Annotated in this window: 53 protein-coding genes (1 of these 53 running past the window's edge); 24 read left to right on the forward strand and 29 right to left on the reverse strand. The window is 55.1% G+C overall.

Annotated elements, in window-relative coordinates:
* Positions 1-65: 65 nt before the first annotated feature.
* The 5 genes from PMI41_RS02970 to PMI41_RS02990 form a co-directional block, all read right to left on the reverse strand.
* Positions 66-1,235 carry a pyridoxal phosphate-dependent aminotransferase gene (locus tag PMI41_RS02970; RefSeq protein ID WP_040853600.1) on the reverse strand — a complete coding sequence of 390 codons (1,170 nt, stop codon included), beginning with the start codon at positions 1,233-1,235 and terminating at the stop codon, positions 66-68.
* Between the two features lie 123 nt (positions 1,236-1,358).
* Entirely contained in the window at positions 1,359-2,477 is a 1,119-nt protein-coding gene (locus PMI41_RS02975; protein ID WP_008121634.1) for an aminotransferase class V-fold PLP-dependent enzyme, read from the reverse strand.
* 39 nt (positions 2,478-2,516) lie between these two features.
* Positions 2,517-3,668, reverse strand: a complete 1,152-nt coding sequence (gene argE / locus PMI41_RS02980) for an acetylornithine deacetylase (protein WP_008121636.1) — start codon at positions 3,666-3,668, stop codon at positions 2,517-2,519.
* A gap of 49 nt (positions 3,669-3,717) precedes the next feature.
* Positions 3,718-4,611, reverse strand: a complete 894-nt coding sequence (locus PMI41_RS02985) for a polysaccharide deacetylase (RefSeq protein WP_008121637.1) — start codon at positions 4,609-4,611, stop codon at positions 3,718-3,720.
* 27 nt (positions 4,612-4,638) lie between these two features.
* Entirely contained in the window at positions 4,639-5,928 is a 1,290-nt protein-coding gene (locus PMI41_RS02990) for an MFS transporter (RefSeq protein WP_008121639.1), read from the reverse strand.
* 157 nt (positions 5,929-6,085) lie between these two features.
* Between PMI41_RS02990 and PMI41_RS02995 the strand changes: the two genes are divergently transcribed.
* Positions 6,086-6,859, forward strand: a complete 774-nt coding sequence (locus tag PMI41_RS02995; protein WP_008121640.1) for a GntR family transcriptional regulator — start codon at positions 6,086-6,088, stop codon at positions 6,857-6,859.
* A 128-nt stretch (positions 6,860-6,987) separates the two neighbouring features.
* On the opposite strand, the gene PMI41_RS03000 is transcribed toward PMI41_RS02995, so the two are convergent.
* Positions 6,988-7,365 carry a helix-turn-helix domain-containing protein gene (locus tag PMI41_RS03000; RefSeq protein WP_008121642.1) on the reverse strand — a complete coding sequence of 126 codons (378 nt, stop codon included), beginning with the start codon at positions 7,363-7,365 and terminating at the stop codon, positions 6,988-6,990.
* 73 nt (positions 7,366-7,438) lie between these two features.
* Between PMI41_RS03000 and PMI41_RS03005 the strand changes: the two genes are divergently transcribed.
* Positions 7,439-8,305, forward strand: coding sequence for an SDR family NAD(P)-dependent oxidoreductase (locus tag PMI41_RS03005; RefSeq protein ID WP_202949286.1), 867 nt, complete (start codon positions 7,439-7,441; stop codon positions 8,303-8,305).
* Positions 8,306-8,584: 279 nt separating this feature from the next.
* On the opposite strand, the gene map is transcribed toward PMI41_RS03005, so the two are convergent.
* Complete coding sequence (map, locus tag PMI41_RS03010) at positions 8,585-9,433, reverse strand: type I methionyl aminopeptidase (protein WP_008121646.1); 849 nt, start codon at positions 9,431-9,433, stop codon at positions 8,585-8,587.
* A 14-nt stretch (positions 9,434-9,447) separates the two neighbouring features.
* The gene (locus PMI41_RS03015; protein WP_157179292.1) at positions 9,448-10,719 is read right to left on the reverse strand and encodes an MFS transporter; all 1,272 of its coding nucleotides are present in this window, start codon (positions 10,717-10,719) and stop codon (positions 9,448-9,450) included.
* A 65-nt stretch (positions 10,720-10,784) separates the two neighbouring features.
* Between PMI41_RS03015 and PMI41_RS03020 the strand changes: the two genes are divergently transcribed.
* Positions 10,785-11,552 (forward strand): helix-turn-helix transcriptional regulator, encoded by a 768-nt coding sequence (locus PMI41_RS03020; RefSeq protein WP_008121649.1) that lies wholly within the window; start codon positions 10,785-10,787, stop codon positions 11,550-11,552.
* A gap of 440 nt (positions 11,553-11,992) precedes the next feature.
* Here the strand turns inward: PMI41_RS03020 and PMI41_RS03025 are convergent, their stop codons facing one another.
* Positions 11,993-13,582: a tannase/feruloyl esterase family alpha/beta hydrolase gene (locus PMI41_RS03025; protein WP_008121650.1), complete on the reverse strand. Its 1,590-nt coding sequence runs from the start codon at positions 13,580-13,582 to the stop codon at positions 11,993-11,995.
* 613 nt (positions 13,583-14,195) lie between these two features.
* On the opposite strand from PMI41_RS03025, the gene npdG reads away from it, so the two are divergent.
* The 3 genes from npdG to cofD all read left to right on the forward strand — a co-directional run bounded on the left by npdG (position 14,196) and on the right by cofD (position 16,622).
* Positions 14,196-14,873, forward strand: coding sequence for an NADPH-dependent F420 reductase (npdG, locus tag PMI41_RS03030; protein WP_008121651.1), 678 nt, complete (start codon positions 14,196-14,198; stop codon positions 14,871-14,873).
* Between the two features lie 85 nt (positions 14,874-14,958).
* Positions 14,959-15,696: a coenzyme F420-0:L-glutamate ligase gene (cofE, locus tag PMI41_RS03035; RefSeq protein ID WP_008121652.1), complete on the forward strand. Its 738-nt coding sequence runs from the start codon at positions 14,959-14,961 to the stop codon at positions 15,694-15,696.
* Positions 15,693-16,622: a 2-phospho-L-lactate transferase gene (cofD, locus tag PMI41_RS03040; protein WP_008121653.1), complete on the forward strand. Its 930-nt coding sequence runs from the start codon at positions 15,693-15,695 to the stop codon at positions 16,620-16,622. Before cofE ends, cofD begins: the two co-directional genes overlap by 4 nt.
* A gap of 130 nt (positions 16,623-16,752) precedes the next feature.
* On the opposite strand, the gene cofH is transcribed toward cofD, so the two are convergent.
* From cofH to PMI41_RS03060, 4 genes are all read right to left on the reverse strand, one after another.
* Complete coding sequence (cofH, locus tag PMI41_RS03045; RefSeq protein WP_008121654.1) at positions 16,753-19,137, reverse strand: 5-amino-6-(D-ribitylamino)uracil--L-tyrosine 4-hydroxyphenyl transferase CofH; 2,385 nt, start codon at positions 19,135-19,137, stop codon at positions 16,753-16,755.
* A complete protein-coding gene (gene cofC, locus PMI41_RS03050; RefSeq protein ID WP_008121655.1) occupies positions 19,137-19,802 on the reverse strand; it encodes a 2-phospho-L-lactate guanylyltransferase in 666 nt (221 codons plus the stop codon). Before cofC ends, cofH begins: the two co-directional genes overlap by 1 nt.
* A 58-nt stretch (positions 19,803-19,860) precedes the next feature.
* On the reverse strand, positions 19,861-21,372 hold the full coding sequence (locus PMI41_RS03055) for an aldehyde dehydrogenase family protein (RefSeq protein WP_008121656.1): 1,512 nt from the start codon (positions 21,370-21,372) through the stop codon (positions 19,861-19,863).
* Positions 21,373-21,447: 75 nt separating this feature from the next.
* The gene (locus tag PMI41_RS03060; RefSeq protein ID WP_008121657.1) at positions 21,448-22,683 is read right to left on the reverse strand and encodes an MFS transporter; all 1,236 of its coding nucleotides are present in this window, start codon (positions 22,681-22,683) and stop codon (positions 21,448-21,450) included.
* A 1,007-nt stretch (positions 22,684-23,690) separates the two neighbouring features.
* Between PMI41_RS03060 and PMI41_RS24130 the strand changes: the two genes are divergently transcribed.
* On the forward strand, positions 23,691-24,791 hold the full coding sequence (locus tag PMI41_RS24130; RefSeq protein WP_052025826.1) for an LLM class flavin-dependent oxidoreductase: 1,101 nt from the start codon (positions 23,691-23,693) through the stop codon (positions 24,789-24,791).
* Between the two features lie 23 nt (positions 24,792-24,814).
* The gene (locus tag PMI41_RS03070; protein ID WP_008121660.1) at positions 24,815-25,630 is read left to right on the forward strand and encodes an alpha/beta hydrolase; all 816 of its coding nucleotides are present in this window, start codon (positions 24,815-24,817) and stop codon (positions 25,628-25,630) included.
* Positions 25,631-25,736: 106 nt separating this feature from the next.
* Here PMI41_RS03070 and PMI41_RS03075 read toward each other — a convergent pair whose 3' ends face one another.
* Complete coding sequence (locus PMI41_RS03075) at positions 25,737-26,642, reverse strand: LysR family transcriptional regulator (RefSeq protein WP_162130114.1); 906 nt, start codon at positions 26,640-26,642, stop codon at positions 25,737-25,739.
* 358 nt (positions 26,643-27,000) lie between these two features.
* Here PMI41_RS03075 and PMI41_RS03080 point away from each other — a divergent pair, with 358 nt between their 5' ends.
* From PMI41_RS03080 to PMI41_RS03115, 8 genes are all read left to right on the forward strand, one after another.
* Positions 27,001-28,215 carry an acyl-CoA dehydrogenase family protein gene (locus PMI41_RS03080; RefSeq protein WP_008121662.1) on the forward strand — a complete coding sequence of 405 codons (1,215 nt, stop codon included), beginning with the start codon at positions 27,001-27,003 and terminating at the stop codon, positions 28,213-28,215.
* Between the two features lie 121 nt (positions 28,216-28,336).
* A complete protein-coding gene (locus PMI41_RS03085; RefSeq protein WP_008121663.1) occupies positions 28,337-29,614 on the forward strand; it encodes a Rieske 2Fe-2S domain-containing protein in 1,278 nt (425 codons plus the stop codon).
* Position 29,615: 1 nt separating this feature from the next.
* A complete protein-coding gene (locus PMI41_RS03090) occupies positions 29,616-30,110 on the forward strand; it encodes an aromatic-ring-hydroxylating dioxygenase subunit beta (RefSeq protein ID WP_008121664.1) in 495 nt (164 codons plus the stop codon).
* 29 nt (positions 30,111-30,139) lie between these two features.
* Positions 30,140-31,090, forward strand: a complete 951-nt coding sequence (locus PMI41_RS03095; RefSeq protein WP_157179293.1) for a PDR/VanB family oxidoreductase — start codon at positions 30,140-30,142, stop codon at positions 31,088-31,090.
* Positions 31,091-31,110: 20 nt separating this feature from the next.
* On the forward strand, positions 31,111-31,632 hold the full coding sequence (locus tag PMI41_RS03100) for a flavin reductase (RefSeq protein ID WP_008121667.1): 522 nt from the start codon (positions 31,111-31,113) through the stop codon (positions 31,630-31,632).
* Between the two features lie 32 nt (positions 31,633-31,664).
* Entirely contained in the window at positions 31,665-32,228 is a 564-nt protein-coding gene (locus PMI41_RS03105; RefSeq protein WP_008121668.1) for a nuclear transport factor 2 family protein, read from the forward strand.
* A gap of 30 nt (positions 32,229-32,258) precedes the next feature.
* Positions 32,259-32,477 carry a hypothetical protein gene (locus PMI41_RS03110; RefSeq protein WP_008121669.1) on the forward strand — a complete coding sequence of 73 codons (219 nt, stop codon included), beginning with the start codon at positions 32,259-32,261 and terminating at the stop codon, positions 32,475-32,477.
* The gene (locus PMI41_RS03115) at positions 32,477-33,592 is read left to right on the forward strand and encodes an amidase (RefSeq protein ID WP_008121670.1); all 1,116 of its coding nucleotides are present in this window, start codon (positions 32,477-32,479) and stop codon (positions 33,590-33,592) included. Before PMI41_RS03110 ends, PMI41_RS03115 begins: the two co-directional genes overlap by 1 nt.
* 57 nt (positions 33,593-33,649) lie before the next feature.
* Here PMI41_RS03115 and PMI41_RS03120 read toward each other — a convergent pair whose 3' ends face one another.
* The 6 genes from PMI41_RS03120 to PMI41_RS03145 form a co-directional block, all read right to left on the reverse strand.
* The gene (locus PMI41_RS03120; protein WP_008121671.1) at positions 33,650-34,558 is read right to left on the reverse strand and encodes a LysR substrate-binding domain-containing protein; all 909 of its coding nucleotides are present in this window, start codon (positions 34,556-34,558) and stop codon (positions 33,650-33,652) included.
* Positions 34,539-35,414, reverse strand: a complete 876-nt coding sequence (locus PMI41_RS03125; protein ID WP_008121673.1) for an alpha/beta hydrolase — start codon at positions 35,412-35,414, stop codon at positions 34,539-34,541. The genes PMI41_RS03120 and PMI41_RS03125 overlap by 20 nt, the downstream gene beginning before the upstream one ends.
* Positions 35,411-35,803 (reverse strand): hypothetical protein, encoded by a 393-nt coding sequence (locus tag PMI41_RS03130; protein WP_008121675.1) that lies wholly within the window; start codon positions 35,801-35,803, stop codon positions 35,411-35,413. Before PMI41_RS03130 ends, PMI41_RS03125 begins: the two co-directional genes overlap by 4 nt.
* A gap of 2 nt (positions 35,804-35,805) precedes the next feature.
* Positions 35,806-36,975: a muconate/chloromuconate family cycloisomerase gene (locus tag PMI41_RS03135; RefSeq protein ID WP_008121677.1), complete on the reverse strand. Its 1,170-nt coding sequence runs from the start codon at positions 36,973-36,975 to the stop codon at positions 35,806-35,808.
* Positions 36,976-37,040: 65 nt separating this feature from the next.
* Positions 37,041-37,904 (reverse strand): intradiol ring-cleavage dioxygenase, encoded by an 864-nt coding sequence (locus PMI41_RS03140; protein WP_008121679.1) that lies wholly within the window; start codon positions 37,902-37,904, stop codon positions 37,041-37,043.
* 428 nt (positions 37,905-38,332) lie between these two features.
* Entirely contained in the window at positions 38,333-39,028 is a 696-nt protein-coding gene (locus PMI41_RS03145; protein ID WP_008121681.1) for a GntR family transcriptional regulator, read from the reverse strand.
* Between the two features lie 513 nt (positions 39,029-39,541).
* On the opposite strand from PMI41_RS03145, the gene PMI41_RS24135 reads away from it, so the two are divergent.
* The 6 genes from PMI41_RS24135 (at position 39,542) to PMI41_RS03180 (ending at position 46,787) form a co-directional block, all read left to right on the forward strand.
* Complete coding sequence (locus tag PMI41_RS24135; protein WP_008121683.1) at positions 39,542-40,738, forward strand: aromatic ring-hydroxylating dioxygenase subunit alpha; 1,197 nt, start codon at positions 39,542-39,544, stop codon at positions 40,736-40,738.
* A 141-nt stretch (positions 40,739-40,879) separates the two neighbouring features.
* Positions 40,880-41,491, forward strand: coding sequence for a hypothetical protein (locus tag PMI41_RS03160; protein ID WP_008121685.1), 612 nt, complete (start codon positions 40,880-40,882; stop codon positions 41,489-41,491).
* Positions 41,492-41,522: 31 nt separating this feature from the next.
* The gene (locus PMI41_RS03165) at positions 41,523-41,906 is read left to right on the forward strand and encodes a nuclear transport factor 2 family protein (protein WP_008121687.1); all 384 of its coding nucleotides are present in this window, start codon (positions 41,523-41,525) and stop codon (positions 41,904-41,906) included.
* A gap of 758 nt (positions 41,907-42,664) precedes the next feature.
* Positions 42,665-43,567: a transporter gene (locus PMI41_RS03170; protein WP_008121689.1), complete on the forward strand. Its 903-nt coding sequence runs from the start codon at positions 42,665-42,667 to the stop codon at positions 43,565-43,567.
* 445 nt (positions 43,568-44,012) lie between these two features.
* Positions 44,013-44,234 carry a hypothetical protein gene (locus PMI41_RS03175; RefSeq protein WP_040853617.1) on the forward strand — a complete coding sequence of 74 codons (222 nt, stop codon included), beginning with the start codon at positions 44,013-44,015 and terminating at the stop codon, positions 44,232-44,234.
* 180 nt (positions 44,235-44,414) lie between these two features.
* Positions 44,415-46,787, forward strand: a complete 2,373-nt coding sequence (locus PMI41_RS03180) for a molybdopterin-dependent oxidoreductase (RefSeq protein ID WP_008121691.1) — start codon at positions 44,415-44,417, stop codon at positions 46,785-46,787.
* A 257-nt stretch (positions 46,788-47,044) separates the two neighbouring features.
* Here PMI41_RS03180 and kynA read toward each other — a convergent pair whose 3' ends face one another.
* The 7 genes from kynA to PMI41_RS03215 are packed head-to-tail and all read right to left on the reverse strand — an operon-like array spanning position 47,045 to position 53,927.
* Positions 47,045-47,884, reverse strand: a complete 840-nt coding sequence (gene kynA, locus PMI41_RS03185; RefSeq protein WP_008121694.1) for a tryptophan 2,3-dioxygenase — start codon at positions 47,882-47,884, stop codon at positions 47,045-47,047.
* Complete coding sequence (gene kynU / locus PMI41_RS03190) at positions 47,881-49,065, reverse strand: kynureninase (RefSeq protein ID WP_008121696.1); 1,185 nt, start codon at positions 49,063-49,065, stop codon at positions 47,881-47,883. The genes kynA and kynU overlap by 4 nt, the downstream gene beginning before the upstream one ends.
* Positions 49,049-50,263, reverse strand: a complete 1,215-nt coding sequence (locus tag PMI41_RS03195; protein ID WP_008121697.1) for a M20 aminoacylase family protein — start codon at positions 50,261-50,263, stop codon at positions 49,049-49,051. Before PMI41_RS03195 ends, kynU begins: the two co-directional genes overlap by 17 nt.
* Positions 50,264-50,306: 43 nt before the next feature.
* Positions 50,307-51,086, reverse strand: a complete 780-nt coding sequence (locus tag PMI41_RS03200) for an amino acid ABC transporter ATP-binding protein (RefSeq protein WP_008121699.1) — start codon at positions 51,084-51,086, stop codon at positions 50,307-50,309.
* Positions 51,083-52,021 (reverse strand): amino acid ABC transporter permease, encoded by a 939-nt coding sequence (locus PMI41_RS03205; RefSeq protein WP_008121701.1) that lies wholly within the window; start codon positions 52,019-52,021, stop codon positions 51,083-51,085. The genes PMI41_RS03200 and PMI41_RS03205 overlap by 4 nt, the downstream gene beginning before the upstream one ends.
* Positions 52,022-52,029: 8 nt before the next feature.
* Entirely contained in the window at positions 52,030-52,905 is an 876-nt protein-coding gene (locus tag PMI41_RS03210) for an ABC transporter substrate-binding protein (RefSeq protein ID WP_157179294.1), read from the reverse strand.
* A 47-nt stretch (positions 52,906-52,952) separates the two neighbouring features.
* Positions 52,953-53,927 carry a hypothetical protein gene (locus tag PMI41_RS03215; protein WP_008121705.1) on the reverse strand — a complete coding sequence of 325 codons (975 nt, stop codon included), beginning with the start codon at positions 53,925-53,927 and terminating at the stop codon, positions 52,953-52,955.
* Between the two features lie 104 nt (positions 53,928-54,031).
* On the opposite strand from PMI41_RS03215, the gene PMI41_RS03220 reads away from it, so the two are divergent.
* Entirely contained in the window at positions 54,032-55,372 is a 1,341-nt protein-coding gene (locus PMI41_RS03220) for a PLP-dependent aminotransferase family protein (protein ID WP_008121706.1), read from the forward strand.
* Positions 55,373-55,518: 146 nt separating this feature from the next.
* Positions 55,519-56,655, forward strand: coding sequence for a LacI family DNA-binding transcriptional regulator (locus PMI41_RS03225; protein ID WP_008121708.1), 1,137 nt, complete (start codon positions 55,519-55,521; stop codon positions 56,653-56,655).
* On the opposite strand, the gene PMI41_RS03230 is transcribed toward PMI41_RS03225, so the two are convergent.
* The gene (locus PMI41_RS03230; protein WP_008121709.1) at positions 56,652-57,584 is read right to left on the reverse strand and encodes a sugar phosphate isomerase/epimerase; all 933 of its coding nucleotides are present in this window, start codon (positions 57,582-57,584) and stop codon (positions 56,652-56,654) included. The two genes, PMI41_RS03225 and PMI41_RS03230, sit on opposite strands and share 4 nt — an antisense overlap.
* Before the next feature lie 11 nt (positions 57,585-57,595).
* Positions 57,596-57,671, reverse strand: the 3' portion of a protein-coding gene (locus PMI41_RS03235; protein ID WP_008121712.1) for a Gfo/Idh/MocA family oxidoreductase. Its footprint extends 1,121 nt past the window's final position; only the last 76 of its 1,197 coding nucleotides appear in the window; its start codon lies off the right edge, out of view; the stop codon is at positions 57,596-57,598.

Raw genomic sequence — 57,671 nt, forward strand, 5'->3', positions numbered from 1 at the left:
GGACCTTTACGGAAATGGCGATGTTGCACTATCGAGCGCCTCCAGGCAATCTGTCAGGAGAATCGCTACAGCTCACCGAAAAATCGCTGCAACCGGTCCATAGCCTCCGAAACTCGTCCGGCGGACTGCGATCCGAAGCAGACGCGTAGATAGCCTTCACCAATCGGGCCGTAAAAGCTGCCCGCTTCAACCACAACGCCAGTTTTCTCCAAAATGGCTTCGGCGAGTTCCTGCGAAGGAATGCCGAGTGAGGCCACATTCGGAAAAGCGTAGATCGTCCCTTCTGGCCAATCACATGTAACGCCAGACATCTGATTGAGCCGACTGACTACGATATCACGTTTGATGCGATCTTCCTCTACCAGCCTGTGCAGCATTTCCACGGGTCCAGTTACCGCGGCATAAGCGCCTTCCTGTATGAACGTGTTGACATGGGTAACGTCATTCATAGTGATTTTCAAAATACCTTCGATAAAGTTCGACGGGGCCGTAAGATATCCAATGCGCCAACCGTCCATGGCGAAGCTCTTCGTGAAGGCGAACATGGAGACTGTTCGTTGGCGCATGCCTGGAAGTGAGGCGATGGAAATATGCATTGCGCCGTCGAAGAGGATTTCTTCATAGACTTCATCTGAAACAATCAGCAAATCGTGTTTGATAGCAAGGTCAGCAAGGCCCTGCAGTTCTTCCCGGCTGTAGACGCGGCCTGTTGGATTGCAGGGATTGATGAGGACGATCATCTTCGTTTTCGGCGTAATCTTTTCCTCGATCAGACTAGGATTGAGCGAAAAGCGGCTGGCAGCATCCAACGTGGCAAAGACTGGCTTGGCGCCCGCGAGTTCAATCTTGCCTATGTGTTGTGGGTAGTATGGTTCAAGCAGGATGACCTCATCACCCGGATTCAGAAATGCCATGAAGGCGGCGAAAGAAGCATGCGTCAAGCCGTTTGTGACGACGATCTCTTCCGGTCGATAATCGATGCTGTTCTTGCGGGACAGCTTTTCAGCCAAGGCGTCCCGAAGTTTGGGGAGACCTTGGAAATGGGAGTAATGGACGTCTCCGGCAAGCAAGGAACGGATCGCCGCGTCCTTGATCGGCTGCGGCGTATCGGCATAGGGGCTGCCGAGCTCCATGTGGATGAGTTCGTCCGAGTTGCCCTTCATGGCAGCAGCTCGCGCATACATGCCGAACGATTTCTTGGAACTCTCGGTAATTCGCTTCGCAAAATAGGTCATTATATTGGGTCTTTCTTCTTCGAGATGTTGCGCGTGAGGCTTCGGCCAACCGATCACTGCATCCAGCCACCTCGTTGGATCGCTTTTGCGGCACGATGCAGGGCCGACCGCTTGATGATCGCCCTAGAACAGCTCACGAGCTGCGTAGAGCACCCGGCACAGGCTTTCGGTGTCTGCTTGCGTTGTGACGATACCTGGCGAAAGCCGGATGGTTCCTCCGCGGTGATCGACGTAGAAATCCTCGCACTTCAGGCGATGCACCAAGTGTGCCGCAGCATCCTCGGAGCGAGCGTTCAGCATGATGCTTCCCCCTCGCTCCTTCTCATTTTTTGGTGTGGAAACTTCTAGGGAATTCGACGATGCGAATTCGATGATCGTCGCTGTCAGCAGTTGATTGTGCTTCGACAGCTTATCAACGCCTTGCTGCAGTACAAATTCAATCCCCGGCAGAGATGCGTAGGCGGAAAGGACCGATGGGGTTCCATGATCAAATCGGCGCGCGTCCGGAGCATAGGTGAAAGCATCGAGGTTCCACGAAAAAGGATTTTCCTGACTAAACCAGCCGCGCAATTCTGGCCGACATTCCTGCAACAGGTCCGCGGACACGTGAAGAACGCCAGCGCCGGCAGTCCCGCACAGCCACTTCAGTGTCGAGCCCACAACAGCACTGATACCGTCTTCGACCTTGAAGGGTATAATGCCGATCCCTTGCGTGACATCGACGATAAGCAGACTGCCTGTATCCCGGGCGCGCTGTGCCATCGCTTCGAGGTCACAGCGCTTCGAGGTGGTTGACGATACCCATGTCACCAGTGCCAGGCCCACAGACCCATCCCATGCCGACAGGAAATCGTCATCTTGGACAAAATACTCGCCCGATCGCGTAGGCACGGTCTTCAACGTGAACCTGAATCGTTCGGACAAACCTGACAGCAGAAAATGCAGGCTGGGAAAGCAATCCTGAGCGACAAGAATGGTCTTTCCGGATAACCGCGCCCGGGGCAGGCCGCCGATAAAGCTGTAGAGCGCCAGCGTGACGTTCTCGGTAAGCGTCAAGGTTTCGTTCGGTGCTTCTATCAGTTGCGCCCATCGATCGAGAAACCTGCGCCGCGTTTGGAGCGCATCGCCCCATTGTCCATCGTCGGCTGCAGACCAGATATGAGCGAACTGCGCCAGAACTTCCTTGAGATCGCCTTCCTTACCTGGGTAGGTGCCAATAGAGTGATAGAGGAAATATTTCATGATCTTCGGCCAGTTTCTGGGAATGACACGTCGTGATGATCAGGTGCAGCAATATCTTTGCACGAAAGATTTCAGGAGTGCCGTGCACGACTCCAGTTGCACCTCCTCGATAAATTCATCCGGTTGATGGGACTGGGCCGTAAAGCCAGGTCCAAGAATATAGGTCGGCATCCCGGCTTTCTGGAATATCCCGGCTTCAGTGCCGGCCGCCTTCGTCTCCGCTTCTGCCTGGTTGAGCTGGGCGAGAAGCTCCCGTTCGGCCTCGATATCATCATTCGGGCGAAGAGCCGGAATGGTAGCTATCGGCTCGATATCGATCCGGCAGTTATTGTCTACAGCTTTCATAGCCGGCTCCAGTACATCTCGGGCGTAAGCCAATATTTTCTGGAAAATATCCTGTGGCTCGGCTCCGGGAATAACCCGCATTTCCCAAAAGAAGCTGCAAAGCTCCGGCACAATGTTGCCAGCGGTCCCTCCGTGGATCTGATTGACCTGGATGGTGCTATAGGGCGGATCCAGCCGCGGCGATTTCGGTCCCTCCCGCATTTCAGAACGGATCGCGCTTATGAACGCAATCAAATCCGCGGCGACCATAACCGAATTCACATATATGTCGGGGCGCGAGGAATGCCCCGTCTTCCCATGAACGTGCGCCCAACCGATCATTCCGCCCTTATGGACATTGACCAGCTTGAGACCCGTCGGTTCGCCAACGATGACGTGTTGTGGCTTCAGATCGGACGCTCCAAGCCAGTTAGCCATATCGTGAGCACCGACGCATCCCACCTCCTCGTCGTAAGAGAACGCAAGATGAAGCGGCCGCGCCAGTGTGTTCAGATCGAGACTTCGAGCTGCCGCAAGCGCACATGCGAGAAAACCCTTCATGTCGGTCGCGCCACGACCAATCACCTTTCCCTCTTTTCTGCGCATGACAAAGGGAGCTGCGGACCAGTTTTGTCCCTCAACCGGGACAACGTCGGTGTGTCCCGACCAGACAATACCGCCAGGCTCTTCCGGTCCGATCGAGACGAGGAGATTGGTCTTGTCGCCCGCCAGGTTGGGGAACTTCCTCAGTCTGGCGTTAAGGGGACTGACTTCACTCTCGATCCAGGAAACGAGTTCGAGATTGGATGCGGAGCTTACGGTCGGAAACGCGATAAGGCGGTCGAGCAGGCGAAGGGTTTCGTTCATCGAATCCTCACAGTGAATAGAAGGGCGAGCCATTGCAACCGCGGCTATATTAGCTGTTTTCCGTCACCCACTTCGCCACCTCATCGTGGCGAGCAAACCAGCAGTCGCCTTTGCCTTTGATGTAGCTGATCAGTTTTTCGAGGATCCAAATCCGCGATCGATAGCCGATTACGAATGGGTGCATGGTGAGCTGAAACAGTCCATGCTCTTCGTATGCACGATCGAACTCATGCTGGAAAATGTTGTAGACAGCCTCGGGGGGAGTGTAGGGCCGCAGTCCTGCAAACCGATCCATCCCGAAATACACGGCGTCGTCGCGGATCCATTCGACTGGAATTTCCGTAATGCCAGAAGGATCGCTACCCTCATTAAGCTCATAACAATCATCATCTGCCATGAGGGAGGAGTCATAGAGGAGGCCAAGCTCTTTCTCGATCTTGAGCGTGTTGGGGCTAAAATCCCAGGAGGGGGTACGCAGGCCAGAGGCGCGAACACCGGACACCTTTTCGATCATATCGGCGGAGCGGAACAAAAGATCCCGCTCAACTTCATAAGGCAGCTTCGAGTTCAGTTCGTGGATCCAGCCGTGCAGCCCGATCTCGTGACCCTCTCCGATCACTTGGCGCTGCTCTTCGGGATGAAGAAGGGCGGAGACAGCTGGAACGAAGAAGGTCGCCTTCACGCCATTTTGCCGGAGCGCCTCGAGTATCCGCGGAATCCCGGCGCGGGTGCCATATTGCCCCCATGCCATTCTTCCGATGGAACGTCCGCCGTCGCGCAGTTCGCTTGTCTCATGGTCGGAGTCGAACGATAGCGCAACGGCGCAACGGGCGCCGTCTTTCCAGGTGGCCGGATGCAATCGTCGCCCGGCTCTGACCTGACCCACCAGCGATCTCCAGTGTTCTTCTGACCATTCCCATGGCTGCATCTGCTCTGTATTCATGTGAGCGATCCCTTTTGAGTGTGGCTGTTAGTGCAGTTCCTGACGCGACGTTTCCGGCACGCGCGCAATCGCAATGATCGACAGAATTGCCGTCAGGATCAGGAAATAGGTGGGCGAGGCGGGGGAGTTCGTGACCCCGACCAACCAGGTCGCGATGAAAGGGGCAGAACCGCCGAAGACAGCAACAGCAAGGCCATAACCGACGGACATTCCGGTCGTTCGAGAGGAGGTCGAGACCATTTCCGCCAACATTGCGGGACCCGCGCCAGAAAACGCTCCGACCAGAAGTGCAAAGACACACTGCACAGCATAAAGCATCGTCGTCTCGGCATTGACTGTCAGAAGATGGAAAAGGGGGTAAGACAGAACCGCAAGTCCAACCGCTGCAAGCAAAACGACCGGCTTTCGTCCGATCTTGTCCGACAGATGACCCCAAAACGGCATTGACAGTGTCATGACGGTGATCGCCACGGTGCTCATCCAAAGAGCTTCCGTTCTCGACACGTTGAGATATCGCTGTGTGAAGGTCGGCATGTAATTGATCGTGACGTATGATGCGCCAACCCAGCCGGCCGAAAACATTCCAATGTTCAGCATCGCGCTGAGCTTCGGCTTCGCGAGGTTTTCAGGAGCCAAATTCTTCGCCTTTTCGAAAGCTGGGCTCTCTTCCATGTCTCGCCGCATATAAAGGCCGAAGGGAAGCAGGATGCCACCAATCAGGAACGGAACGCGCCATCCCCACTCCAGCATTGCCTGGTCCGATAGCATCGAACTTGTGAGCGCCGCCACGGTCGATCCCAAGAGCAATCCAACGCCTGCGGAGAACTGCTGGAAGCTTCCGAACAGCCCACGGCGTCCGGGCGGCGCCCATTCGACGATATATGCAGTGGCTCCGCCCCATTCGCCTCCCACCGAAAATCCTTGAAGAATACGGCACAGAACGAGAAGGACGGGTGCCATCAAGCCGATGGTTTCAAAAGCTGGGATCAGACCGATCCCGACCGTGCCGATTGCCATAAGCAAAATCGTAATCAAAAGGGCGGGTTTGCGTCCCTTCGTGTCCCCAAGTCGGCCGATCAGAATCGCTCCAAGCGGACGAAAGAAGAAGCCAATTCCGAAAGCTGCAAAGGTCGCGAGCAGAGATGCGGTTGGATCATCGTTAGGAAAGAATTTGGACGCGATAATTGTCGCAACAAATCCGTAGACCCCGAAGTCATAAAGTTCCAGCGCATTTCCAACCGATCCAATAACGACTGCGCGTTTTGATGATCTAGAAACAGAAATCTGTGTTGATCCCGCTGTGTTTGACTCCGACATCGTCTCCCCTTTGGTCTCTGATCGAAAATGAGTACCGGAACGCCCAGCAAGAGTCCATATCATTTGATCAAAATATCTAGAATGCTAAAGCAAACGTGATTAGTATATCGTCGACTTCAATGCTGCAGGTGTTGGCGCTGGATACCAAAGGATTGGTATGAAAGCATTTTTGCCAACCTCATGGTCTAAGGATGAATTTTTGAAAAACCCAATGGTAAATCGACGACTCCTAAGAGTGACTTCGAGAATAACCGTTCAGGATGGCGTATACGAACAATTGCGAAATGCACTCATGTGGGGGGCTTTTGAGCCTTCGCAAGCGATTACGATATCGTCTCTTGCAAACGAATTTGGTGTCAGCCACATGCCGGTTCGAGAGGCCTTAAGAAGGCTGGCTGCGGAAAACGGCCTTGAGATCGGACACAACGGCTCCGCAAGGGTGCCGGCAGTATCGCGACGAAGGCTGGATGACTTATGCCAGGCACGTAAGGAGTTGGAAGGACTTGCAACAGAACTTGCGGCAGCCAAGATGACAGATGAGGCAGCTAACCGCCTGCAAGTGCTTGCAGAAGAACACCAAGCCACCGGACAAGCAGGTGACATATTCGGAATGCTGAAGAAAAATCAGGAATTTCACTTCAGCATTTACGAAAATGCTCATTCCGAAGTTTTGCCTCAGCATATTGAGATGCTTTGGCTTCGGTTTGGGCCATATATGCGAATGCTGAGTGATTACGTCGCTCAGGAATTTGAAAGAGGCATCATCCACCCGTTCTCGATACACCATCTCGAGATTGTTACAGCCCTTCGCGAGCGAAACGGAACGCAAGCACGTGAAGCCATCGTTCGAGACATTGCAGCCACTCAGGCCTTGCTTCAGAGCAGACTAGAACATCTGGCTCAGGAGTTGAGCGTCAGCAAATCTACCTAAATCTTCCATATACGATCGATATTGATGCGCAATGGCTGGTGCATCAGCATATACATCAGACCGCATGGTGGGCGCATCGGCGTGCGAGGCAGAAGACAAGGTGTGATCGCGACGATCAGGTGAAACGACTAACTTCCATCCCGGCCGTCAAATAGGTTCTGGGCGCTGTTGATGCCATCGATGTTGTCGCACGCCCATTTGCATAGCGTGAGGACTGGCGCGCTCAGCGACTTGCCGAGCGGCGTGAGTGCGTATTCGACCTGCGGCGGGCTGAGCGGAAGGATCGTGCGGCTTACCATCCCGTCCCGCTCCAGCGCGCGCAGCGTTCTCGTGAGCATCTGCTGCGAAATGCCATCAATGCTGCGCTTCATGTCATTGAAGCGCCTAGGGCCATTCTGAAGGATGTAGATCACCATCATAGTCCACTTGTCTCCGACGCGGGAGAGCACTTGGCCGATATTGCGCCGGTCCTTCAGGACGATGCGGTCAGTTCTAGTCATGTCCATATGGCCTGGTCCTGCCCTTCTGCCTTCTTGCGATCTACAGAAGAATAGTCACATATTCCTCTGAAGTCATCATTTGGGACTGGGAAAGACATTCATGGAAACGATAGCCGTCGTAACAGGAGCCAGCCGTGGCGCTGGCAAAGGCATCGCCATAGCGCTCGGCGCAGTCGGACACACTGTCTACGTCACGGGCCGAAGCGGTTCCGACAAGGATACCGAATGGGGCGGCACCATTCATGAAACCGCCGAGCAGGTGACGGAGGCCGGAGGAAAGGGCATCGCGGTCGCGCTCGATCATTCAGATGACAGTTCGGTGGCGGAATTGTTCAACCGTATTCGCAAGGAACACGGCGGGCTCGACATCCTCGTCAACAATGCCGCCAAACTGGTGGCGACGACCGATCCGGGTGGCTTCTGGCAGAAGTCTCTCGAAGCGGGCGATCTGATAACAGTTGGACTGCGGTCCCACTTTGTCGCCAGCTACTACGCGGCCCCGCTTCTAGTTGCCAACGGTAAGGGGTTGATCGTCAATACCGGACACTATGGCGCGGTCTGCTATTATCATGGCCCGGCTTACGGCGCGCAGAAGGCGGGTTCGGACAAGATGGCGGCCGACATGGCGAAGGAGCTTCGCCCGCACAATGTCGCTGCCGTATCAGTCTGGATGGGCTCGCTCGATACGGAACGGGCGCGGGCTCACCTGGCGTCCCTTCCCGAAGAAAAGCGCCCGGTCCAGAAGCGTCAGTCACCGCAGTTCACGGGCAGGATTATAGCTGCTCTCTATGAATCTGAGCGTCTGATGGAACTGTCCGGGCGCGCCATGATCGATTCCGAGCTCGGGACACTGTTCAATGTCACCGACATCGACGGCAGCCGTCCGGTCTCCCATCGCTTCAACATGGGCGGTCCGCCCGAGCTGCATCGCTCGCTGCTGGGATAAGCCACCAGACGTGACGCCACGGGAAAGTTGAAAGGGGATTTGATGAGGGTCGGGATCATAGGATCAGGGGCAATTGGAGATTCCTGCGGCAACAGCCGGGTGCTCAGGTCTACTGCATCGCTTTCGTAGCGAGTGAAGTCGCCGAATGTGGTGCTGCCCGAGGTCCATCTGGAGCTTCTGCGCCCTATTTTTGCCGAGAGAACCGTCTGCTTTCTGGCAAGGCCGATACAGTGACTGTATTGGGCCTAGCCCCGTTTTCTGCCATGTCGCCAACAGGATTCAGGATGCTGCGGCCAGCCTGACCGTTGGATTGAACAGTCCGCCGGGCGAAAGCGTGAATATCTCGCACCCGGTTTCGGTGATGCCGATGGAATGCTCGCACTGCGCCGAGAGCGAGCGATCGCGCGTCACCGCTGTCCAGCCATCCGCCAGAACCTTTACGCCAGGCTTTCCGAGATTGATCATTGGCTCGATCGTGAAGATCATGCCGGGCCTAAGCTCGACGCCTTCTCCCGGTTTGCCGAAATGAAAAATTTGTGGCGCGTCGTGATAGACGCGACCGACGCCATGCCCCACGAAATCGCGCACCACGCTCATGCGCTCGCCTTCGGCATAGGTCTGGATCGCCACGCCGATGTCGCCGGTGGTGCTGCCGGGCCGGGCGGCAGCAATACCGCGCGCAAGGCTCTCATAGGTCACCCCGATCAGACGCTCGGCCTTTCGCGAGATGGCGCCCACAGCACACATGCGGCTCGTGTCACCATACCAGCCGTCGACGATCAGGGTGATGTCGATGTTGAGAATATCGCCTTCGCGCAACTCGCGCTCGGCCGGAATGCCGTGGCATACGACATGGTTGATTGAGGTGCAGAGTGTGTGCAGGAACCCGTGGTAGCCAACATTCGCCGGGGTTGCTCCATGATCGTTGGCAAACTCGAAGGCAAGTTGATCCAGCGCCAGCGTGGTGACACCGGGCTTTACTGCACCAACGAGCATGTCGAGGGCAAGGGCGCCCAGCCGTCCGGCCCTGCGCATGCCCTCAAACCCTTCTTCTCCGTAGAGAGGGATGTCGCCGACATTGCCGACGATGCTGGGGTGAGCAGAATTTCTTTTTGCTTCTTGTTTCATCGTTCAGATCGTTCTCAAGAGTAGGTCCGGTTCCGGCCAGCGCCGAAGCCGACAAAGATGGATATAGCCGTGAGGATCGCCAGCACCCATAAGGGCGCGTTCCAGTCCCCGGTAAGATCATGCAGCAGCCCAAAGCATACGGGGCCTCCCGCCGCGAGCAGATAGCCGACCGATTGCGACATGATCGAGAGCGAGGCCGCGTCGTGATGGTTGGACGCACGCAGGCTGATGAATGCCAGCGCCAGGATCATCATAGCCCCGCCGCCAATGCCAATCATGACCATCCAGAGATAGGTTGCGGCCGGAAAAAAGACCAGTCCCAGCACGGACATGGTGACCAGGAGGGCAGCGCCCGCGGCGATAGCCGACTGGTCATGGGCACGCTTGAGGATCAATGGCATGATCATGGTCACAACGAGGGCCACGAGCTGGAACATGACAATGATCAGGCCCGATTCCTCCGCGCTGTATCCGCGGTTCTGGAAGACCGTCGGGAACCAGCCCACCGCCACGTAGAAAAACAGCGACTGCATGCCCATGAAAATGGTCACCAGCCAGGCAAGGCTCGACCGCCATGGCGAGACCGGAGCAGCATGATGATGTGAAGAGCTGCCATTGGGTCCGGTCCTTAGCGCAGCGGGCAGCCAGACCACAGCGGTGATCGCGACGGGAATCGCCCATATGCCGAGCGACGCTTGCCAACCACCAGGCAGCCATTGCGCAAACGGGACGGCAAGGCCCGAGGCGATGGCCGCGCTCAGACCAAGGGTGACCGCATAGATCGTGGTCACCCCCTTCGCCCGATCGGCAAAATCGCGCTTGATGATGCCGGGCACCAGGACATTGCCAACGGCTATGCCGGCCGCCAGGCATGCGGAGCCAAGAAACAGGGCGGCGACTGAACCTTGAGAGCGCAGGAGTATCCCTGCCGTCAGAATAAGCAGGGCGGCTACCAACGTCCGTTCCAGCCCGAAACGCCGCCCGAAATGCCCAAGCGGTGCGAACAGACCAAGAGCAAGAAGCGGCAGACTGTTGAGCAGGCCGGCAGTTGTCAGCGATATGTCGGTCGTTTCCCTGATAGGCTCGATCAGGAGACCGACCGTTGTAAGTGGCGGTCGCAGGTTTGCCGCCAGCAGGACAAGAGCCATCATCGGGACGGCATGCGAATAAGAGATAGAAGAGTGTTTGTTCATAGGGACATCGATGTCGGAGCCAGGATGCGAACTCCGCCTGAAGAGTTGAAAGTTAGGAAAACCGGCGAAGCTCGGCTGATGCTTTACTATCAAAACGACTACTGTCCGCATCTATGGTAAGATGACAGTCTATCGCTTAAAACAGACAAAGATCATCTATGACTGCTTCGTTCGCCAGCTTCGATCCTGATCCGGGGGCCAATCCGCTCACTGCGCTCCGCGTCAGCGTGCTGGCGCAAGATCAGGAAACGCCAATGCATTCGCACCGGAGCGGGCAGTTCATCCTGGCGCTGACCGGTGCGTTAACGTGCCGGGTGCCAGGCTTCATCTGGATCGTTCCGCCTGACTGCGCGGTCTGGATACCGGGTAATGTGCCGCACAGCACTCGAACGACATTGAACGCGAATGTCTGCTTTCTGTTCGTCAAGCCGGGCGCTGCTACCCTGTCCGAGAGCCCCTGCACGGTGAAGATCACCCCGATGGTCCGCGAGATGATCCTGCACCTTGCGGACAGGGAGCACGCCGACCAGCCAGCGGACGAACACAGTGGCCGACTGATGCAGGTCCTGCTGGAGGAACTGGAGGCCATGCCGCGCACGCGATTTGGCTTGCCCATGTCCGTCCATGCGAAGTTGAAGCCGATCATCGAGGCACTGACCACAGATTCAACGGACAGATCCACCCTGTCGAAATGGGCTGAGCAAGCGGCAATGAGTGAACGTACGCTCGCGCGGCTGATCATCCGCGAAACCGGTATGACCTTCGGCCGCTGGCGGCAGCAATTGCGAATCTTGATGGCTCTGCGCCAGCTCGCGGAGGGCAACACGGTGCAGCAGGTTGCGGATGGACTCGGATATGCCTCCACGACTGCCTTCATTACCATGTTCAAGAAGGCGCTCGGCACGACGCCTGGACGATACTTCTAACGGGATCAGCATCTGGCAGCCGCCTTCGTATGTCGGTCGGTAGCTGCTGATGCGCAGTTACTTCCAAGTTACGATTCCAGCTACGAATATTCCGATCACTGCAAGACGGCTCTCACCGTGTTGCAGTTACCTCCATCCGAGCGTCGCTGCTATATCGGTTCCGAGGCGAATGTCTGTCAGCCGGCTAAGGCCGCGCCAGACGACCGTATTTACCGGTGGCGGATCTGATGCTCTTGCAAGGTAACCACCTAAACGAGCGAGTTTGATGAGATAGAAGTTTAACGATCCAGCGCCTGTCGGTTGCCTGAGTTGCTGACCATTTGATCGAGGATTTCAATTTCCTGTTGTGAAAGCAGCAGTTGGTGGTGTATCGGGGCCGGACGCTCTTCCTCATTCGATATCTAAACACATTGTTTGATGGGTTTAAAATGGGTCAGCCATTACTTTCCGTCCGATGTAGTACAGCTGAAATTGGCTCCGTCGTTGAGATCTCCACTGCCGGAATATTTGGCCGCTAGCGGATAAGCACAGAGTGGCCTAGTGCGAATGATATGGCCGCCTTTAACCTGCCGTGCTTGGATTACGTCCGGAGCTTTGCCATTCTCCACCCAGTCGATTAACGGCGTGAAGGCATCAAAAGTATCAGTGCCATAACCTTGTCGACAATGGAACATTCCAGGAACCATGAAGAGACGATAGAATTCGTCGGTGCGTTCAGCACTCAACTTCTCTCGAACGGATTCATAGTAGTTCACGCCCATCATCGGGTTTAGCGCAGGGTCCGCCCAGCCAAAGTAGCTAATCATCTTCCCTCCGCGTTTCTGGAATTCGCTTAAATCGGAGTCAGTGGCGTCGAGAATGTTGCGAATAGCCTGAATCTTCGTATATTCAGCGTCGAAGTCAAAACTTCGCCAGTCGATGTCCTTTCCTGATTCCGGCAGCATGGCCATGTTCCGAAGAAAGGTTTCGCCATAGGTGAGTTGCCGGCTTGGTCCGTTGTCAGAAATGATCCAGCGATTCCAACCACTTTCACCGCCGTCATCAAGGCCCTCAACACCCCACGGGACGCCAGGGAATACTACTTCGCCGTTGATCTTCACACCTTCCGAGATCTTCGTCAGCGCCTGCGCTTGGTTCTCTGTGAAACAATCACTGGAAACGACCTTCTCGCATATTGGCAGATCCTTCTGCGGATCAAACTTGCATGCACGTGGATCGGTGATGAGCCCATCCTCGGCGCCGTCAGGCCTGTCGCACTTGTCCATTACGGTTTTGGCCAACACGCGTAACTGAGCTTTTGATATCGGTGCCTTTTCCAGTACTCGCGCGTTCCAAACACCCCATAGCTGTGTGCCCGTAAAATCAAGAGCGGGAGCACCTGCCAATATACCGTCAAAATCTGCCGGATACCGCTGTGCAGACATCAGTCCTTGACGCCCTCCTGTCGAACAGCCGTCCCAATACGAAAATGTAGGATGCCGGTCGTAGTAGTGAGTAGCGATCGACTTGGTCGATATAACGACAACGTGGACTGCACGGGATGCGTAGTCGATGAGCCTGTCAAGATTTCCGTTGGCAAAGTCACCAAGATTATAGGTTGCAGCATCATGGCCGGTATTCTGCTGTACCGTCACGAACCCCCGAGCGAGAGCTTGGTCACGTGTTTCGATACGCGTGGGGTCAGCCAAATTCTCTCCCGCATAGCCACCGTTACCGAACATGTAAATCCTTCGGTTCCATCGAGCCGGCAGGGTGATCTCAAACTTGATTTCCGGCCTAATATAACCGGTCACTTGACAATGGGCGGGAATTTTATCCGTCGCGTCGAAATGAATGGCTTTCAATAGGGAAATATCAGAAAAATTCGAACTGTTGAGAGATTGGCACGACATTTGAGCATCAACGGTAGGTGCAACAAAGCCTGCATTGTCCGATTGATCGATAAAACTGCTTTTGTTCTGTGCCACACCGGGAGCGATGCTGGCCAATAAGGCAAGCAGCGTGGATACTAGCAGCGATGGATATCTCATCACGATTCCTCCCAGAACAATAGATTATGGTATGAATGATATTTAGACCCCGCTTGCTCAACAAATGAAATTTTGCAAGCCATGCATAACCAGGAAGCTTGTCCAGTGTCTCAGAAATGTAGCATCCCGCCTCGGACGGCCGCCGGTACAGTGGCCATGACGGAAAATAAAACGGTTTCTGTTTAAGCATCGAGAGCCGGAAAACCCAGCCCCGAAACATTGGGGTGCGTACAATGTTATTTCCTGCAAAAAAGTCGAGGCGATAGTCGATTTCGGGTGACCGGGAGCTGCCCCTATTAGGCTGCCTCCATTGACAGCGGTCAGTTCGAGGTGGCTTTCCAGTAGGCAGCCACTATTGCCTGCTGGACGGATTCAATTCGCAAATGTCAGGCAGAATTCCCTTGACACTTATCGCCTGATGCCATCTTCTGTATACAGAATACAGTGCTTGCAGACGGGAAACTTCGGACTGGCCGCGACAACAGTTATGGCGCCTCCGGAAAGGGGGCTTTGGTCCGTTTAAACGGGTATTGCGACCAGTATCGAGCGACTTTTCACTTCCGGCAGAAAATCGGGAAAAAAACTACAATATTGTAATGAAAGTGAGAGACAAATGAGTGAGAGTCGACCGACGATTGCAATCCTCGGTGGAGGCGGAAGCGAAGGGTCCGGCTTGGCCTTTAGATGGAGCAGGGCCGGCTATCGCGTGATTATCGGGTCACGGGATGCCGGAAAAGCCGCGAGTTTTGCCCGGGCAATCTACGAACGGACCGGAACTGAGGTTTCAGGCTATGCCAACACCGATGCGGCAAAGGTGGGTGATATCGTTGTTCTTACGGTACCCTATAGCGCGCAACGAGCGCTTGCCGAAGAAGTCGCAGTGTTCCTGGAGGGTAAGATTGTCATTGACGTGACCGTGCCGTTGATGCCTCCCAAGGTCGCGCGGGTACAGCTTCCGCAAGGCGGTTCAGCAGTTGAGGCCCTGCAACAGCGGCTGGGCACTGGCGTTCGGGTCGTATCGGCATTCCAGAATGTCTCCGCCCACCAGCTTTCCGATCCGGATCACGATGTCGATTGCGACGTTCTCGTCAGCGGAGACGACGAAGGAGCCCGTGACATTGTGTGCAAACTCGCTGGCGATATTGGTCTGCGCGCTTGGCAGGCCGGGCCTCTGGCAAACTCCGCAGCCGCCGAGGCGCTGACATCTGTACTGATTTTCATCAACAAGCGTTACAATGTAGCTAAAGGTTCCGGCATCCGGATTTCCGGCATAGAGAACTCCGCTCAATAAGTTCTATTGCATGCCATAATCTGGCGTGCACCAGCGCGGCGGACCTATTGGTCAATCTTGAAACATCCTGGATGAAGGGGGCTGCATGATAAGTATCCTTCCGGTTACTGGACTGCCGGAAATATTGCCTGGAGATGACGTTGGTTTTCTCCTGTGCAACGCGATGCGCGAGCAAAATATCCAATTTGATAAGGATGATATCCTGGTCGTGACCCAGAAAATTGTCTCCAAGGCCGAGGGAAGGCATGTCGCGCTGGGTTCGGTCGAACCGGGAGTAGAAGCACGCAAGCTTGCCGAGCTGACCCGCAAGGATGCACGTCTCGTGGAGCTTGTCCTGCGGCAAACCGAAACGGTCGTCAGAGCAGTGCCACATGTTCTCATCGTGCGGACCCGGCTTGGCCACGTCATGGCGAATGCCGGGATTGATCAGTCCAATGTCGGTACGTCGGCCACTGACCGGGTGCTTCTCCTGCCGCTGGATCCCGATGCATCCGCCAAGCGGCTTTCTGAGCAGCTTGGTTGCGGCGTGATCATATCCGATAGCTTTGGAAGGCCGTGGAGGTGCGGTGTGACGGCAGTCGCGATCGGTGCGGCTGGCTTTCCTGCACTGCTGGATCGGCGCGGCGAGCGGGATCGTGATGGGCGCACACTCGAATCGACAATCGTGGCTATCGGCGATCTCATCGCAAGTTCGGCCGCCCTGGTCACGGGAGAGGGTAGTGAAGGCATACCGGCTGCCCTCGTTCGCGGTTACCGCGCTGCCGGGGAGCAGAATTCAGCGTCTTCCTTGATCCGCCCGCGTGAACAGGACCTGTTTTTATGAAAATAGTAGCACTGACCGGTGGTGTTGGAGGGGCCAAGCTGGTTGTCGGCCTTCAGCGCATCGTAGCGCCGGAAGATCTTACCGTAATTGTCAACACGGGAGACGATTTCACCCACCTGGGGCTTCGTATATGTCCGGATATAGACACGTTACTCTACACGCTGTCTGGGCGGGCAAGCCGGGAGCGGGGATGGGGGCGCGAGGATGAAAGCTGGAGCTTCATGGCGGCGATGCGTGAACTTGGCGGCGAAGACTGGTTCCAGTTGGGCGACCGCGATCTGGCCCTGCATATTTTGCGAACCGTTCGCCTGCGTGATGGCGACGCTTTGACGGCAATCACAGGCGATCTTGCACGAGCGTTCGGGATTCGATCAACAATTTTGCCGATGTCCGACCAGGCAATTGAAACCACTCTGGACACCGACGTTGGGTTTCTCTCGTTCCAGCGCTATTTTGTTGCCCTGAGAGCAGAGCCGCGCGTGCGGCGCATCGAATTTTCAGGGGCATCAGCCGCCAAACCCGCGCTTGGCGTTATCGAAGCGATCAAAGAGGCCGACGCGGTTTTGATTGCCCCCTCAAACCCCTATCTGAGCATTGATCCCATTATTTCCGTGCCGGGGCTTCGCGATGCGCTGCTTGCGTCATCCGCTGCGCGTGTGGCGGTATCGCCTCTGGTCGGCGGCACTTCGGTCAAAGGCCCGACAGCAAAACTGATGCAGGAATTTGAGTGCCCCGTGGTCAATTACACGATTGCTTCGCACTACGGCGACCTTCTTCAAGGGTTGCTGGTTCACGAAGGTGACAATATTCCAGAAGGTTTGGAAACTGCCTCCTGTGACACATTAATGCGATCAGAATCCGACAGTGAACGTGTAGCGGATGCGGCGCTGGATCTCGCCCGGCGCATCATGGCGCACCGCTCCTAATAGGTGTAGCCGGCGTGCTTGGCGCGTCGGCTGAAGAACGCGCTGGAAGTCAGAAGCGACGCGGGGTGCCTCTGATTCTTGATTTTTCCAAATTTCGGCTTCCGTTGCGGCAGGCCTGCCTCGTGATTTCTCATGGAGTGGCTTGGCCTGCCACAATTTTTCTGGAACGGAACGGCGTGTTTACCATTTCGGCAAGCGGAGCTGCCTGCATTGCCCGGTGCCTGCGTTCTTCCTCCACCGGCCCGTACAGGGTCGACCTTTGGCGCGGTTCGCGCTTGATTGAGCGGATCAGATCCTCCATTTGCCAGGGTGCGAATTCCTGTCCGTGTACGGCGCCCGCAGCGCGGGTAATGCTCTCGTTCATCAGGGTGCCGCCCATGTCGTCGGCCCCGGATTGAAGGCAGACGCGCGCGCCCTCCGGACCCATCTTCACCCATGACACCTGGATGTGATTGATAACGTCGTGAAAAACGATGCGCGCGACTGCATGCATCAGCACCGCCTCACGCCAGGACGGACCCTTGCGTGACTGTCCGCGCAGGTAGATGGGCGCCTCTAGAGCGACAAAGGGCAGCGGAACGAACTCGGTGAAGCCACCATATTCAAGCTGATGCGAGCGCAGCCTTATGAGATGACGCGCCCAATGCTTCGGCTGCTCTACATGGCCATACATGATCGTGGCGGTGCTTTTCAGGCCAAGCGTATGCGCTGCCCGCATAACTTCGAACCATTGTCCGGTCGTGATTTTTCCGGGGGCGATGATCGCGCGAACCTCGTCATCGAGGATTTCCGCCGCAGTACCCGGAAGCGAAGACAGGCCGGCGTCTTTCAGTTTGCTTAAATAATCCGCAAGCGACAGGCCAAGCGTTGCGGCGCCCTGCCAGATTTCCAGCGGCGAGAATGCATGAATATGGATACCTGGCGCTGAGGCACGGGCATGCCGCAAGAGGTCGAGATAGGTTTTCCCCGTGTAGTCCGGGTGAATTCCGCCCTGAAGACAGATTTCCGTGCCGCCACGTGCCCAGGCTTCCCTCACGCGCCGGGAGAATTCCTCCATGTCGAGATCATAGGCGGGACCACGAAGGTTCTCATTCGTCTTTCCCTTAGAAAAAGCACAGAACCGGCATGCATAAGTGCAGACGTTCGTGTAGTTAATATTGCGGGTAACAACATAATGCACCCGCTCGCCGTTCACGGCGCAACGTAGTGCGTTCGCATGGGCACAAACCGCATGAAAACTGTCGTCGCGCGCGGAAAAAAGAGTCACGATTTGCGCTTCGCTCAGTTCCTTACCGGCAGGCAGATCGAGGATTGCCCTGATCAGCGCATCGACCCCGCCGCCACTCCGGATCGTTGGCGGTGTCTCGAGTCCTCCCGGCACCCAATTGCCTTCGAAGGCCAGACCGCTAGCCTCGGCGGACCGTAAAACGAACCGCAACATCCCTGGATCGATCCAGTCATTCGCGTGTTCAATGAAGCGTGGATAGACGGTAAGACGCGGGGCCAGTGTCTTGCCTTGGGTGGCGGTGATATCCGCCAGTTTTTCCAGATTGGGCCAAGGCGCTTCCGGATTGACGTGATCGATGGTAACGGGCGAAACGCCGCCCCAATCGTTAATCCCTGCCTCGATCAGTTCCGCACCCGATCCAAAGGCAAGATTCGGCGGCGCCTGCACGCTGATACTCTCCGGCAGCAAGAGCCGGGCGACAGCGATGGTCCATTGATGCTCGATCGGGTCAGCCGGCGGGAAAGCGCGCATTTTCGTATCGGACTTCGGCAGGAAGTTCTGGACAATCACCTCCTGCACGTGGCCGAATTCTTCGTGCGAATCCCCGATTTTCAAGATTGTCTCCAGCCGTTCCTCGCGTGTCTCGCCAATGCCGATCAAAAGTCCGGTCGTAAAGGGAACCTTAGCTACGCCGGCTGCATCGAGGGTTGCCAGCCGGAGCACCGGGTCCTTGTCGGGACTGCCGAAATGCGGTTGTCCACGTTCGGAAAGCCGGGCCGATGTGGTTTCCAGCATCATTCCCATGGAAGCGGACACGGGTCGCAACTTGACGAATTCCGCAGCCGTCACGGTTCCCGGATTGAGATGGGGCAGCAATCCTGTTTCGTCGCGAACGAGTGCCGCCACATGAGCGAGATAGTCGATGGTTGTTTCGAAGCCAAGCCGTTCCAGCGCCTCTCGCGCGGCCCGGTATCGAAGTTCCGGTTTCTCACCAAGCGTGAACAGGGCTTCGCTGCAACCCGCCAGCTTCCCCTTTTGCGCGATCTCCAGAACTTCGTCCGGCGACAAATAGACAGGTTGCCCCGGGCGCGGTGGCTTGGCGAAGGTGCAGTAGTGGCAGACGTCGCGGCAAGCTTTGGTCAATGGAATGAATACTTTCGGCGAATAGGTTATGAACGAACCGAAGGCGCGATCCCGTTTCGTTCTTGCCGCCGCCATGAGCGCGCGAATGTCGGTTTCTCCAATCAGCGCATCAAGATCGGGGCCGTGTTGCATGTTCGACGTCATCACGCCTCCTTGGCTGCAGACGATGGATGAAAAGTTAAAGCCTCCAATACTGCCCTGGAATGCGGGCCTAGGCCCTCGGCCGCAGTACGGGTCAGGTCTTCCGGCCAATCCAGATCGGCAGCAAGCCTAGGCAGATTGAGCGTGGTCTGCGCCAATAGCCTTTCCTCCGCTTGTTTTAGGTGCTGGCGATAGCTGTCAGGACCGAAGGCATAGGCAAGACGGGCGTCAGGTCCGGTCAGTAGTGCGTTCGTCCCGCCCCAGTCATGGGCGGGAGCGATCACGACAGCACTCGGGTTCTGGGTTGCGACAAGCATGTAGCCGATATCCGCTGCTGTAACCGCGGGTAGGTCCGCTGGCAGAACCAACACAGAAATCCGGCCATAGTCTAGCTCAAGTTGGGCACGGCCTATCTCAAGCGCACCGTTCAGATCGCCAGCTGTATCTTTGATAAGCCTGAGTCCAGCTTCCTTCGTGATCGGGGCCAAGCGCAATTCCGAACTGACAATCGCGATGCCGGCAAGCCCATCGACCTGACGAAGCTCGTTAAGCACATCCCGCAGCATGGCCTCCGCTAGTTCTGCACGCTGATTTGCCGTCAACAGACAGGACATGCGGCTCTTGGCAAGACCGAAGCTTTTGACAGGAACGAGGGCCCAAACGCTCATGATTTAAAACTTCCGGCAATATCCGCCAACATGTTCAAGCATCTACGAGCCTCCTGGCTCAGGTCAAATTGATGACATGCGCCTTCACGGTGCAGTTCTGAAGCACAGCTTCTTCGCCCAAATCGTGACCCATGCCGGAATTCTTGACGCCGCCGAACGGCAGTGCCATGTCGAGCACGTTGTGGACGTTGACCCAGACGGTTCCCGCTTGGAACCCCTCGGCGAAGCGATGAACCTTGTTGATGTCCTGCGTCCAGATGCTTGCACCCAGGCCATAGGAAGAGTCATTGGCGAGCTTAAGCACTTCATTCTCATCGTCGAAGCGCATGACCGAAAGGACCGGGCCGAAGATCTCCTCGCGCACGACCTCTAGGCTGTGGTTAACATTGGCGAGGATGGCAGGCTTCACATAGGCGCCCACATGGTCGAGCGCGGTGCCGCCCACAACAAGCTCGGCGCCCGCTGCCACGCCACGCTCGACAAAGCCGAGGACCCGTTCCTGCTGCTTGCGGGAAACGAGCGGTCCCATTTGGCTTTCAGGGTCCAGTCCGCTGCCAAGGACGGTGCCCGATGCGATATCTGCGATACCGGCGACGACCTTGTCGTAGATAGACGAGTGAACATAGAGGCGCGAGCCCGCGCAGCAATTCTGACCGTGGTTGGCGTAGATTGCCATCGCAGCGCCTGGGATGGCATTTACGAGATTCGCGTCGCCTAACATGACCATGGGCGATTTTCCGCCAAGCTCAAGAGTTACTTTCTTGAGGCCTTCGGCGCTGGCACGGGCAATTTCCTTGCCGACGGCGGTCGATCCGGTGAAGGAAATCTTGCTGATCAGGGGGTGAGAGGCCAGCGCCGCCCCAGCCGTCCGTCCAGTGCCAGTCACAATATTGACGACGCCCGCCGGGATACCGGCCTCAAGTGCAAGTTCGCCAAACCGCAATGCACCGAACGGCGTCAGTTCGGACGGCTTCAAAATGACGGTGCAACCGGCCGCAAGGGCAGGGGCAATCTTCCAGACGGCCTGAACGAGCGGAACGTTCCAGGGCGTGATCGCCCCGACGACACCGATCGGAGCCAGCTTCGTATAGGCGAAAAACTTCATGCCGGGCGCATAGGGAGCCGTGAGATCGATGGTTTTGCCAGTAAGCTTGGTCGCCCAGCCCGCCATATAACGAAGACAAGTTACGGCCAGGTCGCTGTCGAACGCCTGCACCGCGCCGAAAACGCGCCCACTTTCAAGAACTTCAATCTCCGCCAGCATCACGCGGTCGCGCTCGACCAAATCCGCCAGCTTGAGGATAAGACGCTCGCGCTCGCCCGGCGTCATGCGCGGCCATGGGCCTTCCTCAAAAGCACATTTGGCAACCTTTACAGCCTTGTCGACATCAATAGCGCCAGCTGACGGCGCACGGCCGATCGGTTCGTTGTTGGTCGGATCGACAATCTCGATGGTTTCGCCCGATTCAGCCGCAATCCTCTGACCGTTGACCAGCATCAAATGGTCGCGAAACAGGTAATCCCGCGCCTGTTGCGACAGACGGCTGTAATCGTTTGTTAACTCAGGCATAACTTTCTCCCATTAAAAAATACGTATGTTTTATTTCGGTGTCCGCGACGCCGTAACTTGTAGGGTAGCTCAGGTTCAATTCGTGAGCCCCGCAGCGACCTGGTCGCCTTTAACGGTTGGGGCTAGCTGCAGGCTGGTCGGTGTGCGCCGCATGGCGAGAAGAACGAACGCCGAGACACACGTGAGTGCCGCCGCAATGAATGTGCCGATTTCGTAATCGCCAAAATGATCATAGAAGGCGCCCAGTAACGGAGGAGCGGAACTCGTGCCGATCATAAAACCGGAATAAGCAAGGCCGAAGAAGCGTGAGAAATACTCGATCGGGTAAAGACGGCTGACGATATAACTCAAGAGATCCAGCTCCGCGCTGACACCAATACCGAACAGCAGGGCACCCACCGCCAGCATCGGGCCGCTCGGGGCGTGATTGAGAATGAGAATGCCGCTTGCCGCACCCAACATCAGGACGGCTCCCACGCGATTGGCGGGGAGTCGGTCGAGAAGATAACCGCAGCCCAGACGGCCAAGGAACATTGCCATACTTGCGACAGAAAAATAAGCGGCCGCTGTGGAGGCTCCCACTCCGCGATTGACCAGCATCGGTGAGAAGAAAATGAGCACGCCGTGGAGACCGGCTCCGATCAAAAGGAATGCAAACCAAAGCAAAACCAATTGAAGCGTAATACGGGGTTTTTCACGCTGAGCCGAGGCTTGGCTTTCAAACGTGGCGGTACGCGGCGCCTCATGAACGAGCAGCAAGGTCGAGGGTAGCGAAACTATCAGCACGATTGCCGCCAGCGTAAGATAGGCGGATTGCCAACCAGCAGATTCTATTATGGCTTCTGTCAACGGTGCCATTAGTGCCGCGCCAAGTCCCGCACCGGACATGACGAAACCGAGCGCCAATCCGCGCCGTTTGTCAAACCAGGAAGACACGATGCGCGGAACCGCAACCAGATAGCAAGACGCCAGGATGCCTATCATTGCCATGGCCACATACAGGCCGCCCAAAGTCTGGCATAGAACGGACATGGCCGCAACGACAATGACCAGCCCGATATTGCCAAAAATAATAATTGTTCTGGTGCCGTTGCGATCGGCGATCCTGCCTATAATCGGAGCCGCGACCGCGATAGTCAAAGTGCCGACGGTGATGGCAAGCCCGAGGCTCCCGTGCCCCCACTGTAATTCTTTCGCGAGCGCATCAAAGAAGACGGTAAAGCTGTAAAAGGCTATGACGACAGGACTCAGCAGGGTACATAGAAACGTGCCAATGAGCGCGGCTGTCGGGGATCGCAAAGAAGAAGACATGGTCCAAGCTCCATATTTAAGTACTCTAGTATTCGAGTGTTAAGTGCAAGTCCTCTGACAGGTTCACGCGGGCCCCATTGCAATCAAGCGGCGAATGATCGTCCCTCGGGCTGGTGGAACTTCTCCGGGCTTTTGGACGATATGGTTCAGCTAACCACTGAGGTTGCGAACGGGAGCTCAGTCTTGCGGAGAGCGGAAGAAAACACCCAGTATAGACTTTATCCCGCCGGTCAAAATCAGCGCACAACGGCTTTGGGGTCGCTGTTCTAAAAAAGCCATGCCTTTCCCGAAGCGGCGCAGCGTTTTCGGCCTCCACCGGCTTCTTTTGGCATAGAGACAGCACAGAGACTTCGGCCAACACTTGCCCGCCGCTGTACTCCGGAAGAGGTCCAATTATGATCGTCCCAGCATGCCCCATCCCACACCCTTCCAGACATAAAAATGTCATGTGTACGGTATACAGTATGGTGACTGTGTCAAGCAGCTTTTATTGCGCGCTGTGGAATTCTGTTCGAGAAACAGGTGGCGCGGCAGGCGGAGATTTCTCCCGCAAGTTCCGTTACTGCGAAAAATTCGCTTCCCCGGGGCAACAGGATATGACGGTACCACACTCGACATAAAATCTCTTGGACGGTTGGCGCCGCCCTATTTCATTGCATTTTTTTTCAAGGGAAATGGCCGGATTATCAGGCGCGCCGCGCCGACTGGCGTTTCCAACGGATCGATAGCTCGCAATGGGTGTCGCGAGCCTGCGCAAAATTTTTCTGTTGACAGGGGAAATTTTAGATGAATACAGTCGACGGTATACAATTGATGACGCTTTGCTGTTTTCGCTATGTTTCTTAGGTAGGGCAAGATTACTGCTTACCCTTCACCGGTCGAGCGTTAACTGCGCGAGGGATCACGTCTTTGAGGACGTGGTTTTTGGAGTTGGCGGGTAAGCCGAATGCATCCGGGAGATGCATGTGAGGAGACTTTATTGCAATAATTGCCGCGTTTCCGGCGGCATGGACCTGTCAATCTGGATAGATCAGCAGACAGGCGAAGTAAAAGATCAACGCAAGCTGGAGAAATGGGAACAAATGAAGCTGGGAATCATCTTTTCTGTTAGAAACCATCCTGAAAATCCTTATTCTCTACAGGAGCTATACTCGGAGTATCTGGATGACGCGGTTTACGCCGACGAAGTCTTGGGCTTTGATCATTTATGGATGAACGAGCACCATCTTTCTCCGGATCAATGGTGCCCGTCGCCTTTCACCATGCTTGCTGCGATTGCGGCGCGGACCAAGAAAATTCGCATCGGGACGGGTGTCTTGTGTCTGCCCCTCCATAATCCTTTGCGGGTATCCGAGGATATCGCAGTGCTCGATAATATCTCGGGCGGGCGTTTCGATTTGGGTGTGGCCACGGGGTCTTCTTCCGAAGAATTTGAAGCTTTTAAAGTGCCGCAAAAGGAAATGTGGCGCCGTGCCTGGGAAGCCCTGGACTTCATAAGCAGGACTTACAGCGAAGAACGCGTCACATTCGAGGGTGAATTCTACCAGTACCGCGACGTATGGCAAAACACACAGCCGATCCAGAAGCCGCTCCCGATGTGGTGGGGCGGTTTTGGGCCTAACAGTATGAAACGTGCTGCGGAGCGCGGCTTCAATCTGCTTGGCGGCAACTATCCTGGTTACGATGATACCTTGCTGGCGCTTGGCCAGTCGCTGGATGACTATCAGGTGGCCCAGGTCACCGCAGTACATGTCGCGGAAACGCGCGAGCAGGCCTGGGACGAGGCGCAGAACGGGCTTCACTGGCTAATGAATTTCCACCGCATTCGGCACAAAGTTCCAGCGGGCATGGGCGTTAACGGACCGCTTGAAACACTGCCGGCGCCGGAAGAGCTGCGGAATGTGGAAGGACTGTACTTCATGCCAGGAATGCCGATTTACATCGGAACGCCGGATACCGTACGCGAAGAGCTTCTCGCCGACTGCGCGGGCAGAAGAGGCAGGCTCACTCAATTGGCGCTTCATTTCCGTTTGCCGGGAATGAGAACCCCGGAAGTCCGGAGATCCATGGAGCTTTTCCGGACCGAAATCATGCCGTCTTTGCGTTGAAAATCGAGATCAAGAGAATAATCATGCCAATTGCAAAAAGCGTACACGGTATTCAATTATCATATGAGGTTACCGGTGACGGTCCCTTAGTCGTCGTCTTTCAGCATGGCTGGGGGTCGACCGTTCGCCACTATGATGCAATACTGAAGCATCTGCCTGTCGAGGGCCGCAAATTCATCACTGTCGACCTGGCGGGGCATGGCGCCTCGACAAATCATGATGATGCCCACGGTGTCGCCGCCTATGCGCAACAGCTGATCGATGTTGTGAACGACGCGGGCTGCGACAAGTTCGTCACCGTAGGACACAGCATGGGGGCGAAATTCAATCAGTATCTGCGTTTGATCGCACCTGACAGGCTGCTCGGCCAAGTCTCCCTTGCGCCTTCACCCGCGGGATTTGCCTTGGAGGAGGCGACCGATGAAGCCATCAACTATTTGGCCAGCAATTCCGGCAACCCGGCAGGTTTCGAAGGCGTGCTTCGCAGCCTTATCACCGAGCCGGTCCCGGAGGATTTCATAAAGAGCTGGGCTGCTGAAGCCGCACGCATTCCATCCTCCATTCTTGCGGCCTCGATGCATTGCATCGGTCACACGGATTTCGAGGGCGACCTTGCGAAGTCCGGCGCTGTCGTGCCGACTCTGGTCCTGGCCGGCAAGCGCGATCCGATTTATCACATGGACAAGGTTGCCGAACGCATCCCGCGTGAAGCGCCGCATGCCGTTCTTCGTTTCATGGAATCCGGACATGACATTCCGAACGAGCGGCCGCTTGAGACATCATTGATCGTGGATGGTTTCTTATCCGCCATTCAGTCCGGCCTTGCGGCGAAAGCATAAAAAGGCGGAAGACAACCAAGCTGTTGCCATGGAAACGAGCGCTGGAATGAACAGGTTCCTCTTCTGCTGCCAAGCTAGTCAAGCGACATCGTTCTTCGGCAAGCTTTCAGACTCCGGCGGCCTTTTCCTTCTTTTCCATCGTCGAAAAGATCCATGTGATCGCCTGCTGCATCCACCGAAGGCCAGCGTCGTTACGAAAGTTTGAGTGAATATGCAGTTGTACATCAATGCTGGGCAGATCGAACGGAATATTCAACAGCGCAAAAGCACCTGTCGCGTTTATCTTCTGCGACGCAGAGTGCGGAAAGATGGCGGCAAATTGAGAATAGCGAACGATCTCCGGAACATTTGTGAAATGTTCAAGCCTGACAGCGGTGCTTCGCCTGACACCCAGTTGCGTCAACAACGCGTCTACCATCTTGTAACCGGTCGCGTGAACGGCAACCTCCACAAAAGTCAACTGCGAAAAAGCCTCTTGCGTCAGAAGCTTGCCAGCCATCGGATGAGAGGCCCTAACCAGGCATATAAACCAGTCCTCCAGCACGAAGGTGCTGATATAATCGGGTTTAACAAGATCTGGCAGGTATCCGAGCGCCAAATCGACTTGGCCGGACCGAAGCGCAGCGCCAACGGTGTGAGCCTCGAGTTGGATGGACTTGATGCGCACGGCCGGCGCCGCTTTTTCCAGATAGGAAAGCATCAGCGGAAGGCAATAGAATTCGGAAATATCCGACATTGCGATGGTAAATGTGCGGTCCGATTCGGCAGGCCGGAATTCATTGCTGTCCAAGACCGTGTGGCTGATAATCTGAATCGCCCGGTTGAACGGTTCGTAAAGCCGTTCGGCCACGTCGGTTGGCAACATCCTGTGTCCGGAACGCAGGAAAAGCGGATCGTCGAAACGTTCGCGCAGACGGCGCAGGGAATGGCTGACGGCGGGCTGCGTGAGGCCAAGCCTTTCGCCGGCCACCGAAATGCTGCGCACCTCCCAGATCGCCAGAAAGACCTTCATCAGGTTCAGGTCGAAATTGTTTATATTCTTTCTGTTCATGGGAAAGATAAGAACAATAAATATCCTTCATTACAAGTACCCGCAGCTACCGGACTGACATTATTCGGCATTCGGCGAACTTTCCCTGCGGTAGTGCCAGTGGATCTCAGCAGCCAAGCCAGGCGCAATATTTCACATGTCATTGCGACGGGAGTGTTATGCATATCCCAGGTTAACGCGCAAAACAATCAATCAAAACAAGGTATTAGGGTGAGAACCCTATATTATTATTTTTATTCATGCGGAAGATTAGAAAGATGCATTGGACGAATTGTTACGATGGCGCTTTGATATGGAAAAGACGAAAGGGAGTTATTTCATGAATGGATTCGCGGTGCGGCAAGCTCAGCAGGCGGAGTTTGAGTCTTCCGGTTCGATTGAAGGCGCGAAGCTCACGGAACAGCCTGCCTTTGTCACTCTGCTGCAGGCAATCGAAGACAGGCGTGGCGAATTCGACCGGTTGCGGCATGTGCCACGTGATGTCATCGACATGATGAAAGCGGCCCGCATTTTCCGGGCAGCGACTCCTACGCAATTTGGCGGCGATGCTTTGGCTCCACACCATTTTTTGAAAATGGTGGAAAAGATCGGTGAAGTGGACGGGTCTGCTGCATGGGTGGCCGCATTCGGCTCTGCCAACACCTATATCGCCGCATTGCCATCCGAAACCCAGGCCATTATTTACGCAAAAGGCCCGGACCAGGTCTATGCGGGCGGGCTCTATCCCTTGCAACCGGCGGAACGGGTCGAGGGCGGCTGGAAGGTCAGCGGCCGCTGGAAATTTGCCTCCGGCTGTAAGGGAGCCGACTGGATAGGCGTCGGCATGACCGGCAAACTTTCGCCCAATGATACAGATTCAGGACAGGCGCCGACGGTTAAAATGGCTGTTTGCCCTGCGGATGAGGTAGAGATCATTGAAACTTGGGATGTCGTCGGAATGCAGGGAACCGGCAGCCACGATACCCAAGTGAAAGACAAGTTCTTTGCCGACGCATGGACATGCGACCGCGGTAGTCCCGGAATTTTTGACGCCCCGCTTTATCGTTATCCTCCTCTCGCCTATCAGGCACAGGTCCACGCTGCTGTAAACCTTGGCTTGGCACGCGCCGCGCTGAATGTGGCGGTGGACATGTCGGGCGGCGCCAAGATCATGCCAGGAGCGCCGATCCTTGCAAGCCGCGGCTATTTCCGTTCCGGTCTGGCCGAAGGAGAAGCAAGGCTACGCTCGGCCCGTTCATTCTATTATGAAATGGCGGAGCAGGCCTGGGATGAGTTGCAGAATAACGCCTCTCTCTCTCTGGAACTGAACAATCTGTTGCGGTTGAGCGCGAGCCACGCAGCGAAAGCGTCCGCTCAAACCGTACAGGATTGTTACCGCATTGTTGGAATGGCCGCTATCCAGCGCACACATCGCATGCAGCATATCTTGCGCGATGCGCTGGTCGTGACACAGCACGCTGCGCTCAACGATGCGACCTTCGAAAACGCGGGGGCGGTTCTTGCGGGCATGCCGGCAATCGCTGGTTATCCGTGAGAAATCGCGGTGTTTTCCCCGCTGAACGGGATCGGATGAAATCACTGTTTTGTACGGCCTCTGGCCTGCATACAGACGCAAGCTTGCCTGCCAGGCCGGAGAATACGGAAAGGAATGAACGATGACGAACATCGACAACGTCGCTACCCCGCAGTTCGACTATGAGAGGATGGTTCAGGCAGACCGCGCGTTGCCGGTCCTTTATACCGATCCTGCTCTTTTCGACGAGGAAATGCGCAAGATATTTTCCAAGACGTGGGTTTGGGTCGCGCACACCTCCGAAATCGCGGAACCGGGCAGCTACACGATGGCCCATGTCGGTCTTGAACCCGTCATCGTGACACGTGATCGCAAGAATAAGGTCCATGTTCTGGTCAACCGTTGCCGTCACCGCGCTTCGACGGTTTGCGAAGTGCACAAGGGCAAGACCAACAGCTTCGTATGCCCCTATCATGGCTGGGCGTATGCGCTCGACGGCAGCCTGCGCGGTGTTCCTTACGAAACCGGCTATGCAGGTAAGCTTGAGCGTGGAGAACTGGGACTGAAGGCGCTTCGAGTGGAAGAATACAATGGTCTGATCTTCGCGACCTTTAATGAGGATATCGAGCCGCTGGAAGGCTTTCTCGGACCTGCCAGGAAATGGATCGATCTGTTCATGAAACAGAGCGCCGGTTATCCGATGATCACGCAAGGCGAGTTCAAATTCACCTTTAAGGGTAATTGGAAAATTCAACTCGAAAACACTACCGATGCTTATCACTTCCCGCTTGTGCACAAAACCTTTCTCAATGTGACAGATGCTGAAACCGAGGACATGTTCGACATCTTGAACAAAGGTGGTTGGGTTGAGGATTTGGGCAACGGCCACAGTGTCATGGTCATGATGCCGGAGTTGGTCGATCTGGAAGAAAATCTCGATGCGCCAATTCCCGAGAAATTTGCAGAATTGGCTGACCAGTTGCGTGCCGAAGGTCATAGCGAAGACAAGGTCCGCCAGATCATCCGCGCTGTCGGCGGTGCCGGTTTCAACCTGAACCTTTTCCCCAATCTTGGCTGTTCTGCCGCCTTCTTCCGCGTCCTACAGCCGGTCTCGGTCAATGAGACGGACGTGCGCCATCTCGCTCTCGGCATGGGCGGCGGTCCGGAGGTGGCCAATCAGGCACGCCTTCGCATCCATGAATTCTTCCAGGGGCCCATGGGCTTCGGTAGCCCGGATGATGCCGAGGTGTGGGATCGCGTGCAGCACGGCGCACGCGGCCGTCAGGATCTCTGGGTGCTGTTCAATCGAAGCCTCGAAAACGAAGAAGCGGGCGAAACCGGTCTGGGCCGTGGCGATGTCAGTTCGGAGATTGGGATGCGTTCCGCCTATCGCCAATGGAAAACGATGATGGAGGCTTGAGATGGACCTGACAATCAACACGGCGCACCCCACGATTATGGACGCTATAGTCTTCGCATGGCTTGAGGCTGATCGGCTGGATAACGGCGAATATGATGAATGGCTTTCCATGTGGACGCCAGACGCGCGCTATATCGTGCCGGTCGAGCCGGGCGTAACCGATTTCAAGGCGCATCTCAACTACGCCTATGACGATCACGCTATGCGTGAAAAGCGGATCGAACGTATGTTGAGTGGTGTTTCGGTTTCGGCCTCTCCACTTGCGGTCACGGCCCGCTCGCTGTCACGCTTCCGGCTGCTATCGGATGATGGTGAAACAATAGAATTGCGTTGCATGCAGCGGCTCACCGAATTCCGGCGCGGTCGTTCACGCGACTACGCGGCCAATGTCGAATTCCGCCTCAAGCGAGAGCCTTCAGGTCTCAAGATCGATCAAAAGGTCATTCGACTGATCAATGCGGACCATGCGCTTGGGGGCATCAGCTACATACTCTGATCGGCCGGAAATCAGAAATTTCGGGAACAATGATGATAAACGTAATTATTTCGAAACGGGAAATGCAGGCGGAAGATATCGTCGTGCTGGACCTTGCCAGGGCTGACGGCTCCGCTCTGCCAACTTTCGAGCCGGGCTCTCACGTCGATGTCGAAATCGAACCAGGTCTCGTACGCCAATATTCACTTTGCGGCGACCCGGCTCAATCGGGCAGCTACAGGCTAGGAATTCTGAAAAGTCCAGAGTCTCGTGGCGGTTCCACCGCTATCCATGCTCGCTTTGCGGTGGGAAGCACGATTCGCATCGGCGATCCCAGAAACCTCTTCCCACTTGAAAAGAATGCGCCGGCAAGCATTCTCGTCGGCGGCGGGATCGGTGTAACACCGATGATTTCGATGGCCTACGCTTTGCATAGTGCCGGCAAGCCGTTCCTGCTTCATTATTGCGCCCGCTCCCGTTCCCGGGCGGCGTTTCTGGACGAGTTGGCCGAGGCGCCTTTTGCGGATCGGGTAAATCTGCACTTCGATGATGAGCCGGTGGATCAGCGATTCAAGCCATCCGTTGACCTGCCATCGCCCGAAAGTGGCGCGCACGTCTATGTTTGTGGTCCCTCTGGTTTTATGACCTGGCTCAAGACCGAGGCTGATAGTCGCCGTTACCCCGCCACGCAATTCCATCAGGAATTCTTCAACGCCGAGGTGGAAAAAGGCGGGGAGTCATTTGAGGTGGAACTTGCGCGCGACGGCCGCACGGTAACCGTGCCGGCGGATAAGACAATTGTCCAAGCGCTCTTCGAAGTTGGTGTAGACGTGGACGTTTCGTGTGAACAAGGCATTTGCGGAACCTGTCTTTGCACGGTTCTTGAGGGTGTGCCCGATCACCGCGACATCTATCTGACAGACGAAGAAAAGGCGGCCAACGACCAGATAACCCTGTGTTGTTCGCGCTCAAAAGGGCCAAAACTGGTTCTGGATCTGTAATTTCAAAGGGAGATATCTCTATGACTGCGGCTCATTTACAGGCTTCCGCCCAAACTTTCCGCAACGCCATGTCTCTTTTGGGCGCCGCGGTCAATATTGTTACCACGGACGGTCCGGCAGGCCGGCAGGGGATTACAGCTTCGGCAGTTTGCAGCGTTACCGATACGCCGCCGACACTGCTTGTTTGTGTCAACCGCAATTCGAGTGTGCACGACAAGATTGTCGCTAACGGCACTCTCTGTGTCAATGTTCTGGGACACAGCGATGAGGCCCTTGCCAAACAATTCGCGACGCCGGGGCTGACATCGAAGGACCGCTTTGCCGGAGGCTCCTGGACCAGTTTTGTGACAGGGGCGCCGGCTCTCGAAAAAGCAACGGTCAGTTTGGATTGTCGTGTGGTCGAGCGCCACGAAGTTGGAACCCACAGCGTGTTCTATGCGCAGGTATTGCATGTAGCGCAAGACGACAATCGCCAGAGCCTGGTCTATTTCGACCGCAGTTTCCATATGTTGGGAGCAGCTGGTCAACAGGCCGCCCTATAAAAGGCAGCGCTTCAAACCGCAAAGGTGAATTCATGCCGGAAAATAACGAAACCATAAAAGCCCTCGTCCTCCGAGTCGAAACTCTTGAGGCGGAGGCCGAGATCCGGCGGATACAGAGCCGCTATATGTCTTTATGTGATACGCCAATTCCCGAATATGATGTGAAGAGCGATGCCGAGCGCATCGACCGGATCATGGATCTCTATACAGAGGATGCCATTTGGGAAGGCGTTGGCGAGTATTACGGCAATCAGTTCGGTAAACTGAAAGGTGCCGCTGCCATCCGCAAACATTTCGAGGCTTTCTGGAATGACAGGAAAGATCCGGCCCTGCTTCTTAATTGCCATTATCTGACATCCGAACAGATCCACGTTGATGGAAGCACGGCGAGCGGACAATGGGTCCATATGCAGCCCTGGTTCTTTTCTGACGGCAAGGCGCTACTGCGCTCCTCGCGTCTCAACAATGCCTTCCGTAAGGCACTGGACGGGAAATGGAAGATTGCACGTACGCGGACGGAAAACGTGTTCATTGCGCCACTGCCAGCGGGCTGGGCAACGGACTATCCGGTCACTTCGGTATTGATGAAGCCTTGATTGATATCGCAAACCCGAGGAAATATCACTGTGAAACATAAATCCGCAATGTGGCAGACTTATCAGTATCAAGGTCATGAAGTCGTCATTATCCAGCAATGGCAAGACCCTTTCGGCAAGTCGATGGTCCGCATTGCAGCCAATCTCGATGGGGGTTTGATCGCGGACGGCATGCTGGAAGAAAAGTTCCTGTCGGAGGCGATTTTTCTGGGTCAGATGACCTTGGAAATCGTGGAAGGTGCGAATTGATGAGCGCCTTTATCAATAGAATGGAGCTCGGCAGGACGACCGGGTTGCGGGTGGCAATAAAAGACACGATCGATATTGCGGGCCTGCCAACGCGTGCTGGCTGCCGCGCTCTTGATAGCACCCCTGCCGCCGCTGCCAATGCCGTCGTGGTTGACCTCATTCTTGATGCCGGTTGCCGGATTGTCGGAAAAACGGTTCCACACGAACTAGCCTTTGGCGTCACCGGCATCAACGACTGGGCCGGGACACCACAAAATCCGAAGTTTCCCGATCTTATCCCAGGCGGCTCCTCCAGTGGCAGCGCGGTTGCTGTAGCCGAAGGGAGTGCCGACGTAGCAATCGGAACAGACACGGGCGGATCGATCCGGATTCCGGCCGCTTGCTGCAGCGTGTGGGGATTGAAACCGACTTTTGGACGGGTGAGCCGCAAGGGCGTTATGCCTGAGCGGACGACGTTGGATTGTGTCGGACCATTTGCGCGATCTCTTGGTGGGATTGTGCAAGCCATGGAGATCATCGCGCCCGATTTTGTGCCAACAGCCGTTGACGGGGCAAAGGTCGCGATGATCAGTGGACTGGCTAACTGGGAAATAGACCACCAGATGGACAAGACCATTGCCCGAAGCGGCTTTGAAACCTTCAAAGCGAGCTTGGAATTGATGCCGGTGGCTTTTACAGCGGGCCTCAGCCTGATCAACTCTGAGACCTGGGCTGCAGTTGGCCATCTCGTCGCAACCGGTTTGGTCGGCACGGACGTTGCTGACCGGCTGATTGCGGCGTCACAGGTCGATGCCAGCGAGTTGAACGATGCTGAGAAAGTGCGCCGACAATTCACCGAAGAAGTAGATGCGTTGTTGAATGAGGTGGATGTCATTATTCTTCCCACGCTGCCAGTCTTCCCGCCGACTGTCCTTGAGGGCCGAAACAATCGCTCTGCTGTGGAACTGACCCGGCTTGTCAGACCCTTCAACCTTTCAGGCCATCCGGTATTGGCAATGCCGCTCGGGCCGCTTGAGGCAGGTCCCGTGTCTCTTCAGATTGTCGGGCGGAAAGGTGAGGACGAACTTGTCTGCGCAGTGGCTGCTCTTATAGAGCCTGTCGCAACTTTGATCTGAGATTCTAGAATTGCCACGTTCCGGGTAGGATTTTCGTACTCAATTCCCTAACTGAATTCAGGCTATCTTCCGCTTGACTACGCTTTCGAGCGCATAGCGCTGCGCGATGTTAAGAAAATTCCTTAGCTGCGGAGAACGATTGTCACGCCGGTAGTTGACTGAAAGCGATGTATTTGGGTTAGGACCGGCATATCTTTTATAGCTGACACCCGCGCGCTGTGTAGTCGATACCGATTGAGGCACAATCGATACGCCAACGCCGACCGAAACTAGGCTGATTGCCGTCTGATAGTCCATCGCCATGACCGTCCGAACATGCGGGATACCGGCTGACTGACAGACGTTGAGCACATAGTCTGCAAAGCTTGGCCGCGGTTTACTCGGATAGAGGATAAAGGTCTCGTCACAGAGATCGGCGAGGTTTGGAACAGCTTGTGAATTCAGCGGCGAATTGTCCGGCAACGCAAGGATGAGGGGCTCCTGGTGCAGGAATTCCGTCTTCACCTCGTCGTCCACAATCGACGGGCGAGCGATTGCCACGTCGATCTCACGCTGGATCAGCGCCCGCTTGAGTTCGGCATTGTTCATCGTCGTCAGCACCAGCTCGACTTCGGGATAGTGCGAACGATAGGATTTGACTAGCGTCGGCAACACGCCATGTGTTGAGGACCCGACAAATGCGATCCTCAGCCGCCCCTCGCTGCCGGTGCCGATACGGCGCACCTCGGCAAAGGTGCTGTCCAGACTGGCCAACAGATCGCGGGAACGTTCGAGTAGTATTTCGCCAGCCTGCGTCAGCCGAATCTGGCTGCGTGAGCGATCGAAGAGCAGTGCGCCGACATCCTTTTCGAGTTGGCCGATTTGGCGGCTAAGCGGTGGCTGGGCCATACCGAGGCGCACGGCCGCGCGACCGAAATGCAGTTCCTCGGCCACCGCGATGAAATATCTAAGCCGCTTCAGTTCCAACGGCGGTCTTTCCTCCCGTGACGATCGCCAGCGCGCGAGCAAAATAGGGCCGGAAACGCGCCGGGTTCTCGCTCATCGGAAAATGCCCGAGTTCGGTCATAATCTCAAGCGACGAACCGGGGATCGCCCTGTGTGTTCGTGTCGCATCCTCTGGCGTGCAGGTGAGATCGTATTCGCCGCACAGGATGTGGACCGGCGCAACCTTCGTATCGATCCTGCCGATATTGGCGACAAGGCTTTCGTCCTTCGTGTAAAAGCTCAGATCACCGCGGAACACACCCGGCCCCGACTGCATGAACATCCAGAGTGTGTTCCAGCGCTCGGCAGTCGGCGCGTGCGGGGCTATGTTGGCGGAGACCAGAGCTGCACCCATCTCGCCGCCATGCGCATCGGGCCGGTGGAACCAATCAATGTCGTACCAGGCCGGCTGGAAATCGGATGCCTCGATGGCGACAAAGCCCGAGAACCGGCCCGGATGCAGCGCCGCAATCTGCAGCGCGATGCGGCCGCCCATCGAGCAGCCGGCAAGCACCGGCTTATCAAGCTCGAGCGTGTCGGCAACTCTCAGTACTGTCTCGATATAGCAGTCGGTGGTGAGGAGATATTCCTCGGTCTCGAAGCCTTCTGGCGGCAGCGACTTGCCATGCCAAGGCATGTCGAAGGCGATGATTCGATGGTCGGACGAAAACGCGGAATCGTTGAGGATATGCCGCCATTGGCGCGTATCGGCGCCTGCCGTGTGCAGGCAGAGAACCGGCGGGCCTGCGCCGTTCTCCTCGAAATAGATGCGGTGCGGCCGACCCGCGATGTCCACGGTGAGATAGCGGCCGATAATAGGTTCGATGACGCCGGTCATGCTCTTTCCTCCTCGCGGGGAATAGCCAGAAGCTCCTTGAAAAAACGAAGGTTCTTGACAAGGCTCAATATGTCGCCGTCGATGCTGGCACGGCCGAGCTTGACGAGGCCGAAGAGGTCGTGGAAGCCCGGCGCCGGCTGAACCTGCCAGAACCGCTCGAGCGCGTCAGCGTCGGTGCGGATGGCGAAGCGCCAAGGTGTCTTGCGGTTGCGGCCGTGCGCGATCTTCTCGATCCGGCCGCGATGGAAGGTGAGATAATAGCAGTCATCGTCGATTTCCATCAGCACGGTCTCGCTGAAGAGGGCGCCCATGCGCAGAAGATGTGGCCGGGCGTCGAGGCGTTCGGCGATGCGTTCAAGTGTCGGCAGAAGGGCAGGGGTGTCGCTCATGCTCAGCCCGCCCGCGTCAGGTGCTTGATACGGTCCTCATCAAGCACGAGACCGAGGCCCGGCCCCTCCGGCAGATGGATCTCAAAATCGCGATAGGTCGGGCCTTCGAGCACGAGGTCGTTGACAAGGATCTTCGGACCGAACTGCTCTGTGCCCCACTCCATCTTCGGCAGAGTCGAAAAGACGGCGAGATGCGCCGCGGCCCCGATGCCGCTTTCGAGCAGGCAGCCACCATAGAGTTCCATGCCGACGGCGCTCGCCACTCCCGCGGCGCGCTTGAGTTCCAGCAGGCCGCCGCTCTTCACCAGCTTGAGCGAAATGACGCTGCCGGCGCCAGCCTGTCCGGCACGGATGATATCGGCTGAAGTGAACACCGCCTCGTCTACCATCACTGGAATCGAGGTGCGGGCCGCGATGCGGCCGAGTTGCTCGATCTGTGCCGCCGGCAGCGGCTGCTCGATCAGGCTGATGCCAAGTTCGTCGAAGGCAGGCAGCCAGCGCATCGCGGTCGCTTCGCTCCAGGCCTGGTTGACGTCGACGATGACCTCGACGTCAGGGCCGAGCGCGGTGCGGATGCGGGTAAGACGCTGGATATCGGTCTTCGGGTCGGCAAAACCGATCTTGACCTTGAATCGGCGGTGCTCACGCTTCTCGATCTTCTTCTTCGCTTCCTCGATTTCCTGTCCGGCATCGCCGGAGGCTAGAGCCCAGATGATCGATAGGCTGGAGCGCACCGCCCCGCCGAGCAGAGCCGGGGCTGGCAGACCAAGCGACTTGCCGACTGCATCAAAGAGAGCTGCTTCGATAGCCGCCTTAGCAGCGTTATTGCGGCTCGCAGCTTTAGAAAGACGGATGGCGTTCTGCTCGAAGCTTGCGGCATGGCAACCGGCAAGCGCCGGGGCCAGATAGCTGTCGATCACAGATTTGATCGATTCAACGCTTTCCTCTGCCCAGCGTGGCCCCCCAAGTGTGGAGGCCTCGCCATAACCCTCGACACCGTTTTCCAACATCACCCGAACCAGCACATAGTTCTGGTGCGAAATTTCAGTGTTGGACAGTTTGTGCCGACGCACTGTGGGTGCATCTATGATCGACGAAGCGAAGCTGCGGACTGCAAGATCACGCCATGAGGCGCTCTCGTCGAGCACTGCCATCGGTTCTACAAGAGCCATGCTCGTATTACTCCAGGTGTCGGTAAAAGGGAGGCATGCCTCCTCTAAGAGGCGTGGCGGAGAAGCTATTCGGCGGCTATAGCCACTGCTTCACGCTTGAGCACGAAATCGAAATCCATGACGTAGTCGGTCTTTGACCCGGAAGACGTCTTCTTCAGTTTCCCGATAAGATCTTCCTTGACGGCAAAGACAGAGTCATTGTCCAGAAACTTCGTCTCGGAATCGAATATCTGCGAGATCAGTGGCCGGTAACCATCCTTGGTGATCATGAAGTGAATATGGCCCGGTCGCCAGGGATGGTGCCCCATATAGTTGAGCAGTTCACCTGCTGCCCCGTCATAAGGGATTGGATAGGGCACTGGCCGGATACCGATAAAGGCATAATGCCCGTTTTCATCGGTTTGGAAGCGGCCACGCAGATTGTAATCCGGCTGATCCGGATCCTGCTGCTCGTACAGCCCGTTCGGCGCATCTTCCCACACGTCGATCGTGACGCCCGCGAGCGGTTGGCCGTCGGTGCCGAGGATGCGCCCCTGCACCAACACCGTCTCCTGGTCAGGGAAATCCTTCTGGATGATCGAAGCGCCGTTCGGCAGCACCGGCGGATTCTCGCGGTAGAAGGGGCCGAGCACGGTCGAACAGCTTTCACCTTCGGTCACCGGATGGTCGATCATGTCGACCAGAACTTCAATACCAAGAATATCGCTGATCAGGATGAACTCGTTCCGGTTCTCGTCGGATATGTCGCCGGCGCGGCGCAGGAATTCGCAAGCTTGCAGCCATTCGCTGTGGGTCACCTTCGTTTCCTTGCAGAAATCGTGTGCGTGCCCGATGAGGCCGGTTAGAATTTCGCGGTGGCGTGGCGTGATATCGTTGCCCAGTGCGGCAATGACAACATCTGAAATATTGTCGATGGTAACGTTTCGCATTTCATTCCTCCCTAGAGAGCGGTCCGTCGTCAGCAATGTTGATCGTCGTCTGCCCAAATCACAATGCCCGCAAAGATATGAGATCATACCTCAGCGCTACTCGGTCACGGCAGAAATGAGTTCTTCATTGCAAACTCATCGATAGAGGATGACGGCCGAATATCAGCCTACAGCGGTGATCCGTGCTGAGCTTACAAAGGGGCTGTTTTTGCTTTGCCGGGCAGGCGTTTGTCCACAGGATGGAGGCATTTAGAAGCGAGCAACTGTCTTTATCGATAAAAATCCAGATCGATCCGCACGATCGTTTGAGAAACTGCCTTTGCTCCACGTTGCGGCAAATTGATGTGACATGCAACAGGATAGCCTAAACGCTCCTGGTCTTCCAATTCCGGCGCTGCCGACTGTGCTTATTCCCTTACCAAATCGCTTCAGTCCGAAGCTTGCGATTCAACTCGATCAGGTGACCAATTGATAATCGCGGCAATCAATGTCTTTTCGGTCAGATCGAGATAATGCATCCAGAGGCTTTCTGCTTTATCTGCATCATGTGATTTTATCGCATCGCGAATCTGTTCCTGCCGATTGACGATTTCCTTCCGAAGCTCGAGATCGGAAAGTGTGGAAGAACGAATGAGGCCCAGGTGGTTATTAAACTGCGCAATCGCATTGCTCAGAATCTTATTTGAAATGCGCTGGAAAATCGCGTCCCGGAACTCTTCGTTGGCTTTGGCAAAGTCTGCCGCACTTCGTGTGCCTATATGCGCGACCTCGCCGGCGATCGCACCAGACATACGTTCGATCTCGCCTCTCCCGAATTCATCAGCAGCAAGACGGATCGCAGCCGGTTCAAGTAATTTGCGAACGAAGATGATTTTGCGAATTTCGTCCGGGGTCGGAAACGGAACGATATAGCCACCGCCGGTCCGTGCCTCGAGCAATCCTTGATGGGTGAGTTGGTTTAGGGCCTCGCGGACCGGCGTGCGAGAAACGTTAAAACGTTTTGCCAACCCCTCTTCCGTCAAGCGTTCACCAGGCGAAATACTGCCCATGCGCAGGTCATGGAGTATTGCCTCGACCATCTGTTCGCGCAAACTCTCAGTCCTCTTGACGACATAGCCGGACATTCTTTTCTCCTTTTTCACGTTTTACTCTACTCAATCACAAGCACCACATTTCTGGCTGAAACCGCCATCGTGCAATCAGCGTTTGAATTCCGGGCGTATGTCGAACATGGAATATAACGAAATCCCTGGGTGATATCCCATGCGAGAATTAATCAACAAAACCGCAGTTAAAAAGCCCTATATACAGAATACAGTGCGTGTGAAAGGTAGGCCCGGATAAATAAAGCGAATTTCAAGCTTCATTCTTGTTCTCACAACGCAGCTAGGGCGGCGGTTGATAACGCGCGCCCCTGATTTCCGGGCGTTTCTGACGCAAAACCAGTCAGGACGAAAGCTTTCAGGGGCGATTTTTGATATCCGGCCATATAGTCATCCAAGTCCTTGGCTGCGCCAAGTAGACCGCCGTTATCCGGTGATAGCACGTGCGTCCAAAAAGCACCGCCTTTGGAACTTGACATGAATTGTATACGGAGTACTGTATTCGAATAACGCTAGAAAAATGGGATTTAGAAAATGGGGAATACAAAACTCAGTATGATACAGTCGGAACCCGTGCAGGCAAAAACAGACGTTCGAACCAACGGGTCCCCTTACTTTAGCGAACAGGAGATCAAAGAAGTCCGTGATGGAGTGGACGGTCTCAAAAGCATGCTGCCCGCGCGGTGTTATTATGACAATGACATCTACAATTATGAAGTCGAGAACATCCTCAAGAAGAATTGGCTTTGTGTGGGTCGTTGGGACTGGGCAGAGAACCCGGGTGATTATTTTACAACCCGCATGTTCGGTGAACCTATCGTTATCGTTCGCGGCCAGGACAGTGAGCTTCGTGCACTGATTAACGTGTGCCAGCACAGATGGGCTCAGGTCGTGCCCGATGGTTCCGGAAACACGAAATTATTTGTTTGTCCATTCCATAGCTGGACCTACGGCCTCGATGGTCAGCTACGCGGTATCGCTGCGCGGAGCCTGCCTGGATTCGACAAGAAAAACTGCAGCATGCCCTCGCTACGTCTGGAAGTCTGGGAAGGTTTCATCTTCATTAATTTTGATCAGGAAGCAAAGCCACTCGCGCCACAACTTGAGGGCCTGAAGGACGTCATCGGTAGGCATGGTTTGAGTGAGTACCGCTCTGGTGGGCGTGTCGAGTATGAAACGCAATGGAACTACAAGCTATCCTTTGAAACCGGTTACGAAGCGTACCATCACGAGGGTTGCCACAAATCGATTCTAGGAGGAACGGCGCACCAGTACGGACCGATTGCCTTTGGTGACATTTGGGGCGTGTATGCCGGAGAGCCTGAAGATGGACGCCACGCTTACCCATTCGGAAAGCCATCTTGGTTTACACCGGACGATGAAGAGAATTTTGACGAGAAGTCGATTTTTATAGGGATTTACCCGAGCCTTATTACCTATCTCAACACGCATCAGGTAACGTTCATTGTTACTGAATATGACGAAGTAAGCCGCAATCGGGCGATTACGGCCAACGCGTTTGCGCCGTGGGCTTTCGGGCGGCCAGGCGCTGATGATCTGATGAAAGAGCAAAATGGGCGTATGGCATTTGTCCAGGATCAGGACACTTCATGCTGTCAAAATCTGCAGAAAGGTCTTCGCTCCAGCTACAATACAAAAAGCGTTGTTCATCCGCTCGAATCTCAACTTTCCCATTATTACAACTGGGTAATGGGCCATTATTTGAAATAAGGCGACACGTTAGCGGTGCTTCTTGGGCAGTTCCGCGGAAGTCACGTTCGTTTTATGCCCAAACTGCTTAAGAAACAAAAAGAGTAACTGCCGTTATTTCTAAAACGGCAGCTCTGAATATACATTCACAAGGAGAGTACTATGGCATTATTGCGCGTTTCCGATGGTCGCGTGTTTACCGCAATTGAAGATATCAATGCAATTGTCAAACCCATGGAAATCGGCCGTTTTCCGTTTGACGATGCGCTGCGCGCGCGCGTTGACGCACTGCCGCAGCCGCTTTCGCCAGAGAATGCCAAATTGATAGTTGGCTCGCTCGATTCTTCTGTGCGTGAACGGTTGGATTCGGAAGGTTATGTTTCCTGGAGGGTGGGCAATGTCCTGTCCAAAGGAGAAGAGGGCTTTGCTTTTCACCAACATTTCGAAGGCGGCGAAACCGGCGGTGGCCAAAAATCACCCGAGCAAATAAAGGATTACCTGACGCCGCATCATGTGCTGGTAAACGATATTCACTTTGTCTTCACCGGTGCGATCATCAAGGGCGTTCAACTCGAAAACGGCTTGCAAGCTGTTTGCTATGTCGAAGCCGGCGAATGGATCCGTCTTGGACCAACAATCCTGAATTGGCCGATCTTCCCCTCCGGCAAGGCGATCACGGGCCTAAGCTTCTTCGATCAAAAGGCGGGTCCGGACCAGACATGGAAGATGGATCTCCATCCAGAGGTAAAGGTCGATCCGACCATGCTGTTTTGAGGCTGTCGCTGGCATATAAGAGGAAGACAAAGTGTCCAATAACGATGAAAAAGCCGCTATTGCGGCGACAATCCAAACCTATATCGATGCAATAAAGCATTCTCAGCCCGATCGCATGATCGAGGTATTTCATCCTCACGCGACCATCAGCCGGGAACGTCCGGATGGCTTTGCGATTTCAAGCAATCCGGGCGAAACGATCGCCGCCTATATGCGCTCAGCGCGTCCGACATCCGAAACCAGTCCCAATTTCAGCGGCGAGGTCATTTCCATTGATCAGACGCACGATATTGCTTCAGCCTGGATTATTGAGCGCCAGCTTGAGGGGAAAAACTTCGATACGTTTTTCCTTTTGCACAAGATCGACGGTCGCTGGGTCATAACATCAAAAGCGACTCAGGGCGTGGCTGCGTAAAACATAGCGAAAGAAAGCGGCAGAACAGCGTCTTCACTAAAACCGGAAAGCCCACGGGATTTGCCTGCCGAACAACGGACGAACCACAAAACCTGACCCTTACGCATCTGATGCGTGAGGGCCACCCTTTGTCCCACAGTTGTCGTGGAACTGACTGCAGGGGATCATAGAGGAGATTTCAGCGCTGACGTTGAATTTGAAAGTGAAGCAGTCGATCAGGTCGGTTTTGCTCTAGCGAGGGGTCTGAAAAATATCAAAAACAGTCTTGGCGGCGAGAGAGCCCGATCGAATGGGGAAATAGCGGAGGTGGTCCGAACCTGTCCTAAGGGGTAGCCTTTGTGATGACAGGCCTAGGAATAGAGCTCCCGAATTTTACAATGATAACACGCTCTTCGAGGCCGCGTGGTTAACCTGTTTTGGACTGGCAGAGTGCGGCCACCTCGGGTTGAGCGGGGCGCTAACAAGATCCACAGTTCTTTGAAGCTGACTGGGTCCACTGCGAAACCACGACGATCGCTTGGGTGAAAAGGCCCTCCATCGAGACCTGCTCAGCGCTTAGCGAATTGGACAACATTGACATAGAATTGAACAGCGGGCTGAGGGTCCCGGAGATTGAAATAATGTAGCAGCGCACGTTTCGTCATGCCTTTCTGGGTCGCTGGCGACATTCCACGCATCTCAATGCAGTCAAGCGTTAGCGTCTTTTGCAGGCGCTGCGTGGGGATTTTTTTGATTAAAAACGTGTTTGGGAGGACACAATGAACAGATTCAAAATTGCCATTCTTATCAGCATAGGTCTGAATTCGGGGTGTCCAATTGAGGCGCGAGCGACCGAGAATGGCTTTAGTGCATATCCACAGGGAGTTAATACCATCTTGAACGGGCTTGTTCCACAACCGGGACAGACTTGGATCCAGAATTATTCGACTTACTACTCCGCCAAAAGTTTTAAAGACAGCAACGGAAACAATCTCATTCCAGGATTTGATGCCGATCTAGCGGTGGAAAGTATTCGCGTAATGCATACTTGGGATTGGCAAATTGGTCAGTTCTCTGTTAGTTCGACTATCGTCTTGCCGTTCATTCACGCAGACATTGATACTGCGTTTGGCGGCACCGACAACACGGAGATAGGAGATGTTTCCGTCGGCCCGATGTATCTCGGATGGTCAAATCCCGATAAGACGTTTTTCGCTTACGCAGGGCTAGAGTTCTATCTACCCTCAAAAACGGAAGTATCGAATAAGGTTTTCAGTATTTCACCAAACCTACATCTGACATGGTTGCCGGATCCGCAGCTTGAGTTATCTGGGACTATAGGCACCGAGTTTCATTTGAAAAATGAGGATACTGACTACCAGTCAGGATCGCTTTCTTACATGGATTGGGCGGTAAACTATAGAGCATTCCAGTCCTTACCCCAGTTAGCTATCGGCGTTCAGGGTTATGCAGCGAAGCAGTTCTCCGATGACAAAATCGGCGGAACGACCGTCAGCGACGGTTTTCGCCAACAGGCTTTTGCGATCGGTCCCCAACTCGTTTATGCTATCGGGAACCGCGGCGGCGGCGTCGTTCTCAAGTGGCAGCATGAGTTTGACGTTGAAAACCGGCCAGAGGGCGACAAGTTCTGGTTCCAATTTCAGGTTCCGATCGGCAATTGAATCCGCGATTGCCGGCACATGGAGCGCATCTTTTTGGGTACGCCACATGTACTGTCGTTTCCAGAAAACCGACAAACGGCTGAGTGTCGGATTAGGGACTGATTTTTCAATGGGATTTTGCGGCGGGAGGCAGTCTGGTGTTACTTAGGTCCTCAAAGTCGAAAGCCCGTTCGAGAGTCGGCAGGAACTATTTTAGAAAGAGCGCGATTGGTTAGCACCTTCGCTGCGCAACAAACAGCAAACTTTTATCGACACGCCCTATAATAGTCCACGCTTTACGTGCGGGCGTCACAGAGTTGAAGTTGACTTAAATTGTATACCGAGTACAGTATTCATAGAGCGCGGAGACGGATTTAGACAATGGGAAATGTCAAAATCAGCATCGTAGAGGTGGAACCAATATGTGCAAAAACAATCCTAGACACAGACGGCTCCCAAAACTTGAATGAGCAGGAAATCAAGGCCGCGCGAAGGCGCCACCGGTATCAAAGGCATGTTACCCGCACAGAGCATCTACAAGTACGAAGTCGAAAATGGCATCCAGTCGAGAGGGCTCTGCGTAGGCCGGCGAGACTGGGGCGAGAACTCCGGCGATTTTTTCATAACCTGCGTGTTCAGCGAACCTGTCGGATCGTTCGAAGCCAAGATAGCAGGCGTCGCGCGCTGATCAACGTGGGCCAGCGTAGACGTTCGCAGACGTGCCCTACGTTTTTTCTTTTGCGAAAGGTCGATGACCGCTGGGTAATAACGTCAAAATTAACTCAGGGCGTAGCTGAGCATAAGCGAAGCTAGCCTGCGTGCGTCGCAAGAGCGGCTGACTGAAACTGGCAACCACCCGGGAATTTATATGCCGAACAACAGAACGAGCCGGGAAACCCTGACCCTGACCCATTGGGGTGCGTACCGTGTGATTTCCAGGGATGAGAGAATCTTGGCAATCAAGCCAGTTTCGGATGACCAAGAGCCATCCTTAATTGGCCAATCTCTTCTTGATACCCGGGACTGTCCAGTTCGCATTACAGCGCCGATGGTGCGCGCAAGCTATCTCGAGCGAGGACGTTTAGCCCATACGGACACGCGTGGTACAGAACCGTTTGTCGCGGTAGACTGGGCGACCGCCATCGATCTGGCGTCGACCGCTTTGCTGGACACGAGGCAAGAATACGGCAATTCGGCCATTTATGGCGGCTCATACGGTTGGGCAAGTGCAGGTCGATTTCATCATGCCCAGAGTCAGGTCCATCGCTTCCTTAAGATGTTTGGCGGCTACACAGACTCTCGGAACACGTACAGCATGGGGGCGATGGAGGTCATCCTTCCACATGTTCTTTGTGATCTCAGTACACTTTTTGCTCGAATGCCAAGCTGGGAAGAGGTCTCCCGCAATACCAGGCTCGTAATTTCCTTCGGGGGATTAGCGCTAAAAAACACGCAAGTAAATGTGGGTGGGGTCACCCGACATGATGCATTGAAAGGTATGAAACGATCTGCAGAAGCCGGCATAAAGTTCGTCAATTTTTCTCCGATCGCAGGCGACATAGTAGAGGATGTTAATCCAGAATGGATCCCCATTCGTCCTAACAGCGATATGGCTGTCATGCTCGCAATCGCCTACGTTCTGATCAAGGAAGGCTGTGTCGACTATGATTTCGTCGACCGGTGCTGCGTCGGATATGAGACGCTGCAAGCTTACATCCTTGGTCGGACGGACGGCATTCCCAAAACACCGCTGTGGGCAAGCGACTTGAGCGAGGTGCCTGCCCACACGATAGAGCAGATCGCTCGTGAGATGTCGTCCAAGCGATGCTTGATCACCGTCAGCTGGTCGGTTCAGCGGGGAGAGCATGGCGAGCAGCCGATTTGGATGGCAATTGCGCTCGCAGCGATGTCCGGCTCGATGGGGCTTCCTGGTGGCGGCATCTGCCTTGGACAGAATTCGATTCACAGCTTGGGCCACGCTGGCGCTTACCTTCCGGCAGCGTCATTGCCGCAAGGAGAGAACCCCGTAAAGAATTTCATTCCGGTTGCCCGAATTGCCGATATGCTGCTGAATCCGGGCGGCGAGTTCGACTATAACGGGCAACGCTTGGAGTATCCCAATATTAATCTGATTTATTGGGCCGGGGGCAATCCCTTCCATCATCATCAGGATATTGGAAAATTTGTCAGGGCCTGGCGCAAGCCGGAGACGGTCATCGTACACGAGCATTACTGGACGCCCACCGCTCGTTTTGCTGACATCGTCTTTCCATCCTCGACTATGCTGGAACGAAATGACATCGGCGTGGGAATGGACGACGGGACTATCATCGCGATGAAGCAATCTGTTCCTCCACCGCCCGGAATCTTTTCCGACTTTGAGGTCTTTTCGATGCTTGCTGAGCGATTAGGATTTGGCGCGCAATTCACCGAGGGCCTGAGTGAAATAAAGTGGGTCGAAAAGCTCTATGTGCAAACTCAGGATCGATGCCATCAAATAGGGATTAAGTTACCTGATTTTGAAGAATTCTGGATGGAGGAGCGATTTACCCTCGCCCCAGGCCCGGGATTGCCTCCGATGTGCGCTGAATTGCGTTTCGATCCTGCTACTCACCCTCTATGTACGCCATCAGGAAAAATAGAGCTCTTTTCCTCCACTATCGCATCTTTCAACTATGCTGATTGTCCAGGGCATCCGACATGGATTGAACCGGACGAGTGGCTCGGCGGGAAACATGCTGAGCGCTTTCCGCTCCATTTGATTTCCAATCAACCTTCCACGCGCCTGCATAGTCAGCTCGATTTCGGCCGAACAAGCCTCTCCGGGAAAACGGGAGGGCGTGAGCCTTGCGAATTGAACAGCTTTGATGCCAAAGCCCGAGGCATCGCTGAAGGCGATCTCGTTCGGCTGTTCAATGAACGCGGCAATTGCATTAGCGTTGTCCATATCAATAACGGCATTCGACGTGGTGTCGTGAAGCTCTCCACGGGGGCTTGGTACGACCCCGAAATACCAGGTGACCCCACAAGCAGGTGTTTGCACGGCAATCCCAACGTGTTGACCCGTGATAAGGGAACATCACGTCTTGCGCAGGCTACGAGTGCACATAGTTGCCTCGTGGAGATGGAATTGCTGGATGGCAAGCACATTCCTCCCGCCAAAGCGCATCGGCCGCCACGGATCATCAAGGATCGCGCTGCTAAATCACCAGGCAGCGACGATCACTTAGAGTGCAAATAGTTTTCAGTCGGGCTGGCGTACGATCGATCAATCGCTGGTGCTTTGCACACAGCTGTCACCGATTGAGCACATCGACCCCGCGCTCTGCCAACGGACGGAGGTTACCTTTATTTATCGATATGACCACCCAAAGCAGTGTTGTACCCTTTAATTCGCAAGTTGCGAACACGAACTTGCTGCTGCTTCGTTACCATGTCCGTTTGGATAGCAAAGGCAGGCCTCTCATCATGCTGCTCAGCGACGGACTGAGAACGAACCTAGAGTTCGGTCCTCAGAGCCCACAGCTCGGGAAACAATTGGACCTCCAGCATTCGCTTCAGGTAGGAGACTCCACCCGTCCCACCGGTGCCGCGCTTGAAGCCGATCACCCGTTCTACTGTCGTAACGTGGTTGAAGCGCCACCTGCGAAAGTAATCCTCAAAATCGACCAGCTTCTCGGCAAGCTCATAAACCGCCCAGTGCCTCTCGGGATCCTGATACACTTGTGTCCAGGCGGAACGCACCTGCGGGCTTTCCTGCCTCATCGTCCGCCAGTCGCCACGCCGGGCGTCGATCCCAACGTCAAAACCCTCTCGGGCGAGAAGCAGGATTGCCTCATCGTAAAGGCTCGGAGCTGCAAGTATCGCGTCCAGCGTCGCAATAACTTCCGGTCTGTGCTCATGAGGTTTGAGCATGGCCAGATTGCGGTTACCGGCGAGAAACTCGATAGCCCGGTACTGGAAAGACTGAAATCCGGATGACATTCCGAGATACGGTCGAAACTGCGTATACTCACTGGGTGTCATGGTCCGCAGCACATCCCAGGCATTGTTCAACTGCTCAAATATGCGGCTGACACGGGCGAGGTTCTTCAATGCAGGATGCAGCCTGCCATCATGAATCGATGCCATTGCCGACCTGATTTCATGGACAGCAAGCTTCATCCACAATTCCGAAGTCTGATGCTGAATGATGAACAACAGCTCATCGTGCGCTGGGGAAAGAGTTTCCTGGGCGTCAAGCACCTTTTCCAGTTGAAGATAATCGCTGTAGGACATCCGTCCTTTGAAGGACATCTGCGCGCCTTCTGCGGCGGGATCATAAGCTTCAGTGCTCATGTCACATCCATTTTACTTTTGAATCTCGGAGAATCCCATGATCTGGACACCATAATTTGCTCCAGCACGTCGACAGACCGCATGACATCCCCCTCGTCGATGTAAAGGGGGGTGAAACCAAACCGCAGGACATCGGGGGCCCGAAAATCGCCAATAACGTCGCGGGCAATCAACGCCTGCATAATGCCGTAGCCTTCAGGATGGCGGAATGACACCTGGCTGCCCCGCTTGGAGCTATCTCGTGGGGATGCCAGGGAAAGGTCGGGACAACGGCTCTCAACTTCGCGGATGAATAAGTCGCTAAGGGCAATTGATTTTGCCCGGACTTCTCCCATATCCACCCGATCCCACACATCAAGGGCGGCACTAAGAATGCTCAATGCAATAACCGGCGGGGTTCCAACACGCATGCGTTCTATACCCACGCCGGCTCGATAGTCCAGATCGAAGGCGAAGGGCTGAGCATGCCCCATCCAACCCGAAAGGGCCGGTCTGGCTTCATCGGCGTGTTCGGGGGAGACGTAGATGAAGGCCGGGGCACCCGGCCCACCATTGAGGTACTTATAGGTGCATCCCACGGCGAAATCTGCTTTGGCGCTGCTAACATCAACGGGAATGGCTCCTGCAGAATGCGCAAGATCCCAGATCGCGAGGGCACCTGCCTGATGGGCTTTGCGTGTCAACGCCTTCATATCGTGAAGTCGTCCTGTACGGTAGTCAACCTCTGTTAGCATGACGACAGCAACAGTCTCGTCAATTGCTGCCTCAACATCCTCCGGATCAACCACTTTTAGGACGTAACCCCGGTCGAGTGACTTCAACAGTCCCTGAGCGATATACAGGTCAGAAGGAAAATTGCCGGTATCCGATATGACGACACGACGCTGCTTTCTCAACTCCAGTGCAGATGCCAGAGCTTGGTGGACCTTGATGGAAAGTGTGTCGCCCATAACGACTGTTCCGGCTGGCGCACCGATCAACCTGCCTATTCGGTCACCAACCTGGCCGGGTTGTCTATACCATCCGGCAGTATTCCAGCCCTTGATCAGCTGGGCGCCCCATTCATCGACAATCACCTTGCTGGCTGCATCTGCCGCCGCTGCAGGGAGTGGACCCAATGAGTTTCCATCAAGATAAATCATGCCCTCCGGCAGATGGAAAAAGTCACGCATGCTCGACATCTTCGCCTCCTTGTCCTGCAAGGAGATAACGCTCGGCCAATCTCGCCCAGAGAGCGGCCCCGACAGTGAGGTTTTCATCGTTAAAATCATATTGCGGACTATGCAGCGGTGCGGATTTTTCACCATTACCAAGCCGCAGAAAGCAGCCTGGTTTGTGCTCCAGGAAATAGGCAAAATCCTCGCTACCCGGGATCAAGGGGCATACGGAAACGCGATCGGCACCGACGAGCTCCGTCACTACCTTTGTTGCAAAGGCCGTTTCTTGTTCCGAGTTGGAAACAACAGGATATCCCAATTCGTATTCGACCTCAGCGGTCGCACCGTGTGCTTCGGCAATGGAAGCAGCAAGTTGTCTTATCCGTTGCTCAAGAAGTGAGCGAACCTGGGACGAGAACGACCTGACGCTGACTGAAATCTCGGCCTGGTCCGGGATGACATTCGAGGCGGAGCCACCACGGATCGTACCGACTGTTACCACGGCAGTTTCGATAGGATTGATACTCCGCGATACAACGGTCTGTAACGACATCACGAGGTTCGAAACGGCCACGATCGGGTCGATCGTAAGATGGGGCCGCGAGGCATGGCCACCACGTCCTTTGATCTTTATTCGGACTGTATCTCCTGCAGCCATCAGAGCTCCCGAGCGCATAAGAAAAGTTCCAGCGGGTGCCCCTGGATGATTATGCAATCCAAAGATTGCATCGCACGGAAACCGTTGGAACAAACCATCGGCGATCATCCTTTGTGCGCCGCTGTTGGAACCGGCTTCCTCCGCGGGTTGAAAGATAAGGTTGACAGTTCCGTTGAATCTGCGAGTGCGCGCAAGATATTCCGCCGCGCCAAGCAGCATGGCGGTATGGCCGTCGTGACCGCAAGCATGCATCTTGCCGGGTGAACGGCTGACATAGGAGACCCCCGTCGCTTCCTCAATCGGCAGTGCATCCATATCGGCGCGAATCGCAATGCTACGGGTGCCGTCTCCCTGCTGCAACCGTCCGACAACCCCGAGCCCGCCAATATTACGGTGTACCTCATAACCCCATTCTTCAAGCTTTTCAGCGACATACGCCGCCGTCTGGTGTTCTTCAAAGGAAAGTTCCGGGTTGGAATGCAGGCTCTGCCGGATGTGTCGAAGCTCATCACGGCGCAAGGCGAAGTCCGAAAGTTCCGCAAAATTGCCCGGTTGTATTGTCATGATTTTTACCCGTTGTAGAGCAGATCGCTCTGCTTGAGGGACATTAGATGAAGCGGCTAAGGAAACTGCGAGTGCGCGGATGCTGCGGCCGGGAAATCACCTCCTCTGGCGGCCCGACTTCTACGACGCTGCCGTCGTCCATAAATACGACGCGATCCGCAGCTTCTCGAGCAAAGCCGATCTCATGTGTAACGACGATCATTGTCAGGCCCTGGCTCGCAAGATCGCGCATCGTCGTTAGCACTTCTCCCACCAGCTCCGGATCAAGGGCAGAAGTCGGCTCGTCGAAAAGCAACAACTTGGGCTGGATAGCAAGTGCGCGCGCAATCGCGACGCGTTGCTGCTGTCCACCCGACAGCTGGCGTGGATAGGAGTTCACTTTCTCCGAAAGGCCAACACGTGCAAGAAGCTCCGTTGCATAGCGGCGGGCTTCTTTACTGTTCTGGCCATGAACGCCAACGGGCGCTTCTATCACGTTTTCCAGAGCTGTCATGTGAGGATAGAGATTGAACTGCTGGAATACCATGCCGATTTTGCGGCGCTGGGCAGCAATCGCTCGGTTGGGTAGCTTGTCGAGTCTCCCTTTCTGCAACCTATAACCGATCTGTTCACCGTCAACTTCGATCAATCCCTGGTTAATCGATTCCAGATGGTTGATGCAGCGCAGAAAGGTTGACTTGCCTGAACCGGAAGGCCCGAGAATGGTCACCACCTCGCCACTGGCAACATCGAGGTCGATCCCCTTGAGAACCTCAAGCGGGCCGAAAGACTTGTGAACGTTTCGTGCACGCACAAGGGGCGTGTTGGCAATCGCTGGGCTCATGCGGCATCTCCAGTTAATGCGGTTTCCGGCTCTTTACGCGCTGCAAGCTGCTGTCCACGATCGCCTCGGCTGTAATAGCGCTCGATCGCACCCTGTCCCACATTAAGGACCGAGGTAATCAGGAGATACCAGACTACGGCCACCAACAGCATCGGTATGACCTCGAATGTCCGGTTATAGATTGACTGTACGGAATAAAGGAGGTCGGCCATGGCAATAACACTGACCAGTGAGGTGGCCTTGATCATGCTGATGAGCTGGTTTCCTGTCGGCGGCACGATCGAACGCATTGCCTGAGGAAGGATAATCCGCCGTAGCGCACGAGCTCTCGTCATTCCGAAGGCTTCGGCTGTTTCTGACTGTCCCCTGTCGACCGAAAGCAAGCCTCCACGAATGATCTCGGCCATGTACGCTGCCTCGTTCAATGCAAGGCCGATGATAGCTGCGGTCACGGGAGTCACGAGATCGTTTGTGTTCCAGCTTGCGAGAGTCGGGCCGAACGGAATCCCGATCGACAATTTTGGAAAGAGCGTCGAAAGATTATACCAGAAGATCAACTGTACGAGCAGTGGTGTTCCCCGGAAGAACCAGATGAACAGAGAGGACAGAGACGACGCCAGCCGATCTTTTGACATGCGGGCGACCGCCAGCAACAGTCCGAGAATAACACCAAGTACCATTGCAACGACAGTCAATCCGAGCGTGACCGTCAACCCCTGTATGACCGCCGGGTCAAAGAAGTATTGTGCGACGATGGGCCACCCAAAATTCTTGTTCGTTCCCACCGTGTAAGCAAATCCACCGCCGATGGCGAGCGCCAGCGTCCAAAGACCGATGCGGTCAAACCGTAACGGTTTATGCGCAAGCTGGACGTCACGCAGCGCATCTTCGCCTTCAGTGAGCAGTGTTTGCCCGTGCTTCATCGCGTTGTTCATTTTTGATCCTATACGCCCCGATTGATGCCCGGTTCGTCGATCATGTTGTTTTCAAGCCCCCACTTCTTCATCACGATCTTGTAGGTGCCGTTCTCGATGAGAATTTTGAATCCATCGCGCAACACTTCTCCAAGCGGAGAGCCCTTGGGCACCACGGCACCCTGGAAGATGTCCTTAAAGCCATTGCTCTGGCCGATGCCGGCAAGTTCGAGTTCACCGTCAGCCTGCTGAACATAATAGACCAATGGCGCCTGCGAGGAGAAAAAGGCATCTGACCGCTTTGAGCGAACCGACAGGATGGAACTCGGCTGATCGGTGTATGACTGGACCTCCACCGAGGGCTTTCCATCACTCACGCATTTCTCGGCCTGCTCCTTGATGACCTTCTCCGCCGAACCTCCCGCCATCACGGCAATACGCTTGCCGCAGGCAGAATCGAGCGAAACCACGGCGTGTGGATTGCCTTTCTCAACCGCAAAAACAACATACTCGCGTACCCAATCGACAAAGTCACTGGCCTTTTGGCGCTCTGGGTAATCGCCGACCGGTCCAAAGGCGAACTGGAACCGGTTAGAATTAACCCCGGCAAGCATCGCAGGCAAACCAGCCACCGAAGAGTGTTTGATCTCGACACCCAGCAATTCCCCCATCGCTGCAGCAAGGTCTGCACTCGCACCGGTCATCTTAGTTCCGGTGACAATCTCGTAGGGTGGGAAGGAGCCATTGTTGACTGCCGTCATAAATCCGGCATCGCGTATCTCCTGCGGCAAGCGCGCGCGCAACTGTTCATCGACGCTCTGCTTTGGCAAATCCTGGGCATAGGCTGCCTGGCACGCCAATACAGCAAGGATGGCTCCGATAGTGAATCTCTTTGTCATTCTCATTCTCCACTCTGTCGGTTGATTATTATTGATTGTCCTGTTCACCATTTCTATGCGGCAGAGCCGTACTCCGCCGCATAGGCAGGGAACAGCTCCTCCGGGGTAAGCTGTCGACCCAGAATGCGCTGTTCGTGCAATTCACGTGAAAAGTCAGCGATCATGGTGCGATTGGCTAAAAACCCGCTTTCGCACCAGCTTTCCGGCAGATCGCGCGCATTATTTAAAAGCTCGTCGATGATCCACGGCGTCGTATCAGCATACTTTCTGCGCTTTTGCGTCCACATCTTCTGGCTCGCATCGATCATCGCGCTGAGTTCACCCGGCAGCCATGGATACCGCTCAGCAAGACCGGACTTGACCCCGACCAGATGAATCCCCGGAACATATCCAACCGCCCGAAAATAATCGAGCTCGGCGCTACGGAAGTCGCGCTGCAACTGGCGGAAGCGCGATCCTGCCTCGAAGTATCCGTTTGGCATAAATGGCGTGAACACAGCATCGATTTCTCCCACGTCGAGGAGCTCTATCAATGGCCGCTCTTCAGGTGCAGACTCAATGAGTCCCGGTCGTCCGAAACCATCGAGCCTGTCCACAATCGGATGCTCGGCGGTCAAACGTCCTGCAATCCAGAGGGCATCATCGATACCGACACCGCCACGCCTAAGCGCTGCTCGCGTCCAAGTATTGCCAGAATCGCGCCAGCCAGTCACTCCGATGCGTTTGCCCGCAAGTTCGGCTAGTTGTTCCAAGGAACTATCTGAACGCGTGATGATACAACGGTGCCGAAAACTGCGCATTAAAAAATTGGGAATCCCGAACACGGATTGATCGCCCGCCTCTCGCTGGGACGCATAGCGGCTAAACGAGAGTTCCTTCGCGTCGTACACCGGATCTGTCGCAAGTTCACCAACCAGAGTATCCACGCGATCAACCTGTACAGTGAGCTTTTCCGAAGTTATATCTCCCAGGATGAGCGGTGTCAGGTAATCCCAATCTCGCACGGCAATTCGGATTGTGACGGGCATGAAAACTCCTAGGTAATTTGCATTCTTAACGGGCAGCATAAATGTTGAGTGTTTTCCGATCAAATGTTATTATGTTACTGAACATTTAAATGTGAGGTCGAGATTTGGACAAAGAAGCACAGAGGTACGATGCGAGATGGTTTGCCGAACGATTGGGAAATCGCACAACCAAAGGCATAGCCCAGGAGACCAGCGCCCTGATCCGAACAGGAGCTTTGCCCGTGGGCGCCAAGCTACCGCCGGTGCGTGACCTCGCATTTCTGCTGGGTGTTAGCCCGGCAACGATCTCTCAGGCATGGAGCGACCTGCGCCGCCACAAGATTATTGGTGGTCGCGGCCGAAATGGCGCATGGGTACTGGGCGATCGCTTCACCGCTCGGCCGGAACGCCTTGCGAGTAGCGGAAATTATGGATCAGATGTAATCAATCTCGCAACTGCAGTGCCTGACAGTACTTTGCTCCCACTTTTGGATCAGGCGATGGCTCATGGTGCCAGGGCAGAAAATCTCAACAGTTATGAACGGGTGCGAATTCTCCCCGAACTGCAGGAAGCAGTGCAGCGAGGCTGGCCGTACAGCGGATGCACATTCCTGGCCACCAACGGTGGCTATAATGCCGTGTACACGGTACTGCACGCGCTTGTGCGGCCGGGTTCTCCGGTAGCGATAGAAGATCCGACCGCGTTGCGTCTTCTCGATATTCTGGAAGATATGAATGTGCCGATCATTCCGGTTGAATGCGACTTACAAGGGCCGATCCCCGCTTCCCTGGAAGAGGCGCTGAAACAAAAACCCTCTGCATTCCTCTTTCAACCGCGCATTCATGCGGTAACCGGTCATTGTGTAACGCAGGAACGCCTGAAAGCGATCGGTGATTTGCTCGTCGGCACCGAGACTCTGATAATCGAGGATGACGGCGTTGCCGACATTACAGACCTGCCGAGAATCTCACTCGGGGATCGCTTTCCTGATCGCGTCATTCACATCCTGTCTTTTTCCAAGACACTGGGACCCGATTTGCGGCTGGCTGTACTGTCAAGTTCGGCCAGTGTTGTCGAACAAATTCAGTCATACCGCAGCTTCAGTGCCGGTTGGACAAGTCGAATATTGCAATCTGCAGCGGCTTGGCTGCTGAATGACCCCATTACCGAGAAGGCATTGGCCCACGCCCGAACTGTCTATCGTTATAGGCGCGAGGAACTCGCAAGGGCACTTGCTCGGCGCGGTGTTGAGATCGACGCCGGTTTCGGCATAAGCGTTTTCATTCCGGTTCCTTCCGAGTCCTACGCTCTGGTTACGCTCGCGGCACGGGGCTTTGCAGTCAGCCCCGGAACGAAATACTCGATGCGACCGACAAGTGCCATTCGCATCGCAACCGGCATTCTTCAAGATGAAATCCAGGAACCCGTCGCTGAAGCGATTTTATTAGCGTCGCGCATTGAATAACTCCAAATGCAGATTACAGATGACCCTCGTTGAGTCGGTCTTGCTGATTTCACTTTCCAATTGGCAAAACGCCTCAAAACTGAGCAGGAACCTTTTTCATTTGGTTGAAGACTTTTTTGCATTGTCGCCTTGATCGGAGAGCCGACGTGGAAAATGTCCAAATCGACACTTTTTACTATTCGGGAGCGCTCTCATGTGCTTCTATGCGTACAGTTGTCAGCGATGCTGGCGATTTGACAACAATCGATGTAACGCTCCTGTTTGGTGGAATGAAACAGCTTAATACTCGACGCGCCGCTACACTCGAAGATGTTGCCAGGACAGCAGGTGTTTCCCGTTCGCAGGCATCGCGCGCGCTTCGCAACGATCCCGGTGTAAAGCAACAAACGAAAGCGCATATTCTCGAGATCGCTGCAAAGCTAAACTACACACCTAATCTTGCAGCCCAGACGCTCGCCAGTCGGCAGAGCCGCTCCATCGGTATTGTTGTTGGAGATATTCTCAATCCCTACGAAGCGATGCTGGCCCGCGAATGCGATCTTGTCCTGCGGCAAACAGGTTACTTTGCGATGTTGGCTGTTAATGGGACTGTAAGCTCAGTCAACGCTTTCATCGACCAACGCATAGCTGGGCTTGTGTTGATCGGTACGCCGGGCGGCAGGGATGAAATCATCAACGTTTCGAAACTGCTACCCACCGTCTATATCGGCAGAAACCTCAAGGAGGACGGCGTCGAAAGTGTTAGCTCAGATGACAGTCTTGGGGCAGGGTTAGCAACTGAGCTTCTGGTTAAATCAGGCCACACCGCAATTGCACACGTTTCGGGCGGGAGCGGAGCGGGTGCAAAGCGGCGCGAGGCAGCCTACCGCGGGACGATGCTCGAGCATGGACTGGAAGCGATGGTTGTTGAAGGTCGCTACAATGTCGACGCTGGAAGTATGGCAGCCGACACACTAATGGCCCGGAAAACACGACCGACAGCGATCTTTGCGGCAAATGACCTTATTGCCCTGGGCGTCATCAGCCGGCTCGCCTGGCTGGGTTATCGCGTGCCCGATGATGTCGCCGTTGTCGGTTTTGACGATATTCCGCTCGCGTCGTCAGAGCCAATTTCTCTGACGACGATCCGGCAGAAGGTGCCAAACATGGTGAGTGCCGCGATAGAGATCCTGCTTAGGAGGATTGAGGCTCCGGACACCCCGCTGACCAACCCGGTTCTTGCGCCGGAGCTTGTCGTGCGCCGGTCATCGGGAATCCCAATTGGCCAAAGTATTGTGCGCTAAGCGTTATCTATGCAGAAACGAAGTGTGTTTACTGAGGTCGAGATCGCATCGGTCGCGGTCATTGAGTAGTCCTCATTTTCGATGCTGATGACATCAGCGTATCCGACACCCTTGAGAGCGCGAATGATGTCGAGCCAGCCGCGAACTGCGGTGCCGTGCCCCAGGGATACGAAGTTCCATGATCGCCCACCAACCGGCGTTACGTGCTTTGGATCGAGCAATCCATCAACACGTGCCTGCAATTCAACGCGCGAATCCTTGCCGTGGACGTGATAGATACACTCACCCAGCGCCGAGATCGCGGAGATCGGATCGCCGCCCATCCAAATAAGGTGACTCGGGTCAAAGTTTACCCCGACGGTCTCGCCAACCGCTTCACGCAGCCGGAAGAAGCTCTCAACATTATAAACCGCTTGGCGGCCATGCTGCTCAACGCAGATGCGCAGACTCTTTGCTTCGGCTAACTTAGCAAATTGTTTCCAGAATGGAATGACACGCTCGGACCATTGCCATTCCAGTATCTCCATCGCCTCGAGTGGCCAAGACGACGTGATCCAGTTCGGATGCTTGTCGCCGGGGCCTCCGGCGGGCAAGCCCGACATCATCACGATTCTGCCAACGCCTAGAAGTGATGCCAATTCGATCGTTTTGTAGGCAAGGTCGGTGTCCTGGGAACCGATATTGCCCGGATGCAGCTGGTTGCCCGAGCAATTCAGTGCCGAGATTTCCAGATTGCGCTCTCGCAACATGCCGAGAAGCGCATCACGCGCTCTAGCACTCTGAAGCAAATCGCCGATGTTGAGGTGGGGGGCGCTCGACCAGCCTCCAACACCAAATTCGACGCAGGTCAGGCCGAGTTGGGCGACATGGTCCAAGCAGGATTCCAAAGAAAGGGCACCGAAGCCATCGGTATTCAATCCGATTTTCATAATTGATCTCCTTATGCCACTCGCGAAGCGAGCTGCGCAGAGGCTCTATTGACGATGGCCGACTTGCCTGTGTCCGCAGCCTCTTGA

Source organism: Phyllobacterium sp. YR531 (assembly GCF_000282595.1).
Classification (GTDB): Bacteria; Pseudomonadota; Alphaproteobacteria; order Rhizobiales; family Rhizobiaceae; genus Phyllobacterium.

What these genes read in the sequence shown, in the direction of transcription:
- PMI41_RS03100 (WP_008121667.1), top strand. Translation starts at nt 31,111, where the DNA reads ATGACTGCGGCTCATTTACAGGCTTCCGCCCAAACTTTCCGCAACGCC.
- PMI41_RS03060 (WP_008121657.1), bottom strand. Translation starts at nt 22,683, where the DNA reads ATGTCTTCTTCTTTGCGATCCCCGACAGCCGCGCTCATTGGCACGTTT.
- PMI41_RS03145 (WP_008121681.1), bottom strand. Translation starts at nt 39,028, where the DNA reads ATGTCCGGCTATGTCGTCAAGAGGACTGAGAGTTTGCGCGAACAGATG.
- PMI41_RS03055 (WP_008121656.1), bottom strand. Translation starts at nt 21,372, where the DNA reads ATGCCTGAGTTAACAAACGATTACAGCCGTCTGTCGCAACAGGCGCGG.
- PMI41_RS03180 (WP_008121691.1), top strand. Translation starts at nt 44,415, where the DNA reads ATGCCGAACAACAGAACGAGCCGGGAAACCCTGACCCTGACCCATTGG.
- cofC (WP_008121655.1), bottom strand. Translation starts at nt 19,802, where the DNA reads ATGAGCGTTTGGGCCCTCGTTCCTGTCAAAAGCTTCGGTCTTGCCAAG.
- PMI41_RS03215 (WP_008121705.1), bottom strand. Translation starts at nt 53,927, where the DNA reads ATGCCCGTCACAATCCGAATTGCCGTGCGAGATTGGGATTACCTGACA.
- PMI41_RS24135 (WP_008121683.1), top strand. Translation starts at nt 39,542, where the DNA reads ATGGGGAATACAAAACTCAGTATGATACAGTCGGAACCCGTGCAGGCA.
- PMI41_RS03075 (WP_162130114.1), bottom strand. Translation starts at nt 26,642, where the DNA reads ATGAAGGTCTTTCTGGCGATCTGGGAGGTGCGCAGCATTTCGGTGGCC.
- PMI41_RS24130 (WP_052025826.1), top strand. Translation starts at nt 23,691, where the DNA reads ATGGACCTGTCAATCTGGATAGATCAGCAGACAGGCGAAGTAAAAGAT.
- kynU (WP_008121696.1), bottom strand. Translation starts at nt 49,065, where the DNA reads ATGTCGAGCATGCGTGACTTTTTCCATCTGCCGGAGGGCATGATTTAT.
- PMI41_RS03115 (WP_008121670.1), top strand. Translation starts at nt 32,477, where the DNA reads ATGAGCGCCTTTATCAATAGAATGGAGCTCGGCAGGACGACCGGGTTG.
- cofD (WP_008121653.1), top strand. Translation starts at nt 15,693, where the DNA reads ATGAAAATAGTAGCACTGACCGGTGGTGTTGGAGGGGCCAAGCTGGTT.
- cofH (WP_008121654.1), bottom strand. Translation starts at nt 19,137, where the DNA reads ATGACGTCGAACATGCAACACGGCCCCGATCTTGATGCGCTGATTGGA.
- PMI41_RS03020 (WP_008121649.1), top strand. Translation starts at nt 10,785, where the DNA reads ATGACTGCTTCGTTCGCCAGCTTCGATCCTGATCCGGGGGCCAATCCG.
- PMI41_RS03230 (WP_008121709.1), bottom strand. Translation starts at nt 57,584, where the DNA reads ATGAAAATCGGATTGAATACCGATGGCTTCGGTGCCCTTTCTTTGGAA.
- argE (WP_008121636.1), bottom strand. Translation starts at nt 3,668, where the DNA reads ATGAACGAAACCCTTCGCCTGCTCGACCGCCTTATCGCGTTTCCGACC.
- PMI41_RS02975 (WP_008121634.1), bottom strand. Translation starts at nt 2,477, where the DNA reads ATGAAATATTTCCTCTATCACTCTATTGGCACCTACCCAGGTAAGGAA.
- PMI41_RS03080 (WP_008121662.1), top strand. Translation starts at nt 27,001, where the DNA reads ATGAATGGATTCGCGGTGCGGCAAGCTCAGCAGGCGGAGTTTGAGTCT.
- map (WP_008121646.1), bottom strand. Translation starts at nt 9,433, where the DNA reads ATGAAACAAGAAGCAAAAAGAAATTCTGCTCACCCCAGCATCGTCGGC.
- PMI41_RS03205 (WP_008121701.1), bottom strand. Translation starts at nt 52,021, where the DNA reads ATGAACAACGCGATGAAGCACGGGCAAACACTGCTCACTGAAGGCGAA.
- PMI41_RS03135 (WP_008121677.1), bottom strand. Translation starts at nt 36,975, where the DNA reads ATGGCTCTTGTAGAACCGATGGCAGTGCTCGACGAGAGCGCCTCATGG.
- PMI41_RS02970 (WP_040853600.1), bottom strand. Translation starts at nt 1,235, where the DNA reads ATGACCTATTTTGCGAAGCGAATTACCGAGAGTTCCAAGAAATCGTTC.
- PMI41_RS03105 (WP_008121668.1), top strand. Translation starts at nt 31,665, where the DNA reads ATGCCGGAAAATAACGAAACCATAAAAGCCCTCGTCCTCCGAGTCGAA.
- PMI41_RS03195 (WP_008121697.1), bottom strand. Translation starts at nt 50,263, where the DNA reads ATGACAATACAACCGGGCAATTTTGCGGAACTTTCGGACTTCGCCTTG.
- kynA (WP_008121694.1), bottom strand. Translation starts at nt 47,884, where the DNA reads ATGAGCACTGAAGCTTATGATCCCGCCGCAGAAGGCGCGCAGATGTCC.
- PMI41_RS03125 (WP_008121673.1), bottom strand. Translation starts at nt 35,414, where the DNA reads ATGACCGGCGTCATCGAACCTATTATCGGCCGCTATCTCACCGTGGAC.
- PMI41_RS03070 (WP_008121660.1), top strand. Translation starts at nt 24,815, where the DNA reads ATGCCAATTGCAAAAAGCGTACACGGTATTCAATTATCATATGAGGTT.
- PMI41_RS03160 (WP_008121685.1), top strand. Translation starts at nt 40,880, where the DNA reads ATGGCATTATTGCGCGTTTCCGATGGTCGCGTGTTTACCGCAATTGAA.
- PMI41_RS03140 (WP_008121679.1), bottom strand. Translation starts at nt 37,904, where the DNA reads ATGCGAAACGTTACCATCGACAATATTTCAGATGTTGTCATTGCCGCA.
- PMI41_RS03090 (WP_008121664.1), top strand. Translation starts at nt 29,616, where the DNA reads ATGGACCTGACAATCAACACGGCGCACCCCACGATTATGGACGCTATA.
- PMI41_RS03095 (WP_157179293.1), top strand. Translation starts at nt 30,140, where the DNA reads ATGATGATAAACGTAATTATTTCGAAACGGGAAATGCAGGCGGAAGAT.
- PMI41_RS03000 (WP_008121642.1), bottom strand. Translation starts at nt 7,365, where the DNA reads ATGGACATGACTAGAACTGACCGCATCGTCCTGAAGGACCGGCGCAAT.
- cofE (WP_008121652.1), top strand. Translation starts at nt 14,959, where the DNA reads ATGATAAGTATCCTTCCGGTTACTGGACTGCCGGAAATATTGCCTGGA.
- PMI41_RS03210 (WP_157179294.1), bottom strand. Translation starts at nt 52,905, where the DNA reads ATGAGAATGACAAAGAGATTCACTATCGGAGCCATCCTTGCTGTATTG.
- npdG (WP_008121651.1), top strand. Translation starts at nt 14,196, where the DNA reads ATGAGTGAGAGTCGACCGACGATTGCAATCCTCGGTGGAGGCGGAAGC.
- PMI41_RS03025 (WP_008121650.1), bottom strand. Translation starts at nt 13,582, where the DNA reads ATGAGATATCCATCGCTGCTAGTATCCACGCTGCTTGCCTTATTGGCC.
- PMI41_RS02995 (WP_008121640.1), top strand. Translation starts at nt 6,086, where the DNA reads ATGAAAGCATTTTTGCCAACCTCATGGTCTAAGGATGAATTTTTGAAA.
- PMI41_RS03175 (WP_040853617.1), top strand. Translation starts at nt 44,013, where the DNA reads ATGAGCAGGAAATCAAGGCCGCGCGAAGGCGCCACCGGTATCAAAGGC.
- PMI41_RS03130 (WP_008121675.1), bottom strand. Translation starts at nt 35,803, where the DNA reads ATGAGCGACACCCCTGCCCTTCTGCCGACACTTGAACGCATCGCCGAA.
- PMI41_RS03170 (WP_008121689.1), top strand. Translation starts at nt 42,665, where the DNA reads ATGAACAGATTCAAAATTGCCATTCTTATCAGCATAGGTCTGAATTCG.
- PMI41_RS02990 (WP_008121639.1), bottom strand. Translation starts at nt 5,928, where the DNA reads ATGTCGGAGTCAAACACAGCGGGATCAACACAGATTTCTGTTTCTAGA.
- PMI41_RS03085 (WP_008121663.1), top strand. Translation starts at nt 28,337, where the DNA reads ATGACGAACATCGACAACGTCGCTACCCCGCAGTTCGACTATGAGAGG.
- PMI41_RS02985 (WP_008121637.1), bottom strand. Translation starts at nt 4,611, where the DNA reads ATGAATACAGAGCAGATGCAGCCATGGGAATGGTCAGAAGAACACTGG.
- PMI41_RS03200 (WP_008121699.1), bottom strand. Translation starts at nt 51,086, where the DNA reads ATGAGCCCAGCGATTGCCAACACGCCCCTTGTGCGTGCACGAAACGTT.